The organism is Aeromicrobium sp. Root236 (assembly GCF_001428805.1).
GTDB lineage: Bacteria > Actinomycetota > Actinomycetes > Propionibacteriales > Nocardioidaceae > Aeromicrobium.
In genome coordinates this window covers 164,798-221,521 of record NZ_LMIS01000001.1, presented here as the reverse complement: position 1 = coordinate 221,521, position 56,724 = coordinate 164,798, and the positions used below count along the sequence as shown (strand labels likewise).

The following is a 56,724-nucleotide window of genomic DNA, read 5'->3' as shown; positions in this document are numbered from 1 at the left end:
CGACGCCCGCGGCGGCCGAGCGGCCCTCAGCGATGGCCCACACGATGAGCGACTGACCACGTCCGGCATCACCGGCGACGAACACGCCGTCGATGCTGGACATGTAGCTCTTGTCGCGCTTGATGTTGCCGCGTTCGTCGAGCTCGACGCCTAGCTGGTCGACGAGGCCCTCCTTCTCGGGACCCGTGAAGCCCATCGCGAAGAGCACGAGCTGTGCCGGGACGACCCGCTCGGACCCCTCGACCTCCTCGAACTTCCCGTCGACCATCTCGACCTCGACGAGCCGCAGGCCACTGACGTGACCGTTCTCGCCGAGGAACTCCTTGGTCGAGATCGAGTAGACCCGCTCCCCCGCCTCCTCGTGAGCAGAGGAGACGCGGTAGATCATCGGGTACGTCGGCCATGGCTGCGACTCGGGACGATCCGTGCCCGGGTTGGGCATGATCTCGAGCTGCGTGATCGACCGGGCGCCCTGACGTACGGACGTGCCGAGGCAGTCAGCACCCGTGTCGCCGCCACCGATGATGATGACGTCCTTGTCGGTCGCGACGATCTGGTCGTCGACCTCTTCGCCGAGCGCGACCCGGTTGGCCTGCGGGAGGAACTCCATGGCCTGGTGGATGCCGGCGAGCTCACGCCCGGGCACCGGCAGGTCACGTCGTACGGTCGAGCCCATCGCCAGCACGACGGCGTCGTAGCGGTCACGCAGCTGGTGGCCGGTCAGCGTGTCGCCGACCTGCACGCCCGTACGGAAGACCGTGCCCTCGCGCTGCATCTGGTCGATGCGGCGCTCGACCTGGATCTTCTCCATCTTGAACTCGGGGATGCCGTATCGGAGCAGCCCGCCGGGCTTGTCGTCACGCTCGTAGACGGCGACGGTGTGACCGGCGCGGGTCAGCTGCTGCGCAGCCGCGAGACCAGCCGGACCGGAGCCGACGACGGCGACGGTCTTGCCGGTCAACCACTCCGGCGGCTCGGGCTTGACCCGGCGGTCGTCCCAAGCCTTGTCGATGATCGAGACCTCGACGTTCTTGATCGTCACGGCGTCGCGGTTGATCGCCACGACGCACGCGGTCTCGCACGGGGCCGGGCACAGCCGCCCGGTGAACTCCGGGAAGTTGTTGGTCGCGTGCAGGCGGTCGAGTGCCTCGTCCCAGTCCTCGCGCCAGACCAGGTCGTTCCACTCGGGGATCAGGTTGCCGAGTGGGCAGCCCGAGTGGCAGAACGGGATGCCGCAGTCCATGCAGCGTCCGGCCTGTTCGGTGATGATCGGCAGCAGGGCGCGGCCGGGCCCACCGGGGTAGACCTCGTTCCAGTCGTTGACGCGTTCCTCGACAGGGCGCCGTTCGGCGACCTGTCGGGGAGTCGTGATGAATCCTCTGGGATCAGCCACGTGCGGCCACCTCCATCATGCGTGCGGTCGTGTCTTCCTCGGACAGTCCTTCGGACTCGGCGGCGTCGCGCGCCTCGAGCACCAGCCGGTAGTTGACCGGCATGATCTCGGTGAATCGCGCGAGCGACTGCTCCCAGTCGCCGAGCAGCTGCTCGGCGACGACCGAGCCGGTCTCCTCTTGGTGCTTCTGGATCAGGAGCTTGAGCTCTTCTGCGGCGGTGCCCGCGACAGGGCGCAGCTCTACCATGTCCATGTTGACCTTGGTCTCGTCGAGGTCCAGGACGTACGCCGCACCGCCACTCATGCCGGCGGCGACGTTGCGCCCGGTCTGGCCGAGGATCACGACCCGGCCACCCGTCATGTACTCGCAGGCGTGGTCGCCCACGCCCTCGACCACGGCGCTGACGCCGGAGTTGCGGACACAGAACCGTTCGCCGACCTTGCCGCGCAGGAAGATCTCGCCGCTGGTCGCGCCGAAGCCGATCACGTTGCCGGCGACGATCTGCGCCTCGGCGGTGAACTGCACCTCGCGGGGCGGACGGACGACGATGCGACCGCCCGACAGTCCCTTGCCGACGTAGTCGTTGCCGTCGCCCTCCAGGCGCAGCGTGACGCCCTTGGGCACGAACGCGCCGAACGACTGCCCGGCCGAGCCGAGGAACGTGATGTCGATCGTGTTCTCGGGAAGTCCCTCGCCGCGATAGCGCTTGGTGACCTCGTGGCCGAGCATCGTGCCGACCGTGCGGTTGACGTTGCGGATGTCGACCTGCGCGCGCACCGGCTCGCCGCGCTCGAGCGCGTCGGCGCTGAGCGCGATGAGCTCGTTGTCGAGAGCCTTGTCGAGGCTGTGGTCCTGGCCCGTCGTGTTGTGCCGGGCCGCGCCCTCGGGGAGCTCCGGGACGTACAGGATCGGGGTCAGGTCGAGCCCGTCGGCCTTCCAGTGGTCGACGGCCTTGCGGACGTCGATGACCTCGGCGTGACCGACGGCCTCCTCGATCGAGCGGAAGCCCAGACGCGCCAGGATCTCGCGCACCTCTTCGGCGATGAACTGGAAGAAGTTGACGATGTACTCGGCCTTGCCGGCGTACTTCTCGCGCAGCGCCTTGTTCTGGGTGGCGACGCCGACGGGGCACGTGTCGAGGTGACACACACGCATCATGATGCAGCCGCTCACGACGAGCGGAGCCGTGGCGAAGCCGAACTCCTCGGCCCCGAGCAGCGCGGCGATGACGACGTCACGGCCGGTCTTGAGCTGCCCGTCGGCCTGGACGACGATGCGGTCGCGCAGCCCGTTGAGCAGGAGGGTCTGCTGGGTCTCGGCGAGGCCGAGCTCCCACGGTCCGCCGGCATGCTTGAGCGAGGTCAGCGGAGAGGCACCGGTGCCGCCGTCGTGCCCGGAGATCAGGACGACGTCGGCCTTGGCCTTGGAGACGCCGGCCGCGACCGTGCCCACGCCGATCTCCGACACGAGCTTGACGTGCACGCGTGCCGCAGGGTTGGCGTTCTTGAGGTCGTGGATGAGCTGCTTGAGGTCCTCGATCGAGTAGATGTCGTGGTGCGGCGGCGGCGAGATGAGGCCGACGCCGGGCGTCGAGTGCCGGGTGCGGGCGACCCACGGATAGACCTTGGGGCCGGGCAGCTGGCCACCCTCGCCGGGCTTCGCGCCCTGCGCCATCTTGATCTGGATGTCGTCGGAGTTGGTGAGGTACTCCGACGTGACGCCGAAGCGGCCCGACGCGACCTGCTTGATCGCCGAACGGCGCTCCGGGTCGTACAGGCGCTCGGGGTCCTCGCCACCCTCACCGGTGTTGGACTTGCCGCCGAGACGGTTCATCGCGATCGCGAGGGTCTCGTGCGCCTCCTGGCTGATGGAGCCGTACGACATGGCGCCGGTCGAGAAGCGCTTGACGATCTCGGAGACCGGCTCGACCTCGTCGATCGGCACCGGTGGGCGCTCGCCGTCCTTGAAGCCGAACAGGCCGCGCAGCGTCATGAGTCGCTCCGACTGGTCGTCGACCCGGCTGGTGTACTGCTTGAAGATCTCGTAGCTGCCCGTACGCGTGGAGTGCTGCAGGCGGAACACCGTCTCGGGGTCGAACAGGTGCTCCGGTCCACCGCGACGCCACTGGTACTCGCCCCCGGTCTCGAGGTGACGGCGCGCCGCGGCGATGCCGCTCGTCGGGTACGCCTTGAGGTGCCGCGCCCGGACCTCCTCGGCGAGCACGTCGAGCCCGACGCCGCCGAGCTTGGACGACGTGCCGGTGAAGTAGGCCTCGATGACCTCAGGCGCCAGCCCGACAGCCTCGAAGATCTGGGCACCGGTGTAGGACGCAACGGTCGAGACGCCCATCTTGCTCATGACCTTGAGCACGCCCTTGCCGAGGCCGTAGGCGACGTTGCGCAGCGCCTGGCCGGGCTCGACGCCCTCGACGAAGACCTTCTCGCGCGCCAGGTCCTCGGCGGACTCGAGCACGAGGTAGGGGTTGACCGCGGTCGCGCCGTAGCCGATCAGGAGCGCGACGTGGTGCACCTCGCGGACGTCACCGGCCTCGATGATGAGGCCGGCCTGCGTGCGCAGCTTCTCGCGCACCATGTGGTGGTGCACCGCGCCGGTCAGCAGCAACGACGGGATCGGTGCGAGGTCGGCGTTGGAATGCCGGTCCGACAGCACGATGATCCGTGCGCCGTCGGCGATCGCGCGCGACACCTCGGCGCAGATCTCGTCGAGCTTGGCCTTGAGGGCCGCGCCGCCGCCGTGGACGTCGTAGAGGCCGCGGACGACGTGCACCGAGAAGCCCGGCATGTCGCCGTCCTTGTTCATGTGCCGGATCTTGGCGAGCTCGTCGTTGTCGAGCACGGGGAACGGCAGCTGCAGCATGCGGCACGACGCCGGGCTGGGTGCGAGCAGGTTGCGCTCGGGCCCGATCGTGCCCGCCAGCGAGGTGACGACCTCTTCGCGGATCGCGTCGAGCGGCGGGTTGGTGACCTGCGCGAACAGCTGCGAGAAGTAGTCGAACAGCTGCCGAGGACCGTCCGAGATCGCCGCCAGGGGCGTGTCGGTGCCCATCGACCCGATCGCCTCGGCGCCGGTGCGGGCGATCGGCGCGATGAGCAGCCGCAGCTCCTCCTCGGTGTAGCCGAACACCTGCTGGCGACGGGTCACCGACGCGTGGGTGTGCACGATGTGCTCGAGGTCGGGCAGGTCCTCGAAGCGGACGAGGCCCGAGTAGAGCCACTCGTCGTACGGGTGCTCCGAGGCGAGGGTGTTCTTGATCTCGTGGTCCTCGATGATGCGGTGCTGGTCGAGGTCGAGCAGGAACATCTTGCCGGGCTCGAGCCGGCCCTTGCGGGTGATGGTCTTCTGGTCGATGTCGAGGACACCGGCCTCGGAGGCGAGCACGACGAGGCCGTCCTCGGTCACCCAGTAGCGACCGGGGCGCAGGCCGTTGCGGTCGAGGACCGCGCCGATCTGGTTGCCGTCGGTGAACGCGATCGCGGCAGGTCCGTCCCACGGCTCCATGACGGAGGAGTGGAACTCGTAGAACGCCCGGCGCGCCGGGTCCATGTCGGCGTCGTTCTCCCACGCCTCGGGGATCATCATCATGACGGCGTGCGGCAGGCTGCGGCCACCGAGGTGCAGCAGCTCGAGCACCTCGTCGAACGATGCGGTGTCGCTGCCGAGCGGGTCGCAGACCGGGAAGAGCCGGTTCATGTCGCCGGGGATCAGGTCGCTCTCGAGCAGGGCCTCGCGGGCGCGCATCCAGTTGCGGTTGCCGCGCGCGGTGTTGATCTCACCGTTGTGCGCGATGAAGCGGAACGGGTGGGCCAGCGGCCAGCTGGGGAATGTGTTGGTCGAGAAGCGGCTGTGCACGATCGCCATCGCCGACTCCATGCGCGGGTCGGCGAGGTCGGGGAAGAAGCCCTCGAGCTGCTCGGGTGTGAGCATGCCCTTGTAGACGAGCGTGCGGCTCGACAGCGACGGGAAGTAGACCGCGAGCTCGTGCTCCGCGCGCTTGCGCAGGCAGTACGCCGTGCGGTCGAGCTCGATGCCGCTCTGCGGCTCCCCCGCGGCGGTGACGAACACCTGGACGAACGCCGGCATCGCGGCGCGCGACATGCCGTGGCCCAGGACCTCGGGCTCGACGGGGACCTCGCGCCAGCCGAGGACCGTCAGGCCCTCCTCGGTCGCGATCTCCTCGACGCGAGCGCGCGCCTCGGCGGCCTCAGCCTCGTCGATCGGCAGGAACGCCATGCCTGCGGCGTACGAACCCGCCTCGGGCAGCTCGACGCCGCTGACCCCGCGCAGGAACGCGTCGGGGACCTGGATCATGATGCCCGCACCGTCGCCCGTGTCCGGGTCGCCGCCGACGGCTCCACGGTGGTCGAGGTTGCGCAGGGCGGTGAGTCCCTGGAGGACGATCTCGTGGCTCGGCACGCCGGTCAGCGTCGCGACGAAGGCGACACCACAGGCGTCGTGCTCGTTCTGCGGGTCGTACAGACCTTGGGCAGGCGGCTGAGTCGAATAGAGGGGGGCGCGCATGGAGGGCCTCACTTCACGTCATCAGGATCACGAAAATTCTCGGACCGGGGACGACGTTGGCCTCGGACAGCATCACAAGATTACACGGCTGTCCCGTTCGGTGCCGCATCAGCCGATGGCGCTGCCCACCGCGTCGCCCACGAGATAGGTCAGGCCGGCCGCCGCGCCGCCCAGCACGAGCTGCCTGAAGCCGCCGAACCACCACGAACGAGCGGTGATGCGCGTGACGACGGCGCCGCATGCGAACAGTGCCACAAGCGACAACACGATCGCGAGCCACGGCGACTCGATGCCGACCAGGTAGGGGAACACCGGGATCATCGCGCCGAGGGCGAACGAGAAGAACGACGACACCGCGGCCAGCATCGGCGAGGCCAGGTCGTCGACGTCGACGCCGAACTCCTCGCGTGCGTGCACCTTGACCGCGTTCTCGGGGTTGCGGTGGATCTGCGCCGCCATCTCGCGGGCGACGTCCTCGTCGACCCCCTTCTCGACGAACATCACCGCCAGCTCGGCCTCCTCGGCCGTCTCGTTGTTGAGGATCTCGTCGCGCTCGATGTCGACCTGCGCCAGCGCGAACTCGCTCTGGCTCGCGACCGAGGTGTACTCCCCCGCTGCCATCGAGAACGAGCCTGCGGCAAGCCCCGCGAGACCAGCGAGGACGATCGGCTTGGTGTCGTTGGCGCTGCTGCCGCCGACGACGCCCATGATGAGCGCGAAGTTGGACACCAGCCCGTCCATCGCGCCGAACACGGCAGGCCGCAACCAGCCGCCCGTGACGTCCGGGTGCTCGTGCTCGACGTGCGCGGGGTCAGGCAGGGGCTCGGTGCTCTCGACAGCTTCGGTCATGGTGAAAACGTACGTCCGACCGTGGGCCGCCGTCACCGAAGGTCAGGCTTTCCTGACGCTCAGCGCGCGTCTTCCGTGTCCGTCGGCTCGTCGGCAGACTCCGCGGCGTCCGCCACCGGCTCCTCGGAGCGTGATCGCTTGCGGGTCGCGACGAAGTAGGTCGCGGCGACCGCGAAGACGATGATCGACGTCCACACGTTGAGCCGGAACGGGCCGATGTGGTTGGCCTCGTCGATGCGCAGCGCCTCGATCCACACGCGGCCGGAGGTGTAGAGCATCGCGTAGAGCGCGAACGCCCGCCCGCCGGTCAGCTTGAGCTTGCGATCGATCGCGATGATCAAGGCCGCCGCGGCGAGGTTCCACAGCAGCTCGTACAGGAACGTGGGGTGGAACGTGGCGAACTGCGTGTAGCCGTCGGGGCGCTTGTCGACCGCGATCTCGAGGCCCCAGGGCTTGGTGGTCGGCTTGCCGAACAACTCCTGGTTGAAGTAGTTGCCGATGCGGCCGATCGCCTGGGCGACCAGCAGCCCGGGCGCCAGGGCGTCGGCCACCGAGGAGAACGACACCCCGTAGCGACGGCACCCGATGTAGGCACCGAGCGCGCCGCCGGCGATGGCGCCCCAGATGCCGAGGCCGCCCTCCCAGATCTTGAACGCGTTGAGGGGATGCTTGCCGTCGCTGAAGTAGAGCTCCGGGTCGGTGGCCACGTGGTAGATGCGGGCGCCGACGATGCCGAACGGGATCGCCCAGATCGCCACGTCGCCGATCAGCCCCTGTCGGCCGCCCCTCGCCTGGAACCGGCGCTCGCCGATCATGATCGCCACGATGGCGCCGATGATGATGCCGAAGGCGTACGCCCGCAGCGGGATCGGGCCGATGTCCCAGACGCCGTGCGACGGGCTGGGGATGTATGACGCGACGCTCACGTGATCTAGGTCCTCTCGACGCCGGCGCGCAGGTCCTGGGCCAACCGGCGGATGGCCTCGAGCCCGGCGGACTCGTCCTCGGCATCCAGCAGACAGCGTACGAGGGCGGACCCCACGATCACCGCATCGGCGAACGCGGCGACCTCGCGGGCCTGCTGGCCGTTGCTCACGCCGAGGCCGACGCCGACCGGCTTGTCCGTCACCTTGCGCAGCCGGGCGACGAGCTCGGGGCCGAGCGCGCTGGTCTGCTCGCGGGCACCGGTGACGCCCATGACGGCGGTGGCGTAGACGAATCCGCTGGCCGCGTCAGCCGTCATCGCGAGGCGTTCATCGGTCGACGACGGCGCGACGAGGAAGATCCGGTCGAGGCCGTACTGCTCGGACGCGGCAACCCACTCGGACGCCTCGTCGGGGATCAGGTCCGGCGTGATGAGGCCCGCTCCCCCCGCCTCGGCCAGCGCCTCGGCGAACCGGTTGACGCCGAAGCGCTCGACGGGGTTCCAGTACGTCATGACGACCGTCGGAGCACCCGTCGCAGCGCTCGCGCGCACGACGTCGATCACGTCGGTCGTACGTGTGCCGGCCCGCAGAGCCTGGTCCGCGGCGGCCTGGATCGTCGGACCGTCCATGACCGGGTCGCTGTAGGGCAGCCCCACCTCGACGAGGTCGACCCCGCCCTCGACCATCGCCTCGATCGCCTTGATCGACAGCTCCTTGGACGGGAAACCCGCCGGCAGGTAGCCGACGAGCGCCGCACGGTCAGCCGCGCGCGTACGCACGAACAACTCGTCGATGGAGCTCATTCCTCGACCCCCTGCTCCAGCACCACCGGCTCCTCGATCAGCCCGAAGTACTCCGCAGCCGTGTGCACGTCCTTGTCGCCACGGCCCGAGAGGTTGACCAGGATCGTCGAGTCGGGTCCCAGCTCCTTGGCCAGCTCAAGCGCACCGGCGAGTGCGTGCGCCGACTCGATGGCCGGGATGATGCCCTCGGTCTTGCAGAGCAGGTCGAACGCCGACATCGCGGCAGCATCCGTCGCCGGTACGTACGACGCACGGCCCGTGTCGGCGAGGAACGAGTGCTCAGGGCCCACGCCGGGATAGTCGAGACCCGCCGAGATCGAGTGCGACTCGATCGTCTGGCCGTCCTCGTCCTGCAGCAGGAACGAGCGCGCGCCGTGCAGCACGCCGACGTCACCGCCGGTGATCGTCGCCGCGTGGCGACCGGTCTCGACCCCGTCGCCGCCGGCCTCGATGCCGACGAGCTTGACGTCGGCGTCGTCGATGAAGGCCGTGAACAGCCCGATCGCGTTGGAGCCGCCACCCACGCACGCCACGGCGGCGTCGGGCAGCGTGCCGGTGAGCTCGAGCACCTGGGCGCGTGCTTCGTCGCCGATGCCGCGGGTCAGGTCGCGCACCATGCTGGGGAACGGGTGCGGGCCGGCGGCGGTGCCGAACAGGTAGGACGTCGTGTCGACGCTCGCGACCCAGTCACGCAGGGCCTCGTTGATCGCGTCCTTCAACGTACGACTGCCGGTCGTGACCGGCACGACCTCGGCACCGAGCATCTTCATGCGCGCGACGTTGAGCGCCTGGCGCTGCGTGTCGAGCTCGCCCATGTAGACGACGCACTCGAGGTCGAGGTAGGCGCACGCCGTCGCCGACGCCACGCCGTGCTGTCCCGCTCCGGTCTCGGCGATGGCGCGCGGCTTGCCGATGCGCTTGGCGAGCAACGCCTGGCCGATCACGTTGCGGATCTTGTGCGCGCCGGTGTGGTTGAGGTCCTCGCGCTTGAGCAGAATGCGGGCGCCGGCGGCCTCGGAGAAGCGGTGTGCCTCGTAGAGCGGGCTCGGCACGTTGGCGTACTCCCGCAGCATGCGGTCGAGCTCGGCCATGAACGCCGGATCGGCCTTGGCCTCGGTCCAGGCCCGATCGAGCTCGTCGAGCGGAGCGATGAGTGCCTCGGGCATGAAGCGGCCGCCGAAGCGCCCGAAGTGCCCGGTCGAGTCAGGTTGTGCGTACATGGGTCCTCATGGGTGTGGAAGTGGCAGGGCGAAGGCGCGTCACCGTCGGAACGATGACGCCTCTACCAGCGGTGCTGCAGGGCGGGGTGAGCGCCCGCTGCGACGAGATCCGCCACGCTCGCGCGGGGATCGTCACCGCGTACGAGGGTCTCGCCGACCAGGACCACGTGAGCGCCGCACTTGGCGTACTCGATGACGTCGTGCGGACCACGTACGCCGGACTCGGCGACCTTGACGACGCCGTCAGGGATGCGTGGCGACAGGCGTTCGAACGTGCCACGGTCGATCTCGAGGGTCTTGAGGTTGCGGGCGTTGACGCCGATCAGGTCGGCACCGGCGTCGACTGCGCGGTCGACCTCGTCCTCGTCGTGCACCTCGACGAGTGGCGTGAGGCCGATCGACCGGGCCCGCTCGATGAGGCTCTCGAGGGCGAGCTGCTCCAGGGCGGCGACGATCAGCAGTGCCATGTCGGCGCCGGCGGCGCGCGCCTCCCACAGCTGGTAGGACGTCGTGATGAAGTCCTTGCGGAGCACCGGGACGTCGACGTTGGCGCGTACGGTCCGCAGGTCGTCGAGCGTGCCGCCGAACCGTCGCTGCTCGGTGAGGACGCTGATCGCGGCGGCACCACCGGCCGCATAGTCAGCAGCCAGCGCGGCGGGATCCTTGATCGCGGCGAGCTCACCCTTGCTGGGACTCGCGCGCTTGACCTCGGCAATGACCGAGACGCCGTCGCCCCGGAAGGCCGGCATCGGGTCGAGCGCTTCCTTCTGGCGAGCGGCCTGGGCCTTGAGCTCGTCGAGGGACGTCTTGTCCATGCGCTCGCGGAGGTCGTCGGCGGCGCCGGCCAGAATCTCGTCGAGCACGGACACGGAACCCCTCCTCCTCACTCGCAGTGGACTTCTCAAGAGTATCCCCGGCGCGGCGCGTGTCACGCAGGGGTTCCCCGGAGTCGCCTTGTCACTATGCTCTCGGCATGACGAACGAGCCGCCGTCCTACCCGGGCGACCCCAACCCGTCCGGCAACGACCCCACGAACCCACCGCCACCCGGATACGGGTCGGCGCCCCAGCCTCCCGGTGGCTACCCGCCACCGCCGCCGCCAGCCGGAGGCTACCCACCCGCTGGCGGCTATCCGCCTCCCGGCGGCTATCCCCCGGCACCGGGTGGCTATGGACCGCCGGCGCCCGAGCAGAACAAGAAGGCGCTGTGGTCGATGATCACCGGCATCTTCTCGCTGTTCTGCTGCGGCATCATCTTCGGCATCGTCGCGATCGTGCTGTCCAACCAGGCCAAGGCCGAGATCCAGCACTCCCGCGGCTGGCAGACCGGAGAGGGACAGGCCAAGGCAGGCTTGATCCTCGGCATCATCGGCGTCGTGGGCTGGCTCATCCTGATCGTCGTCCGGATCTCGCTGGCGAGTGCCTGAAGAAACGCCGCCGGACACACCCGACGGCGGACCATCGCTCCCGACCAACCGCAAGGCGGTCTACAGCGTGATCTTCGGGGCGGTGGCGTTCCCGTGCGCGTTCGTCAGCCCGCTCCTCGCGTTCGTGCTGGCGGTGCCGTCGTTGACCTGCGGCCTGCATGCCCGCCTCGAGATCCGCGACCCCAACAACGTCGAGGGTGGTGACATGACGGCGATCGTCGGGCTGACGATCGGGGCCACGACGGTTGCGCTCGTGGTGCTGTCGTGGCTGCTGGCGTCCGTCATGACACGCTGACGCTGTCCGGCTGCGAATCGTCGGCCATCCCTCTATGCTCGCGAGATGACGAACGAGACGCCCCCGAATCCGGGCGAACCCACTCCGTCCACCAGTGGCCTGCCGAGCTACGGCTCGACCCCACCGCCGCCCGAGGGCTCATATCCGCCACCCCCTGGCGGGCAGCCTCCGGCACCCGGGGGGTACGGCGGCTACGGAGGCCCACCGCAGCAGAACAAGAAGGCGATGTGGTCGATGATCCTCGGGATCATCGGGATCGTGTGTTGCGGATTCTTCACCGGCATCCCTGCGCTGATCCTGAGCAGCCAGGCCAAGAGCGAGATCCGCGCCTCTGGCGGTTCGCAGACGGGTCAGGGCATGGCCACGGCCGGATTCGTGCTCGGCATCATCTCGATCGTGTTCGGGGTCATCAACATCATCCTGCTCGCCACCGGCGTGATCGACTACAACTTCTCGACGTCGAGCAACTGACGGGCCGCTCGCGCTCTGACCCGTGAGACTCCGGTCAGGGCGCGAGCCAGGATCCCCATGGCGTGTTGCGGACGATCCCGAAGACGGCCACGACAGCCATCAGGGCGAACCCGGCCGGCAGGCTCAGCGTGATCATGGAGTCGACCCGGCCTCGCAGCCTGCGGGCGACCCAGAGCACCCACGCCACCGCCAGCGCAGCGACCAACGCGACCGCGAGGACGTTGCTGCTGATGGCCCCGACCAGGTCGCCCCGCGTCAGGTCGTTGACAGCCCGGAGGCCACCACAGCCCGGGCAGGGCTTGCCGGTGAGCGTCAGGAACGGGCAGTAGCCGTAGGAGCCCGAGTCGTGCGGGTCGTGGAAGTGCAGCAGCACGGCAGCGCCGAGGCCGGCCGCGCCGACCAGGGCCGGGGCGCGAAGGGCGGACGCCGACACGCGGCGCTCGACCTCGACCCTCGGCATCATGGTCACCAGTCGTTGATGATCGCGAGGACGAGGAGCACGTCGAGGGCGAGCCACAGCACGGTGCCCGCGATGGATGTGATCAAGCCGGCGATCGCCATGCCGTCACCGGTCTCGGCGCCGTTGCTCCGCTTGATGTCCTTGCGACCCATGACCGACAGGATGATCCCCGCGGGTCCGATGAGCACGCCGACGTAGCAGAACACGATCGACACGATGCCGACGATCATCCCCCACATGGCTTTCTGGTTGGTCCGTGGAGGCGGCGCGTAGCCGTAGCCGTAGGGCTGCTGGCCGTACGCGGGCTGGCCGTAGGCCTGCTGGCCGTACGCGGGCTGGCCTGAGGGCTGCTGCCCGTATCCCGGAGGAGGAGGCGGCTGCTGGCCGTACGCGGGCGGCGCCTGGCCGTAACCGGGCGGCGGAGGAGGCTGCTCGCCGGGCTGCTGGGGCTGCGACTCGTCCGGGCCGGGATATCCGGGGTACTGCGGGGGCTCGTTGCTCATGGGCGTACGACTCTCAGTGCTCGGAGTGCTCGGCGCGGTCGACGCCGAGGCCGGCGGCCGCCATGAACTTGCCCACGAGGCCGGAGCCGAGGGTCACGACGCACCCGACGATGAACCACGGCCAGTGCGGATCCGGAATCAGCGCAACGCCACCGATCGTGATGCCGGCGAGGCACAGCAGGACGGCGGTCCAGGCGGCGGGCGATGATCCGTGCATGGGTGAATTCTCCTCGTGGTCGTGAACTGCGCTCAGACTACTGGGTGGGATCGCGACCCTCGTCCAACGCCTTCCACATCTCGGCATCGGACTGCGGGGCGGTGACGGCCGGGCGCGCGGCCGGGGCGTCGTAGCGGCTGCTCATGGTGGGCCACGTCGCTCCGAGCTTCGCCGTGATCGCACCGAAAGCTGCCGCGAGGAGAAGGGCGAGCACCGTCACGTACTTCCATGCCGACGCCGTGAAGTCGTGGTCGCCGGCGCCGGTGAAGGCCGGTGACTCCTTGACGGCATGGTCGACGGCGTTGTCGAGTGCCGAGCCGTCGAGCAGCACGACGGCGGCTGCGGCGAGGGCGACCAGCACCGTGAACGCGCCGACCACCCGGCGTACGCGAGGCGACGACGCCAGGACGGCCAGGGCCGCCGCGATGACGACGAGCGCGAGCGCCGAGACGAGGGGCTGCGCGTCCGCGCCGGTGACGTCGACCGAGTCCGACGGCAGACCGTCGGTCGCGACCTTGACGTGTGCCCAGGTGCGGGAGGCGGCGAAGAACGCCAGGCCGCCGGCGGCAAGCGTGCCGAGCACGACGGGTGCGTAGAGGCGACGGGAGCTCACAACAGCTGGTCCGCGTCGAAGCACGTGCGCGCGCCGGTGTGGCACGCCGGGCCGGTCTGGTCGACCAGCACGAGCAGGGTGTCGCCGTCGCAGTCGAGCCGGACCTCGCGCACCGCCTGGGTGTTGCCCGACGTCTCGCCCTTGACCCAGTAGGTCTGCCGGCTGCGGCTCCAGAACGTCCCGCGCCGGGTCGTCAGGGTGCGGTGGAGCGCCTCGTCGTCCATCCAGCCGACCATGAGCACGTCACGGCTCTCGGCGTCCTGGATCACGGCGGTCACGAGGCCATGGGCGTCGCGCTTGAGGCGCGCCGCGATGGCGGGGTCGAGGGAACTCACGCCCACCAGTGTCTCAGGCGCACTCACACCGGGTCGACGACCGGGTGGTGGCTCGAGAGCGAGGCCTGCGCGACCCAGCTCGCGTGCAGCCGGGCGTAGACCCCGCCGAGGTCGACGAGCTCGGCGTGCGTGCCGTCCTCGACGAGCCGGCCGGCGTCGAAGACGAGGACGCGGTCGGCGTTCTCGGCCGTGGACAGCCGGTGCGCGATCGTCACGCTGGACCTGCCCTCGAGCAGCCGGTCGAGGGCGCGGGTCGCCCGTAGCTCGGTCTGCGGGTCGACTGCGCTGGTCGCCTCGTCGAGCACGATGAACTCCGGATCGGCGAGCGCGGAGCGTACGAGTGCCACGAGCTGCCGCTCCCCCGCCGACAGCGACTCGCCACGCTGACCGACCTGGGAGTCGAGCCCGCGAGGCAGCGCGGCGTACCAGTCGGAGAGGCCGAGCCGGTCGAAGACTTCGAGGAGCTCGGTCTCGGTCGCGTCCTTCTTGCCGTAGAGCAGGTTGTCGCGCAGGGTGGCGTCGAACAGGAAGCCCTCCTGCGGCACCATCAGGACGTGCCGGCGCAGGTCGTCGAAGGACACCTGGCTGATGTCGGTGTCGCCCAGGCGTACGACTCCCGCGGTCGGGTCCATGAGCCGGGTGAGCAGCTTGGCGAACGTGGTCTTGCCCGAGCCGGTCTCGCCCACGATCGCGACGCGTTGGCGCGGCGGGATCTCGACGTCGATGTCCTTGAGGACGTCCGGTCCACCGGGATAGGCGAACGTCACGCCTTCGAACCGTGCACCGAGCGTGCCTCCGGGCAACGTGGTGCCGGCCTCGCCGGGATCGACGACGTCGGCCGGGGTGTCGAGCAGCTCGATGACGCGGCGCCACGAGGCGATCGCGTTCTGGGCGTCGGTGAGCACCTGGGTGGCCATCTGCACGGGGCCGACGAACAGCCCGACGAGGAACGCGAACGCGATCACCGTGCCCATCGACAGCTGGCCGGACAGCCCGATCGCGACGCCGAACGCGATGACGGCGGCGTTGGCGAGACCGCCGGCGACGCCTGCCGACGCGAACGTGACGGCGACGAGCTTCTGGGCCCGGACGTTGGCGTCGAGGTTGCGACCGATGCCCGCGTCGACCCGCTCCTGCGTGCGACGCTCGATCGCGTAGGCCCGGACGACGGAGGCGCCCACGACGGGCTCGGCGATGACCGCGAGCATCTCGCCGACGGTCCCGCGCACGATGTCGTAGGCCCGGCTGAGCCGCTCGGCGAAGTACTTGAGGCTGATGGCCAGCGGCAGGAAGCAGACCCAGACGACGATCGTCAGCTGCCACGAGAACCAGGCCATGATCACCGTCGCCACGACGATCTGCCCGAGGCTGACGACCATCATGATCCCGGTGAACTGCAGGAACTGCGAGACCTGGTCGATGTCGGACGTGACCCGCGAGACCAGGACGCCACGACGTTCGGCGTTCTGGGTCAGCATCGACAGGTCGTGGACGTGCCGGAACGCGTCGACGCGCAGCTGGGCCAGGCCACGCTCGCTCGCCACGAACAGGCGTACGCGCATCCAGTAGGCCAGCAGGCTCGAGGCCACGATGATGCCGAGGGCGGCGAGCAGGTAGCCGGCGACATCGCTCAGCTCGGTGCTGTGGCCCTTGCCGAGACCGGAGTCGACCGTCTGCTTGATGACGATCGGGATGACCGATCCGCCGATCGTGCTGAGGATCGCCAGCAGCAGGGTGAGGCCGAGGCCCTCCTTGATCGCCGGCGAGAGGGCCAGACCGCGCCGCAGGATCGCGATGCCGGTCAGCCGTCCCTCTTCGGAAGCTTCAGTGCTCATGACTCCACCTCCCGGGCGTGGTCGTAGGCGTTGACGAGGTTGCGGTAGTCGGCCGAACGGGCGACCAGCTCGTCGTGGCTGCCACGGTCGGCGATGACGCCGTTGTCGAGGAACACGACCTCGTCGGCGAGCGCGATCGTGGCCTTGCGGTAGGCGACGACGAGCACGGTCGGCCCGTCATCGTCGGCGGTGTGGGCAGCCAGGGCCTTGAGGATGCGCTGCTCGACCTCAGGGTCGACGGCGCTCGTGGCGTCGTCCATCACCAGCAGGCGCGGCCGGCGTACGAGCGCGCGGGCCAGCGACAGTCGCTGGCGCTGCCCGCCGGACAACGTCGTGCCGCGCTCACCGAGCTCCGCGTCGAGCCCCTCGGGGAGCCGGGCGACGAACCCGTCCGCCTGGACCGTGCGCAGAGCGGCCCAGACGTCCTCGTCGGAGAAGTCGCCGCCGAGGGTGACGTTCTCGCGCACACTGTCGTCGAACAGGAACGTGGCCTGCGGAACGACCGCGATCGCCTTGGCGAGCTCGGCGTGGCTCAGCTCGCGGATGTCGTGCCCGTCGACCCGGATCGCACCGTGCTGCGGGTCGACGAGGCGGGTCAGGAGCGACGTCAGGGTGCTCTTGCCGCTGCCCGTCGCACCCACGACCGCCACGACCTTGCCGGGTTCGACCTCGACGTCGATGCCCCGCAGGACGTCCTTCACCGCGGTTCCTGAGCCTGTCGAAGGGTCAGCGAAGCCGAACGTCAGCCCGTCGATGTCGAGCGCCACCGGTCCGCTGCCGGGCAGCGTGCGTGAGCCGTAAGCCATCGAGCCCTCGGCGTCCAGCACCGACGACACCCGCTCCCAGCCGACCACGCTTCGCGGCAGCTCACCGAGGACCCAGCCGATCGCGCGTACGGGGAAGGCCACGACCGTGAAGAGGTAGGCCACCTGGACGACGTCGCCCGGGTCGGCGGCACCGCTGGCGACCCGCCCCACACCGAGCACGATGACCAGCAGGATGCCGAGGTTGGGCAGCGCCTCGAGCAACGGGTCGAACATGCTGCGAATGCGGCCCACGGCGATGTTGGCGTCGCGCAGCTCGTGCGTGACCTTGGTGAACCGCTCCGTCTCGTCGGCCTCGCGACCGAGCGACTTGACCACCAGCGCCCCGTCGAACGACTCGTGGGCGACCGAGCTCACGTCACCACGGAGCGACTGGGCGTACGAGACCTTGGGCGAGAGCCAACGCTGGTAGAACACGTTGATGGCGAACAGCGCCGGGAAGACGATCAGCCCGACGATCGTCAGCACCACGTCGGCCGCCAGCATCGCGACGATCGCGGCGACCAGCATCGCGATGACGCCGACGGCCATCGGCAGCGGCATGAAGACCGACCAGGTCGCCTCGACGTCGGCGTTGGCGTTGGAGAGCAGCTGCCCCGTCGGATGGCGGTGGTGCCACGCCATCGGCAGCGAGAGGTACTTGCGGGTGACCCGGCGGCGGTAGTCGGCGATGAGGCGGTAGAACACGACGCCGCCGATGAGCCGGCGTCCGATGACACCGAGGCCACGCAGGATGGCCACGGCGAGGAACAGCGCGATCGCGCCGGCCAGCGCGCCCTTGGCGATCTCGCCGCGGGCGAACGACGGGCGGATCACGTGGTCGGTGGCCCAGCCGAGCACCCAGGCGTCGGCGACCGTCATGGCGCCGTAGAGGATGCTGCCGATCACCGAGAGGGTGAACAGGAACCGCTGCTCGCGGATGCCCTGGCCGAGCAGCGCGAAACCACGACCGGTCACATGGGTGTGGTCGGTCGTTCCGAGGTCACGCTCGTCCGGCTCGGGCTGGGCCGCCGTCGTGGGGCCGGCCGTCGTCCTATCGGACACAGTGTCCTGCAGCTCGCAACGTCTCTTTCACCTGTCCGATGGTCATGTCGCCGAAGTGGAACACGCTCGCGGCGAGCACTGCGTCGGCGCCGGCATCGACGGCCGCTGGGAAGTGCTCGAGCCGTCCGGCGCCACCACTCGCGATGAGTGGCACTTGTGTAACGCCACGGACCGCCCGAATCATTTCCAGGTCGAAGCCGTCCTTGGTGCCGTCGGCGTCCATCGAGTTGAGCAGGATCTCTCCGGCACCCAGCTCGGTGGCGGTGCGCGCCCACTCGACGGCGTCGAGACCCGCCGACGTACGACCCCCGTGCGTCGTCACCTCGAACCCGCTCGGCTGATCCGGGCTGCGGCGCGCGTCGACGCTCAGGACCAGGACCTGGTTGCCGAACCGGTGGGCGATCTCGGCGATGACCTCGGGCCGCGCGATGGCTGCGGTGTTGATTCCGACCTTGTCCGCTCCCGCCCGCAGGAGCCGGTCGACGTCCTCGGGCGTACGGACTCCGCCGCCGACGGTCAGGGGGATGAACACCTGGTCGGCGGTGCGGCCCACGACGTCGAACGTCGTGTCACGGCTGTCGGACGACGCCGTGATGTCGAGGAACGTGAGCTCGTCGGCGCCCTCGGCGTCATAGACCTTGGCCATCTCGACCGGGTCGCCGGCATCGCGCAGGTTGACGAAGTTGACGCCCTTGACGACCCTGCCGTTGTCGACGTCCAGGCACGGGATGACACGTACGGCGAGGCTCACCGGACGAGCCTATCCCTCGGCACGGACGTCTCATCCCTCGGGGAAATCCCGCCAACCGGCGACCGTACCCACTACGGTCGAGACAACCTGGCCGGTCGGAGGACCTCCATGAAACGCATGCTCGGCACCGTCGCGGTGCTCGTCCTGTTCACGTCTGCCTGCGGCAGCGAACCCCCGAACGGCGACACGGACTTCACCGTCGAGCAGACCACGGCAACCCCGACACCCACACAGGCGACGCCGGAGGCGCCCGGCAGCTCCAGCGACCTGGTCATCAAGCCCGGAGCGATCGGCCCCGTGAATGCCGGCATCACGAAGGACGAGGCCGTCGCCACCGGACTCTTCGACGCGGACGTCAAGGGCGTCGAGGGCTGCACGTTCGAGCTGCAGTGGAAGAAGGAGTTCGCGGGCGTCGACGTGCTGACCCGAGAGGACGGCAGCATCGGGTCGCTCGGCGTCACGGCCGTCGGACCCAAGACCGAGGAAGGCATCGGCGTCGGCAGCACGCTCGCGGACGTCAAGGCGGCATACCCCGAGCTGTCGGCCGTCTCCAAGGCAGGCTTCGACCAGGCCGGCGCGTTCCTGTCGGCGGGCGACGACTACATCGGCTTCCTGTTCGGTGACGCGACACCGTCGACCATCAAGGACTCGTCGAAGGTGTCGTTCATCGAGGTCACGCACGGCAAGCGTCCGGAGCTCATGCGCAGCGGTTGCTGACTCCGCCTCGTGGACCTCAGGCGTGGGCGACCGCGGCGAGCGCCTCGGGCAGGGTGAACGCGCCGGCGTACAGGGCCTTGCCGACGATGGCGCCCTCGACGCCGACACCGGTCAGCGACGCGATCGCGCGGAGGTCGTCGAGGCTCGACACGCCGCCGGAGGCGACCACGGGCTTGTCGGTGATCTCGCACACCTGGCGCAGCAGGTCGAGGTTGGGCCCGGTGAGGGTGCCGTCCTTGGTGACGTCGGTGAGGACGTAGCGGGCGCAGCCGTCGCGCTCGAGCCGTTCCAGCACCTCGAACAGGTCTCCACCCTCCTGCGTCCAGCCACGCGCCGCCAGCGTCGTGCCGCGCACGTCGAGGCCCACCGCGATCTGGTCGCCGTACTGGCCGACGACCTTGCGGCACCACTCCGGGTTCTCGAGCGCGGCCGTGCCGAGGTTGACGCGGGTGCAGCCGGTGGCCAGTGCCGCCTCGAGCGAGGCGTCGTCGCGGATGCCACCCGACAGCTCGACCTTGACGTCGAGCCGGTCGACGACGTCGGCGAGGAGCTCACGGTTGGAACCCTTGCCGAACGCGGCGTCGAGATCGACGAGGTGGATCCACTCCGCACCGTCGGACTGCCACTGCAGGGCTGCGTCGAGCGGGGATCCGTAGGTCGTCTCGCTGCCGAGCTCGCCCTGGACGAGGCGCACGGCCTGTCCATCGGCGACGTCGACGGCGGGGAGGAGTTCGAGGGTCACGCAGGCGATCGTATCTGTCGCCGTCGGCCCCTACGGTGGTCGGTATGAAGCTTCTCCTCGTTCCCGGATTCTGGCTCGGTGCATGGTCGTGGGACCGCATCTCCCCCGCACTCGAAGCCGCCGGCCATGACGTCACCGCGCTCACGCTCCCCGGCCTCGAGTCGGTCGACACCGATCGCGCCGGCATCGGCCTCGCCGAGCACGTCGCGGCGGTCGTCGCCGAGATCGACCGGGCAGACGGGCCTGTCGTGCTCGTCGGGCACAGCGGCGGCGGCACGGTCATCCACGCTGCGGTCGACCAGCGCCCCGATCGGGTCGCACGAGCGGTCTACGTCGACAGTGGGCCGCTCCCCCACGGCACGCCCACCAATCCCCACCTGCCCTCCGACGGTGCGGACCTCCCGCTGCCGGAGTGGGACGTCTTCCGCGCCGACGGATCGCACGACCTCGACGACTTCACCGAGGCGCAGCTCGCCGACTTCCGCGAGCGCGCCGTGCCGCATCCCGCGGCCGCCGCCCAGGATCCCCAGGTGCTGTCCGACGACGCGCGCTACGGCGTGCCGATCACTCTCATCACGACGACGTTCACGCAGGAGCAGATCGACACCTACACCGAGGCGGGCGAGGACTACTTCGCCGAGCTGCCCAAGATGAAGGACGTCACGATCATCGAGCTGCCGACCAGTCACTGGCCGCAGTTCACCAAGCCCGAGCAGCTCGCCGAGGTGCTGCGCGACGCGATCTGAGCGCTGGATGCCGGGGATCGTCCCTTCGGCCACCGGCGCGCTCCGCTTTTGTGACAAACAGTCCCGAAATGGCTGATCGATGGGTTAGAGTCCCCCTACCCATCAACCAGGACAGGATCTCCATGCGCATCATCAGCCAGCTTCTCGGCACCGGCATCGTGGCCACCGCACTCGTATCCGCGGTCGCCACGTCGGCTGTCGCCCAGGAGACCACGGTCAAGGACCTGCGAGCCGATGTCGTCCAGTACAGCGTCGACGACGACCTTGACCCCGGCACGATCCTCGACGGCCCGACCAGCATCGCCACCGGGATCGACGCGACGAGCGCCCGTGTCAAGCACACCAAGAAATCCGTGGCGATCCAGATGCGATTCGCAGACCTCACCACGGACAAGACCTTCACGTATGCGGGCATCCGCGTGCGGGGCGCCAAGACCTGGCCAAGCTACTGGGTCCAGAGCAACGGCTCAAAGACCAAGGGCGCGGTGTACGACCGCAACTTCAAGCGACTCTGCTCCGCAACATTCACCACCAGGTCAGGCGAGAGCGGATGGATCAACGTCGTCGTACCGCGCAGCTGCATCAACAAGCCCAAGGAGATCAAGGTCAAGGTCTGGGTGGTTCGCGAGCCTCAGCAGGACCCCGACGACGTCCAGACGTTTCTCGAAGAGAGCGTCTCGCCGACGACCTACAAGTCAGCGAGCTGGACGACGTGGCTCAAGTCCAGCTGACCTGACCTGGGCTCGCGTCGCTAGAGCGTCGCGAGCCAGTTCTTCAACAGCTGGGACCCGGCGTCACCGGACTTCTCCGGGTGGAACTGCGTCGCCCACAACGGCCCGTGCTCGGCGGCCGCGACGAAGCGGTCCCCCGCGTAGTCGGTCCACGTCACGGCCGGCGCCGGCATCGCCGGTGGCTGGGTGAGCACCCAGTCACGGACGCCGTAGGAGTGCACGAAGTAGAACCGCTCGTCCTCGATGCCGGCGAACATCCGTGAACCCTCACCGGGCTCGACCGTGTTCCAGCCCATGTGCGGCACGATCGGCGCCTGGAGCCGCTCGACGACGCCGGGCAGCTCGCCGCAGCCCTCCGTGCGTACGCCGTGCTCGATGCCCTCGGCGAACAGGATCTGCATGCCGACGCAGATGCCGAGCACCGGTCGGTTGGCGATCAGGCGGCGCTCCACGATGCGTACGCCGTCGACCGCCACGAGCCCACGCATGCAGGCCTCGAAGGCGCCGACGCCGGGCACGAGCAGCCCGTCGGCCTCGATCGCGGTGGCCGCGTCGCTGGTGAGGATGGCCTCGGCCCCGGCGCGCTCGACGGCACGTACTGCCGAGCGGAGGTTCCCAGAGCCGTAGTCCAGCACCGCAACGCGGGGCCGACCCGTCACAGCCGGTGCCCTCCCCCTGCTCGCAGAGCTCGCGGGGGGACCCCCAGCTGGCGCTCGGTCACAGAGCACCCTTCGTGCTCGGGATCCCCGATTCGCGGGGGTCGATCGCGACGGCGTCACGCAGCGCACGCGCGACCGCCTTGAACTGCGCCTCCGCGATGTGGTGCGGATCGCGGCCGTCCAGCAGGCGTACGTGCATCGTGATGCCGGCGTGGTGGGCGATCGACTCGAGGACGTGGGCGGTCAGGGCGCCGGTGTACTGCCCGCCGATGATCGCGGTGATCTGCCGGTCCGGCTCGCCGGAGTGCACGAAGTAGGGCCGGCCCGACACGTCGACGACGGCTTGCGCGATCGACTCGTCGAGCGGCACGAGCGCGTCGCCGTAGCGCCGGATGCCGACCTTGTCGCCGAGCGCCTCGCGGATCGCCTCACCGAGGCAGATCGCGGTGTCCTCGACGGTGTGGTGCGCGTCGATGTGCAGATCGCCTTCGGACTTGACCGTCAGGTCGATCAGCGAGTGGCGCGAGAACGCCGTCAGCATGTGGTCGTAGAAGCCGACACCCGTCGAGATGTCGTTGATGCCTGATCCGTCGAGGTCGATCTCGACCACGACGTGCGACTCCGAGGTCTTTCGCTCGATGCGCGCAGTGCGGGTCATCGGGTCACCTCCAGGAGTGCGTCTCGGAACGCGGTCATCTCGTCCGGCGTGCCGATCGACACGCGCAGCCATTCTAGGGGTCCGACCTCGCGGATCAGGACGCCGTGGTCGAGCAGGCCCTGCCAGACCGCGTGCCGGTCGTCGAACCGCCCGAACAGGATGAAGTTGGCGTCGGACTCCGCGACCTCGAATCCCTGCTCGCGCAACCAGGTCGCAGTCTCGTCGCGGGTGACCCGGAGGGCGTCGACCTGCGCCAGCAGCTCGTCCTCGTGCCGCAGTGCAGCGGTCGCAGCGGCCTGGCTCACCGCTGAGAGGTGATAGGGCAGGCGCACGATGCGCAGCGCGTCGATGATCGCGGCGTCCGCCGCGACGTAGCCGAGCCGGCCACCGGCCAGTGCGAACGCCTTGCTCATCGTGCGGGTCACCAGCAGCCGGGGGAACTCGTCGAGCAGCTCGAGGGCGCTCGGGGTGCCGTCGCGCCGGAACTCCGCGTAGGCCTCGTCCACCACGACGATGCCGGGCGCCGCCTCGACGATCGCGCGCGTGTGTGCCGGGTCCAGCGCGGTGCCGGTCGGGTTGTTGGGCGAGGTGAGGATCACGACGTCGGGACGTTCGGACGCGATGAGCTCGAGCGCCGCGTCCACGTCGAGGCCGAAGTCGTCTCGCCTTCGCCCGGCGACCCAGCGGGTGTGGGTGTTGCGGGCGTACTCCGGATACATCGAGTACGTGGGGGCGAACGACACCGCGGTGCGGCCCGGGCCGCCGAACGCCTGCAGCACCTGCTGCATGATCTCGTTGGAGCCGTTGGCTGCCCACACCCGGTCCGCGGTCAGTCCGTGGCCCAGGTAGGCCGCCAGGGCCGTGCGCAGTGCGGTCGCCTCGCGGTCGGGATAGCGGTTGAGCGACAGGGCGGCATCACGCACCGAGTCACCGATGTCCTTGGCGACGAGCTCGCTGGGACCGTAGGGGTTCTCGTTCGTGTTGAGCTGCACCGGGACGTCGAGCTGAGGTGCGCCGTACGGTTCGTCGTCGCGGAGCTCGTCGCGGATGGGCACCCACGCGGGCAGCGGCATCAGCGGGACATCCGGATCGACACCGCCGCGCCGTGCGACGGCAGGTTCTCCGCCTCGGCGAGCGTCACGACGTGATCGCCGACCTCGCGAAGCGCCGCCTCGTCGTACGTGACGACGTGCATGTTCTTGCAGAACGCCCGCACCGAGAGTCCCGAGGAGTGGCAGGCGCAGCCCGCGGTGGGCAGGACGTGGTTGGAGCCGGCGGCGTAGTCACCCAGTGACACCGGCGTGTGCGAGCCGACGAACACCGCACCGGCGTTGACGATCCGGGTGGCGACGTCCGCGGCGGCGACGGTCTGGATCTCGAGGTGCTCGGCCGCGTAGCCGTTGGCAACCTGGACGGCCTGGTCGACGTCGCGCACGAGCACGGTGGCCGACTGCTGGCCCTCGAGCGCCGTGCGGATGCGGTCGGCGTGCTTTGCCGAGCCGATCTGGTCGAGCAACGCCGAGTCGACGGCGTCGGCGAGCCGCTCGCTGTCGGTGATCAGCACGCTCGCCGCCATGGGATCGTGCTCGGCCTGGCTGATCAGGTCGGCCGCGACGAACGCCGCGTCGGCCGTGTCATCGGCGATGATCGCGATCTCGGTGGGGCCGGCCTCGGCGTCGATGCTGACCGTGCCCTGCAGGTAGCGCTTGGCGGCGGCGACGTAGATGTTGCCCGGCCCTGTGATGAGGTTGACCGGACGGCACTCCCCTGCACCGTAGGCGAACATGGCCAGTGCCTGGGCTCCTCCGGCGGAGTAGACCTCGTCGATCCCCAGCAGGCCGCACGCCGCCAGGATCGTCGGGTGGGGCAAACCGCCGAACTCGGCGTTGGGCGGGCTCGCGAGTGCGATGCCGGGCACTCCGGCGACCTGGGCGGGAACGGCGTTCATGATCACGGTGCTGACCAGCGGCGCCAGGCCCCCGGGGACGTAGAGGCCGACGCGCTGCATCGGGACGATCCGGCGCTCGACCGTCGCGCCCGGTGCGACATCGGTGACGAGCGTGCGCTCGAGCTCTGCCTGGCAGGTCTGTCGCAGCCGGCGGATCGACTCCTCGAGGCCCGCCCGGATGTCGGGGGCGAGCGACTCGAGGGCTTGGCTGATCGCGGCGGCCGGGACCCGGAGCTGCGCAGGGCGTACGCCATCGAAGCGCTCCCCCGCGTCGAGCACCGCATCGGCACCGCGCGACTTCACGTCCTCACAGATCGGCCGCACCGCGGCCATCGCGTGCTCGACGTCCATCTCGGCGCGCGGCACAGCAGCGCTGTAGACCCATTGCCACTCGTCGGCATCGGGCTCCAGATTTCGCAGGTCGAGACGTCGCATCACGACGCCAAGTCTACGGACGGGCTACCGTGGGTTGGTGGCCGCCAACAAGAAGCCCACCGACGCAACGCCTGCGTTCGTCGCGCTCCATCGCGCCAACATCCCGTTCACTCCCCACACGTACGTCCACGATCCACGTGCCGACTCGTTCGGCATGGAAGCCGCAGCAGCACTCGGGGTCGAGCCGGGACGGGTGTTCAAGACGTTGATGGCCGAGATCGACGGCGAGCTGTGCGTCGGCATCGTGCCCGTCATGGGTTCGCTCGACCTCAAGGCGCTCGCCGATGCCCTGGGAGGCAAGCGCGCCCAGATGGCTGATGCGGCACAGGCGCAGCGGGCGACGGGCTACGTCATCGGCGGGATCTCACCGCTGGGCCAGAAGCGCAAGCACCGGACCGTGATCGACAAGACCGCAGCGCAGTGGCCGACGATCTTCGTGTCGGGCGGCCGCCGGGGCCTCGAGGCCGAGCTGCAGCCGAGCGACCTGATCCTGCTGACCGAGGCTGTCGTCGCCCGCATCGCCCGCTGAGGCAGCGCGGTCAGTAGGTCCGGGCGAGCTCGTCGCGCGTCGTGACGATCAGTGTCGTGCCGATCAGACCGACCAGACCGAAGACCGGCCACGCCAGGAACGGGGCGAGACCGTCGATCGCCAGCCGCGCCGGGACGTGGTCACCGACCGCGACGTCCTTGACCGACGAGGGGTCCGGCGGACCGAGGTGGACGCCGACGCGCCAGGCGATCACCGAGGCGCCGGCCGTGGCCAGGACCACGAGCGGTGTGGTCACCCAGCCCATGTCGCGCAGCGACCAAGCCAGGACACCGCCGAGCAGCAGTGACGCCACGATCCCGACCACGACGAACACGACGATGACCGCGAACTGGCCCTCGGACGCGGCCTCGCCCATCGACAGGGACGTCCGAGTGACCTCCCACTCGGCCGGGCTGGCCAACCGCTCCCACACGCAACCTGCCGCGACACCCACAAGGAGCATCGCGGCGGCAGAGAGCAGAAGTCTTCTCAGGAGAGGCAATGGGGGCCCAGCAGCTCTTTCAGGTCGGCGATCAACGAGGACGACTGTGCCACACGCAGGCTGTCGTCGAGTCGCATGACCTTGGTCGAGCCGTTGCCGATCAGGCGCAGGTGCACCTCGGAGACGCCCGGGTGTGCCGCCAGCACCTGCTTGAAGGTGCTGATCGTGTCGGTCGTGCAGCGGGCCACGGGCAGGCTGACGACCAGCGGACGGTCGGGCCCGCCGGTGTTCATCGCCGGGAGGGTGACCTCGAGCGCGTTGAGCTCGACCCCCTCGTCCTTGCGGCGGACCCGGCCCTTGACGACGACGATCGTGTCGGGGATCAGCACCGGCATGGCGAGCTGGTAGGCGCCCGGGAACACCATGACCTCGATCCCACCCTCGAGGTCCTCGATCGTGACCGAGGCCCACGAGTCGCCCTTCTTGCTCATGCGTCGTTGGACCCCGGTGATGAGGCCGCAGATGCGCACGGTGCTGCCGTCGGGCCGATCGAGGTCGGTGAGCAGCTCGCCGACCGTGCAGTCGCTGCTGGCGCGGAGCACGTGCTCGAGCCCTTGCAGCGGGTGGTCGGAGACGTAGAGGCCGAGCATGTCGCGCTCGAACGCCAGGAGCTGGGTCTTCTCCCACTCCGGCATCGTGTCGGGCACGTCGACGGTGCCACCGGCGAAGGCGTCGTCCTCGCCGCCGAACAGCGAGTCCTGGCCGATCGCCGCCTGGCGCTTGAGGTCGATGTAGAGATCGACGCCTTCCTCGGCGACCGTCGTCAGGGCGCGGCGACGGTGACCGAGCGAGTCGAACGCCCCGGCCTTGATCAGGGAGTCGAGCACGCGCTTGTTGCAGACGAGCGTCGGCACCTTGCTGAGGAAGTCGTTGAAGTCGGTGTAGGGACCGCTCTCGGTGCGTCCTTCGACGATGCCGGCGACGACGTTCTCGCCGATGTTGCGGATCGCCCCGAGGCCGAAGCGGATGTCGGCGCCGACCGACGCGAAGTTGGAGACCGACTCGTTGACGTCCGGCGGCAGCACCTTGATGCCCATGCGGCGGCACTCGTTGAGGTAGATCGCCGACTTGTCCTTGTCGCCGCGCGTGCTGGTGAGCAGCGCGGCCATGTACTCGGCCGGGTAGTTGGCCTTGAGGTAGGCGGTCCAGTAGGAGATGACGCCGTAGGCCGCGGAGTGCGCCTTGTTGAACGCGTAGTCCGAGAACGGCAGCAGGATGTCCCACAGCGTCGTGATCGCCTTCTGGGAATAGCCGCGCTCGAGCATGCCGGCCTGGAAGCCGGCGTACTGCTTGTCGAGCTCGGACTTCTTCTTCTTGCCCATCGCGCGGCGCAGGTTGTCGGCTTGTCCGAGCGAGAACCCCGCCAGGACCTGCGCGATCTCCATGACCTGCTCTTGGTAGACGATCAGGCCGTAGGTCTCGCCGAGCACCTTGGCGAGCGGTTCCTCGAGCTCGGGGTGGATCGGGTCGATCGGCTCGCGCCCGTTCTTGCGGCGGGCGTACTTGTTGTGCGAGTCCGCGCCCATGGGCCCGGGCCGGTAGAGCGCACCGACGGCCGAGATGTCCTCGAACTTGTCGGGCTTCATGCTGCGTAGGAGCGCTCGCATGGGACCGCCGTCGAGCTGGAACACGCCCAGCGTGTCGCCCCGGGCCAGCAGGTCGTACGTCGCCGGGTCGTCGAACGTCAGGTCCTCGAGGACCAGGTCGATGTCGCGGTTGCGTTTGATGTTCTCCAGGGCGTCGTCGAGCACCGTGAGGTTGCGCAGGCCCAGGAAGTCCATCTTGACCAGCCCGAGCGCCTCGCACATCGGGTAGTCGAACTGGGTGATGATCGCGCCATCCTGCTCGCGCTTCATGATCGGGACGATGTCGATCAGCGGGTCGCTGGACATGATGACGCCCGCGGCGTGGACGCCCCACTGGCGGACCTGGCCCTCGAGCCCCAGCGCCGTGTCGTAGATCTTGCGGACGTCGGCGTCGTCCTCGTACATGCGGCGGAAGTCGGCACCGTCGCCGTAGCGCTTGTGGTCCTTGTCGAAGATGTCCCGCAGGGCGACGCCCTTGCCCATGACGTCGGGCGGCAACGCCTTGGTGATGCGCTCGCCGTGGCCGAACGGGTAGTCCATGACGCGGGCGGCGTCCTTGATGGCGGCCTTGGACTTGAGCCGGCCGAACGTCGCGATCATCGCGACGCGCTCCTCGCCGTACTTGTTGCTGACGTAGCGGATGACCTCGCCCCGCCGGCGCTCGTCGAAGTCGATGTCGAAGTCGGGCATCGAGGGACGCTCGGGGTTGAGGAAGCGCTCGAAGATCAGGCCGTGGGTCAGCGGGCAGAGGTCGGTGATCCGCAAGGCGTAGGCGGCGATCGAGCCGGCACCCGAGCCGCGACCAGGACCGACGCGGATGTTGTTGTCCTTGGCCCAGTTGATGAAGTCGGCGACCACGAGGTAGTAGCCGCAGTAGCCCTTCTCGCGGACGACGTCGAGCTCCATCTCGGTGCGCGCGCGGACCTCGTCGGTCAGCTTGTCGCCGGGATAGCGCGACTCGATGCCCCGCCACACCTCCTTGACGAACCAGCTCTCCTCGGTCTCGCCGGCGGGGATGTCGGCCCGCGCCATGTAGCCGCCGTTGGACTCGGTGAACTCGACCTCGCACCGCTCGGCGATCAGCAGCGTGTTGTCGCACGCCTCCTTGAGGTCGAACCGGTCCTCCCAGAGGTCGCGCATCTCCTTGGCCGACTTGATGTAGTAGCCGCCGCCGTCGAGCCGGAAGCGCTTGGGGTCGGCCAGCGTCGTGCCGGTGCCGATGCACAGCAACGCGTCGTGCGCCTCGGCGTCCTCGGGCGCGACGTAGTGGGAGTCGTTGGTGGCGATGACCGGCAGGCCGAGGTCGGCCTTGAGCCGCAGGAGCCCCTCACGTACGCGGGCCTCGATCTCGAGCCCGTGCTCCATCAGCTCGAGGAAGAAGTTCTCCTTGCCGAAGATGTCCTGGAACTCCGCGGCCGATGCACGCGCCTTCTCGTAGTTGCCGATGCGCAGCCACGTCTGGATCTCGCCCGACGGGCAGCCCGTGGTCGCGATGAGGCCCTTGCCGTAGCGCTGCAGCAGGTCGCGGTCGGCGCGCGGCTTGCGGTACTGCCCCTCGAGGCTCGCGTAGGACCCGATGCGGAACAGGTTGTGCATGCCCTCTGTCGTCTCGGAGAGCAGCGTCATGTGCGTGTAGGCGCCGCGTCCGGAGACGTCGTCGTCGCCGCCCTTGTTCCACTGCACGGCCTTCTTCTCGGTGCGCGGGATGTTGGGCGTGAGGTAGGCCTCCATGCCGATGATCGGCTTGATCCCGTGCGCCTTCGCCTTGCTGTAGAAGTCGTAGGCGCCGTGCAGGTTGCCGTGATCGGTCATCGCGATCGCCGGCATCTCGAGCTCGGCGGTGCGTTCGAACAACGGGTCGAGCAGGGCGTGGCCATCGAGCATCGAGTACTCCGTGTGCACGTGCAGGTGCACGAATGGCGAGTCGCTCGACATCGAAAAATGGCCTCCTCGGCGCGATCGTGGGGGAAGGGCTCCAGCCTAGTCGAGGGGCCTGACGCTCCGGACCAACACGGACCGTGTCGTCCCGCCACCACGCTCAAATTGTCCTTCCGGGCGCATGTCGACTACACCTGAGTGGTGACCGACGACAAGCAGAAGTTCACGACCGTCGACGAGTACGTCGAGGCAGCGACGTACGACGTCGAGCCGCGGCTCGCCGAGACCCGGCGCATCATCCGCGCCGCGCTGCCCGACGCCGAGGAGACGATCAGCTACAACATCCCGGCCTACAAGCAGGACGGCGTCGTCGTGATCCAGTTCGCGGGCCACACCGAGCACACGTCGCTCAACCTGTTCCCCACCGCGGCGACGTACGCCCGGTTCGCCGACGAGCTGGCGCCCTACCGGACCAGCAAGTCCGCGATCCAGCTGCCGCTCGACCAGCCGCTGCCGGTCGACCTCATCGACGCCATCGCACGGTTCCGTGGCGAGGAGGTCGCAGCGTTCGTGTCCCGCAAGCAGGCCGGGCGGTGATCGGCGTGTAGGTGGCGGAACGGCGTACCTGTCGGCCATAATCAGGCAGCACTCGTCGGACTTCAGGGGGAATCATGACGCTGCACGCCGAGCTCGTGGCCGGGCCGATCGGACCCGACACGATCCGCATCCCGGGCCAGCCCGCACAGCTTCGCAGCGCCGTGCAGGGGCTTCGCGGCCTCTGCCGACAGGTCGACCAGGCGAGTGACCAGCTCAAGCAGGCCAACCCGCCGGACGGTGAGCGCGGCAGGATCGTCCTTGCGCTCTCCCACGCGGCGCAGCGCACCGGTCGTACGCTCGACGCCGACTCGCAGCAGCTCGAGACGCTGGCCGATGCGATCGATCACGCCGCCGACGTGCTCACGCACTCGCAGGACGGTGTCGGCGACCTCAGCCGGCGGTGGCGCCAGGCCCGGGACGCGTTCCGCGACGCCCTGCACGGCCACAAGAACGCGCCGGCCAACGTGGAGGCGCTCATCCATCACATCGACTCCGACGCCGCGGGCGCCCACCTGACGCAGCTGAAGCGACAGGCCGGCGTCACGTTCGCCGACGGCTCCGGTGGTGCGCACGCCCAGGCGATGCTGCTCGAGGACGGCAGCGCGGTCGAGCAGGCCATCACGGCCTACCGCCACACGGTCCGGGGGCTCGTCGACGAGTACGCCGACCTGGTCCAGAAGGCCAAGACCGCTGACAACCAGGTCGACGAGAAGCTCCCGCGCCACCAGAACGTGGCGTTCGAGGAGTCCGGCGACCACGACGACGGTGGGGCCCACCACACCATCTCGGGCCCGGCGGCCGTACGCGCTGTCGGCGACGTGATCCACGAGGCCGCCCGCGCGCTCGACCAGGCCGAGCACCGGCTCGAGGACATCCGGCTCGCGATCCGGGCCGGTCGGATGCTGCCGGACGACGAACGGGTCGGCAGCAACGACGGCTTCAAGCGTGACTGGACGAACCACTTCGACCAGGTGCGGCACATGCTCAACGCGGCACGCCGGGCCGGTGACCTCGCGGCCGATCGGCTCAGGGACGCCGACGACCACGGAGCTGCCGACGTACACCAGGCCCTCCGCGCCGCCGACTGACTCCGCGCCTTCGGGTCAGACCTGCCGGTAGGTGCTCAGGAAGTTGCCGAGCCGCTGGATGGCCTCGGCGAGGTCGCGAGCCCACGGCAGCGTGACGATGCGCAGGTGGTCGGTGTCCGGCCAGTTGAAGCCGGTGCCCTGGGTCAGCAGGATCTTCTCCTGCAGCAACAGATCGAGCACGAGCTGCTGGTCGTCCTTGATCGGGTAGACGTCAGGATCCAGGCGCGGGAAGGTGTACAGGGCACCCTTGGGGGTGACGACGCTGACGCCGGGGATCTTGCGCAGCTCGTTGACGGCGGTGTCGCGCTGCTCCAGCAACCGCCCGCCGGGCAGGATGAGCTCCTTGATCGACTGGTAGCCGCCGAGCGCGACCTGGATCGCGTTCTGGGCCGGGACGTTGGGGCACAACCGCATCGAGGCGAGCAGCGTGATGCCCTCGAGGTAGTCACCGGCCCGCTCCAGGGGCCCGGTCACGACGAGCCAGCCGGCGCGGTAGCCGCACACCCGGTACGCCTTGGACAGGCCGTTGAACGTCAGCGTCAGCACGTCGGGCGCGACGCTCGCCAGCGGGATGTGGACCGCGTCGTCGTAGAGGATCTTGTCGTAGATCTCGTCGGCCATCAGGACCAGGTCGTGCTTGCGGGCCAGGTCGGCGATCGCGTCGAGCGTCTCGCGGGAGTAGACCGCGCCGGTCGGGTTGTTGGGGTTGATCACGACGATGACGCGGGTGCGGTCGGTGATCTTGGACTCGAGGTCCTCGAGGTCGGGGTTCCAGTCGTTGTCCTCGTCGCACCGGTAGTGCACCGGCACCCCGCCGGCGAGGTTGGTGACGGCGGTCCACAGCGGATAGTCCGGCACCGGCACGAGGACCTCGTCGCCGTTGTCGAGCAACGCCTGCAGCGCCATCTGGATCAGCTCGGAGACGCCGTTGCCGATCCAGACGTCGTCGATGTCGATCGTCGGGAAGCCCTCTTGCAGCTGGTAGTGGTGCACCACGGCGCGCCTGGCCGACTGGATGCCACGCGAGTCGGAGTAGCCGGCTGAGCTGGGCAGCGCCGCGATGACGTCCTGCAGGATCTCCGCCGGCGCGTCGAACCCGAACGGCTGGGGGTTGCCGATGTTGAGCTTCATGATCCGGTGGCCCTCGGCCTCCAGGGCGGCGGCTCGTGACGCGACGGGTCCACGGATGTCGTAGAGGACATCCCTCAGCTTCTCGGACTGGCGCACGATGCTCATGGACTCATTGTCCACGACCGCGGCAGCTGCCCGAGCAGGTGTCGTCCTCATGACACCCGCCCCGACGGCCGGACTTGTGCCGGAGGCGGACCGTGCCGTACGTTCTTGAAACGAAACCGTACCGTTTCATCCGTACAGGAGAGTCCCCATGTCCCCCGCAGCCCAGCAGGCATCTGCCGGCACCTCGACGCGCCCACGTGTCGAAGGCGGGCGCGAGCAGGAGATCTTCGACGCCACGCTCCAGGTGCTGGCCGAGGTGGGTTACGACCGCCTGACGCTGGACGCAGTCGCCGCCGAGGCCAAGGCATCCAAGGCGACGCTCTACCGTCGTTGGAACGGCAAGGCCCAGCTCGTCATCGACGCCCTGATCGCCCACATGGGCGAGCCGGTCGTCACCGACACGGGCACCCTGCGCGGGGACCTCATCGCGACCTACTGCGGGATGGGCGGCGTCACCGACCGTCAGCAGATGGCGCTCGTCGGAAGTCTGATCACCGCGGTCAGCCGGGACCCGGAGTTCGCGGAGGTCTACCGCCGCGACGTCGTCGCCCCCAAGATCGCGGTGAACGACGCGATCTTCGAGCGCGCGAAGGCACGCGGCGAGATCGCCGCCGACGTCGACCTCGCGCTGGTCAGCCCGTGCCTGCCGGGCATCGTCCTGCACCGCCTGTTCTTCCTCGGCGAGACACCCACCGAGGACCTGATCACCCGGGTCATCGACCAGGTCATCATGCCGGCCGTCACTCGCGGCTGAGCGCACTGCCACCACCACACAGAAGGAATCCCATGACCGACGTCGAATCACTCGATCCTGCGGAGTCGAGCGCTCCCGAGACCGCCCCTGCCCCGCACGCGGGGCTCGCCCTGGTGCTGATCCTCATGGCGCAGCTGATGGTGGTGCTCGACGGCACCATCGCCAACATCGCCCTGCCCTACATCGGGACCGACCTGGACATCTCGCAGGCCAACCTGACGTGGATCGTCACCGGGTACGCCTTGGCATTCGGCGGCCTGCTCCTCCTGGGCGGCCGTCTCGGTGACCTCTACGGGCGCCGCCTGCTCTTCATGAGCGGCCTGACCCTCTTCGCGGTCGCCTCGCTGCTGGGCGGCCTCGCCCAGAACGAGGGCCTGCTGCTCGGCTCGCGGGCACTGCAGGGCGTGGGTGCGGCCATGGCTGCCCCCGCCGCTCTCGCACTGATCACCACGACGTTCCCGGCGGGCCCGCAGCGCAACCGTGCCATGGCGGCGTACGCCACGATGTCCGGCATCGGTGCGGCGATCGGGCTGATCCTCGGCGGCTGGCTCACCGGCCTCGACCAGCCCCTGGGCGTCGACGGCTGGCGCCTCACGTTCCTCATCAACGTCCCGATCGGCCTGCTGGCCGCCCTCGCCGCCCCGCGCGTCCTGCGGGAGTCGGAGAAGCACACCGGCTGGCTCGACATCCCGGGTGCCGTCACCGGAACCCTGGGCCTGCTCGGGATCGTCTTCGGGCTGTCCCGCGCCGGTCAGCAGGCGTACGGCTGGGACCACGTCCAGACCATCGCCTCCCTGGCGGCCGGCATCATCCTGCTGGTCAGCTTCGTGGTCATCGAGTCGCGCGTCGAGCACCCGCTGCTGCCGACCCGCATCTTCGCCAACCGCACGCGGGCGACCAGCTTCGTCGCGATGATGATCGCGCCCGCGGCGATGTTCGCCATGTTCTTCTACCTGAGCCTGTTCATCCAGCAGGTCATGGGCTACTCGTCGCTCAAGGCGGGCTTCGCCTTCCTGCCGTTCTCGTTCGGCATCGTGATCGGCGCCGGCGTCGTCTCCAACCTGGTCAGCAAGGTGGCTCCGCGGTTCCTCGCCGGCATCGGCACGCTGCTGGCCGCGGTCAGCCTGTTCATGTTCTCGCGCATCCCGATCGACGACTCCCCTGCTGGCGCGCTGGCATCCGCTGCCCGCGGGTCGGCCGACGTCTCCTACTGGGGCCACGTCTTCCCGTACGTGCTCGTGATGGCGATCGGCATGGGCATGGTGTTCGTGCCGCTCACGCTGACCGCGGTGCACCACGTGCAGGCCGAGGACTCGGGCATCGGGTCCGGAGTGCTCAACACGATGCAGCAGGTCGGCGGCGCGCTCGGGCTCGCCGTGCTCAGCACCGTCGCGTTGCACTTCTCCGGCAACTCGCTGGACCAGGCCACCGGACCCGTGTCGAAGGCCGCGAGCGATCCCGGCCTGGCCGAGCGGGCCCTGTTCTTCATCTCCTTCCACGACGGCGCGACCCATGCCTTCCTGGTCGCGGCGGGGCTGATGCTCGCCGCCTCGGCGATCATCTGGGTGTTCCTCGACGTCAAGCACACGGAGCTGGCCACCGATGGTCCCGAGGCCATCCACGTCGGCTGACTTCGCCTCACATGACGACGGCCCGGCTCGTGGATCGAGCCGGGCCGTCGTGCGTGCGGTTCAGTCGAGGTCGCGCACGACCGCGAGTGCCGCGTTGAGGTCGTCGGGGTAGTCCGAGTCGAACTCGACGTAGTCCCCCGTGCGCGGGTGCAGGAAGCCGAGCTTCTTGGCGTGCAGCCACTGGCGGTCGAGCCCGACCTTCTTGGCCAGCGTCGGATCGGCGCCGTACATCAGGTCGCCGACGCAGGGATGGTGCAGCGCGCTCATGTGGACGCGGATCTGGTGCGTGCGGCCGGTCTCGAGCTTGATCGTCAGCAGGCTGGCGTAGCGGTGCGCCTCGAGCGTGTCGTAGTGCGTGACGCTCTCGCGTCCGCCGTCCTTGACCGTGAACTTGAAGTCGTGCTTGGGGTGCCGGGCGATCGGCGCGTCGATCGTGCCCATGTGCGGGTCGGGGTGGCCCTGCACGAGCGCGTGATAGGTCTTGTCGACCGTACGATCGCGGAACGCCTGCTTGAGCACGGTGTAGGCGTGCTCGGACTTCGCGACGGCCATCAGGCCGCTCGTGCCGACGTCGAGACGATGCACGATGCCCTGGCGCTCCGGCGCTCCGGACGTCGAGATCCGGATGCCCGCTCCGGCGAGGTGGTCGAGGACCGTGGGGCCGTACCAGCCGACGCTGGGGTGCGCGGCGACGCCGACGGGCTTGTCGACGACCACGAAGTCGTCGTCCTGGAACACCAGTCGCATGCCCTCGACCTCGGCGGCCACCACGGCGATGCGGCGCGGCGCCGGGATCGATGCCTCGAGGATCGAGCCGGGGGTGACCCGGTCGGACTTGGCCGGCGCGAAGCCGTCGAGGGTCACGTGACCGTCGGCGACGAGCTCGCTGGCGCGCGTACGGGACAGGCCGAGCAGGCGGGCGAGGGCGCTGTCGACGCGTTCGCCGGCGAGCCCTTCGGGCACCTGGATGACCTTGTGCTCGAGGTCCTCGGACGTCATGCCTTCACCTGACGGCTGCCGTCGAGGCCGATGCCGCGCCACGTGCGCCAGACGATGATGACTGCGGCAAGCGTCAGCGCGATGTCCGCGACGTTGCCGACGAAGACCCCGTAGTCGATGAAGTCGACGACGTGGCCCTTGAGCGGCGCGGGCTCACGGAAGATCCGGTCGCAGAGGTTGCCGACAGCGCCGGCGAACAGCAGGCCGAGCCCGACGGCCCACCAGCGATCGCGCAGGCGGGTGGCCATGCGAGCGACGGCGATCGACACCGCGACCGCGACGACGCTGAGCACGAGCGTGAAACCGGCACCGGTGCCGAGTGCGGCTCCACCGTTGCGGAGGAAAGACAACGACAGGACGTGCGGGATGAGCTCGATCGACTCACGGCCCTGCAGCTTCTCGACCGCGAGCACCTTGGTCACCTGGTCCACGACGAGCGTCAGGGCAGCAACCACCACGAAAAGGCGTACGTACGTGTGTGTGGCGGTCGGGCCGTGGTCGTCGCCAGGGCTCAGCGACGCTCCTCGCGCTGCTTGCATGTCATGCACAGTGTCGCACGCGGGAACGCCATCAAACGATTCTTGCCGATCGGCTCCCCGCACATCTCGCACTGGCCGTAGGTGCCCTTCTCGAGCCGGTCGAGCGCCTTCTCGGTCTGCAGCAAGAGCTCGCGCTGGTTGGCGGCAAGGGACATCTCGGCGTCTCGCTCGAGTCCCTTGGAGCCGACATCGGCCTGGTCGTTGCCGGCACCGTCGACGCCGTCACGCAGCAGGTCCTGCAGCTCGCGAGCCGACTGGTCGAGCTCACCGCGCAACCTCACGAGGTCGGCCTCGAGCTCGGCACGGACGGCCTTGGTCTCGGCGGCGGTCCAGGGCTTCTCGTCGGCTCGAACGGCGAGCTTGGTGTTTGGCATGCACGAAGATTAGACCCCCGCTGGGGCAAAGCCAACTCGCACCGCCGCCGTGTCGCCGCTGGTCACCCGTAGAATTGAAGGTGTGACCCAGCACGCGTCCTATCGCCCCGTCCCCGCCCACGTCGATCTGCCGGCGCTGGAGCGCGACATCCTCCAGCTGTGGGCCGACCAGGGCACGTTCGCAGCGAGCCTCGACACCCCTGACGACGCCCCTCGCTGGACGTTCTACGAGGGTCCCCCGACCGCCAACGGCACGCCCGGCACGCACCATGTCGAGGCCCGCGTCTTCAAGGACGTCTTCCCACGGTTCAAGACCATGCAGGGCTATCACGTCGATCGCAAGGCCGGCTGGGACTGCCACGGCCTGCCCGTCGAGATCGCGGTCGAGAAGGAGCTGGGCTTCAACGGCAAGCCCGACATCGAGGCCTACGGCATCGCCGAGTTCAACGCCAAGTGCCGTGAGGCCGTGGTGCGCAACGTCGATCTCTTCGAGGAGATGACGGACCGCATGGGCTACTGGGTCGACATGGCCAACCCCTATCGCACGATGGAGTCGTCGTACGTGGAGAGCGTCTGGTGGGCGCTGTCGACGATCTTCGACAAGGGCCTGCTGACCGAGGACTTCCGGGTCGCGCCCTACTGCCCCCGCTGCGGCACGACACTGTCCGACCACGAGCTCGCGCAGGGCTACGAGACCATCACGGACCCGTCGGTCTACGTACGGTTCCCGCTGACCTCAGGTCCGTTGGCCGGCAAGGCCTCGATGCTCGTCTGGACCACGACCCCCTGGACACTGGTGTCCAACACGGCCGTCGCGGTCAACCCCGACGTCACCTACGTCACGGCGACCGACGGCAAGGAGACACTCGTCGTCGCCGAGCCGCTGCTGGCCAAGGCACTCGGCGAAGGCTGGGAAGCCACCGGCGAGTCGTTCAACGGCAAGGACATGGAGCGCTGGACGTACCAGCGGCCCTTCGAGCTCGTCGAGTTCCCCTCGCCGGCGCACTTCGTCGTGCTGGGTGACTACGTCACGACCGAGGACGGCACCGGCCTGGTGCACCAGTCCCCCGCGTTCGGCGCCGACGACATGGCGGTCTGCAAGGCGTACGACCTGCCGGTCGTCAACCCGATCACGCCCGACGGCCACTTCGAGGCCGACGTGCCGCTGGTCGGCGGACAGTTCTTCAAGACCGCCGACCGCGTGCTGGCCGACGACCTCGCCTCGCGCGGCCTGATGTTCAACGAGCTGGCCTACGAGCACTCCTACCCGCACTGCTGGCGGTGCCACACGCCGCTGATGTACTACGCGCTCCCCGCCTGGTACATCCGCACCACGACGATCAAGGACAAGCTCCTCGCAGAGAACGCCGGCACCAACTGGTTCCCCGAGACGATCAAGAACGGCCGCTACGGCGACTGGCTCACCAACAACATCGACTGGTCGCTGTCACGCAGCCGCTTCTGGGGAACTCCCCTGCCGATCTGGCGCAACGACGAGTACCCCAGCAAGCTGGTCTGCGTCGACTCGTTGCGGGAGCTGTCGGAGCTGACCGGGCGCGACCTGACCGACCTCGACCCGCACCGCCCGTTCATCGACGAGGTGACGTTCGAGATCGAGGGCCAGTCCGGCACCTATCGCCGCGTCCCCGACGTCATCGACGCGTGGTTCGACTCCGGGTCGATGCCGTTCGCCCAGTGGGGCTACCCGCACGTCGAGGGCTCCAAGGAGAAGTTCGAGCAGGCCTACCCGGCGCAATACATCTGCGAGGCGATCGACCAGACCCGCGGCTGGTTCTACTCCCTCATGGCGGTCGGCACGCTCGTGTTCGACCAGAGCTCGTACGAGAACGTCGTGTGCCTCGGCCACATCCTTGCCGAGGACGGCAAGAAGATGAGCAAGCACCTCGGCAACATCCTGCTGCCGATGCCCCTCATGGACGAGCACGGCGCCGACGCGCTGCGCTGGTTCATGGCGTGCTCGGGCTCGCCGTGGTCGCCGCGCCGCATCGGCCACACCGCGCTGTCGGAGATCGTCCGCAAGGTTCTCCTGACCTACTGGAACACCGCCGCGTTCCACGTGCTCTACGCCCGCACCGAGGGCTGGACGCCGGCCGACGGTGAGGTGCCGCCCGTCGCCGAGCGCGAGGTGCTCGACCAGTGGCTGCTGTCCGAGCTGCACACCCTCACCCGCGACGTCACGGCGTCGCTCGAGACATTCGACACGCAGGCCGCCGGCGCACGCATCGCGACGTTCGTGGACGACATGTCCAACTGGTACGTCCGCCGGTCGCGCCGCCGGTTCTGGCGCGGCGACGCCGCCGCGTTCGCCACGCTGCACGAGACGCTCGACGTGCTGACCCGCCTCATGGCACCGCTGACCCCGTTCATCGCCGAGCGGGTCTGGCAGGACGTCATCCTGCCGGTCACGCCGGACGCCCCGCCGTCGGTGCACCTGGCCACCTGGCCGGTCGCCGACGAGTCGCTGATCGTCGAGGGCCTCGGTGCCCGCGTCGACCTCGCCCGGCGAGTCACCGAGCTCGGCCGCGCCGCACGTGCGGAGGCGAAGGTTCGTACGCGCCAGCCGCTGCGCCGCGCCCTCGTCGCGTCAGGCGCCTGGCAGCAGCTCGGCGAAGACCTGCGCGGCCAGGTCTGCGAGGAGCTCAACGTCGGCTCGCTGGAGTCGCTGGCGGATGCCGGCGGCGACCTCGTCGACCACTCGGCCAAGGGCAACTTCCGCAACCTCGGCAAGCGGTTCGGCAAGCAGACGCCGCAGGTCGCGGCTGCGATCGCCGACGCCGACGCGGCCGGGCTCGCCGCGTCGCTGAGCGCCACCGGCACCGCGACGATCGACCTCGACGGATCGCCGGTCGAGGTCGGGCCCGACGACGTGATCATCTCCGAGCGGCCCCGCGAGGGCTGGTCGGTCGTCAACGACCAGGGCGAGACCGTCGCGCTCGACCTCGAGCTCGACGACCAGCTGCGGCTCGCCGGCTTCGCCCGCGAGGCGATCCGGGTCATCCAGGAGGCACGCAAGACGTCGGGCCTCGACATCAGCGACCGCATCACGCTGTCCTGGACGGCGTCGGGGCAGATGGCTGACGCGCTACGGGCCCACGACGCACTGATCGCCGACGAGGTGCTGGCCACCTCGATCACCGAGGCCGCCGGTGCCTCGGACTTCACCGACGAGGAGCTCGGCTTCGGCTTCACCCTCGCCAAGGCCTGACGCGCGCACAACCGTCCAGCCATGACGAAGGGCCCGTCACCTCGCGGTGACGGGCCCTTCGTGGGATCAGGTGCTGCTCAGAAGCTCTCGTCGTCGCCCAGCAGGGACCGGAGCCGGCGGGGACCCGCCTCTGCCGGAGCCTGGACGGGCTGCGAGCTGTTGGAGCTCTCGTTGGCCGCAAGCTGGTCGAGCTGGCTCTGGAAGTAGTTCTTGAGCCGGGCCCGGTACTCACGCTCGTAGGCCCGCAGGTGCTCGACCTCTCGCTGGATCTCGTAGCGATCCCGCTCGATCGTCGCGACGGCCTGCTGGCGGCGCTCGTTGGTCTCGTCGTCGAGTTTCTGCGCGCGGATGCGGGCATCGGTCTCGAGTCGGTCAGCCTTGCCACGTGCCTCGTTGACCAGACGCTCAGCCTTGGCGCGAGCCTCACCGACGATGCGGTCAGCCTCTTCCTTGGCAGCCTCCATGAGCTGGTCGGCGTTGGACGACGCGATCTCCAGCAGACGGGCGGCAGCGGACGACGCGTCACCCATCGACGGGGCGCTGCGAGTCGGCTCCGGCGTCGGCGCGGGCGCCTGCTGGACCGGCTCGGGCGGCGGCGGCGGCGCGTACTGCTGGACGGGCTCTTGGACGGCCGGTGTCGGCGCAGGCTGCGGAGCCGGGGTCGCCGGCTGCACTGCGGGGATGAGACCGGTCGGTTCGCCGGTTGATGCGGCGGCTACCTTGGCGCGAAGTTCTTCGTTCTCGACCGTGAGTCGCTCGAGCTCGGCCTCGACCTCGTCGAGAAACTGATCCACTTCGCCCATGTCATAGCCCTCGCGAAGACGGACAGGCGTAAAACGCTTGTTACGCACGTCCTCTGGCGTCAATGGCATGAGTACACCTCGGGGTTGGGGTTAGTCCTGGGGACTCTGAGCCTCCACCGTACTCTGCCGACGTTCACTTCCTCCACAGGAGTCCCAAACTCAGCGGGTCGCGAACGGGACTCTTGGGAACCTCTCAGCGAGTCAGCCGAGGAAGACCGCTGCGACGATCTTCTGAAGGATGTAGATGCCGACGATCAGCACCATCGGCGACAGGTCGAGCATCACGGCACCGAGCCGCAACGGCGGGATCAGGCGTCGCACAGCGCGCAGCGGGGGGTCCGTGATCGAGTAGAGACCCTCGCAGAAGACCAGCACCAGGCCCCGCGGCCGCCAGTGCCGAGCCAGCATCTGCACCCAGTCCAGGACGAAACGCGCGATCAGCACGATGAAGGCGATCCACAGGAGAAGACTGAGGATCTCGCCAACAGGTCTCATACGTCAGCTCTGGTTGTAGAAGCCGCCGGCAGCGATGCGCTGCTTGTCCTCGTCCGTCACCGTGATGTTCTCGGGCGACAGGAGGAAGACCTTGGCGGTGACACGGTTGATCGAGCCGTGCACGGCGAACACCAGGCCGGCGGCGAAGTCGACGAGGCGCTTGGCATCGTCGTCGTCGATCTCGGAGAGGTTCATGATGACCGGCACGCCAGAGCGGTAGTGCTCGCCGACCGTGCGGGCGTCGTTGTACGTCCGCGGGGTCACGGTCTCGATGCGTGCGAGATCGGAGGCCTGCGACGCGCGGCGCTCCGGGCGACGCTCGGGACGGCGGTGGTCGTCGATGCTCGAGACCGGCGCCGGGCGCACGACAGCAGGCTGCCGGCTCACGGGTGCGGGGTCGTCGATGTCATCCTCGAACTCGTCGTCGAAGTCAGCTTGTTCCACGAGGCCGAGATACTCGCCGACCTTCCGCATTGCGCCAGCCATGAGAACTCCGTGTGTGCGATCGGAAATGACATCACTGAGATTACCCCGCAGGTGGACGCTCACCGAGCACCGAACGCCCGATGCGCAGGTGTGTCGCGCCGGCGGCGATCGCCGCCTCGAAGTCACCACTCATCCCCGCGGACACGATGGCGGCGTCCGGGTGGTCGTTGCGGAGCTCCTGCGACAGGCGCTGGAGGTGGTCGAAGTGGGGTGCCGGGTCCTCGCCGAGGGGCGCGACCGTCATGAGTCCCCCGAGGGTCAGGTGGTCGGAGGCGGCGATCGCGTCGGCCAGCTCAGGTATGCCCGACGGCACGACTCCCGACCGCCCCGGGTTGGTCGCGTCGAAGTCGACCTGCACGAGACACGGGAGCGTACGCCCGGCAGCCTCCGCGCCACGCGACAGCGCGTTGACGAGCTTGACCCGGTCGACGCTGTGCACCATGGCGGCGTAGCGCGCGACGGCTCCCGCCTTGTTGGTCTGCAACCCGCCGAGAAAGTGCCAACGCACGGCGGCCTCGACCTCGGCTGCCTTGTCGCCGGCCTCGGGGTGACGGTTCTCCCCCACGTCCTGCACGCCGAGCTCGGCCAGCAGCTCGACGTCGGAGGCCGGATAGGTCTTGGTGACGACGATCAGTGTGATCTCGTCACGGTCACGGCCGGCTGTTGCGCAGGCATCGACGATGCGCTGCTCGGTGCCGGCAAGACCGTCGCGCAGCTCATCGAATCTGCTCATGCCTTGATCATTGCAACCGCTCCGAACCGGCCGGAGTCCTGCCCCTGCCGACGGTAGGAGTACCACCGCTCGTCCTCGATCGTGCACTCCTGTGCTCCGAGGTCGGTGACCGCGACGTCGAGCGCCTCCAGCTGTGCGACGACGCCGGCGCCGACATCCACTGCCGGGGTGCCCCAGGAGGTCGTCGAACGCGCCTCGGGCACGACGGCGGCGACCGCGTCGGCCATCTCCTCCGGGAGCTCGTAGCAGCGCCCACACGCCCGGGGCCCGACCCACGCCTCGATCGCCGTGGCGCCCCGGGCTCGCAGCGCCCCGACCGCCGCCTCGACGACACCCTTGACGAGCCCCTCGCGCCCGCTGTGCACGACACCGGCCAGCGACTCGTGAGGAGCGGCCAGGACGATCGGTGTGCAGTCGGCGACCCGGACGAGCACACCCACGCCCGGGGCACCGGTCAGCAGGGCGTCGGCGACAGGCACCTCGCTGTCGCCGACGTCATCGACCCACACCGCGTCGGCACCGTGGACCTGGGTCATCCGGGCGAGCCGGTCGACGCCGAGCTCGACCCTCAGCCGTTCGAGGTTGTCGGCCACCCGCTCGGGATCATCGCCGTTGGACGTCCCGAGGTTGAGCGCGGCCCACGGGCCGTCACTCGAACCGCCGAGGCGGTCGGTGAAGGCGAACGCGACCGGCCCGAGCTCTCCGGCGTACCAGAGCAACTCAGCGGAGGAAGTCGGGCACGTCGAGGTCGTCGCCGTAGTCGGTGGGTACGGGGTCCGGCGGGACCGTGACATTGCCGGCACCGTCCTCGGGAGCCTTGGGCCCGTCGAGGTAGGGGTCGGGGTCGAGGAAGCTCTGCGCGGTCGGCGGCGTCGCGACGGTGCTGGCCGGCTCAGGCTTGGTCTCCTTGAGCAGCGCCGGCTTGGTGGCGTCGCGCAGCATCGGCTCGCCACCGTCGAAGCCTGCAGCGATGACCGTCACGCGTACCTCGTCACCGAGGGCGTCGTCGATCACGGCGCCGAAGATGATGTTGGCATCGGGGTGCACCGCGTCGGCGACGAGACCGGCAGCCTCGTTGATCTCGAACAGACCGAGGTCGGAGCCGCCGGCGATCGACAGCAGCACGCCGCGAGCGCCCTCGATCGACGCCTCGAGCAACGGGCTCGAGACGGCGCTCTCGGCGGCGACCGCTGCACGGTGCTCGCCACGGGCCGACCCGATGCCCATGAGCGCCGAGCCGGCATCTGACATGACCGACTTGACGTCGGCGAAGTCGAGGTTGATCAGGCCGGGCGTCGTGATGAGGTCGGTGATGCCGGAGACGCCCTGGTGCAGGACCTGGTCGGCCTGGCGGAACGAGTCGAGCAGGCTGACGTTGGGGTCGCTGATCGACAGCAGGCGGTCGTTGGGGATCACGATGAGGGTGTCGACCTCGTCGCGCAGCGCCTGGATGCCGGCATCGGCCTGGCCCGAACGGTTGCGGCCCTCGAACTTGAACGGCCGCGTCACGACGCCGATCGTGAGTGCGCCGAGCGATCGGGCGATGCGTGCCACGACCGGGGCGCCGCCCGTGCCGGTGCCGCCACCCTCGCCGGCGGTCACGAAGACCATGTCGGCGCCCTTGATGGCCGCCTCGATCTCCTCGGCGTGGTCCTCGGCTGCGCGCTTGCCGATCTCGGGGTTGGCGCCAGCGCCGAGCCCGCGGGTCGAGTCGCGTCCGACGTCGAGCTTGACGTCCGCGTCGCTCATCAGCAGCGCCTGGGCGTCGGTGTTGATCGCGATGAACTCGACTCCCTTGAGTCCCACCTCGATCATGCGGTTGACGGCGTTGACGCCGCCTCCGCCGATGCCGACGACCTTGATCACGGCGAGATAGTTCTGTACCGCCATCGTGTGTCCTTCCGGAATGTGTGGAACTCTAACCCTGAGGTGGAGGTTTATAGTTATGTCAACCTCTGACTCATGTGAAACGGTACGCGCGCGCACCCGACATGCCGGGCCGACACGCCGGGCCTACTGGCGCGTCGTCGGTTGATCCGGCGCGCTGACGTCGTAGCGCTTCGCGTCGATGCGCAGCAGTGCCCGCAGGACGGTCAGCTTGTGGGTCGAGTCGGCCTTGCTCCCCCACAGCACCGTGCGCCCGTGCGTGAGGTTGAGCTCGATCGAGTCCTTGGTCGCGGCGCTGATCGCCTGCACCTGCTTGCGCAGCCCAGGGTCCTCGTCCTCGATGAGCTGCACCACGAACGCGACGGCCGCGAGGGTCTGCTGGCGGCGCCGCGGGTCGGTCTCGCTCACGTCCGCCTCGAGCAGCTTCTTCGGCGGCTTGTCGTACGAGCGGAAGTCGATCCCGTAGCGGTCGAGGCCGCGGATCGCCCCGCCCACCGTCAACCACGCCACGGGGGTCCGCTCGACCACCTCGATGCGAATCGTGTGGAGCCAGGAACGTGACACCGTCACGCTCTGGATGCGGTCCATCCGGGCGACGCGAGCCTCGATCGCCGACGTGTCGACGCGAGCGAGCGGCTGTCCGATGCGAACGTCGGCGACGCGGCGGATCTGCGCCTCGCTCAGGGTCGTCTCGCCGTCCACCGCAACCCGCCGCACCGCCACGACGCTCGAGAACATCACGAGCCACACGAGAGTCGCCGCGACGACGACCACCAGAACACCGACCGCGACCCGCCTGAGCCGACGACGGCGCTCGTACGCCGCCCGGGCCTCGAACCGCTCGTCCGTCGTGAGGGTCATCGGCCGAGTGCCGCCAGGACGGCCGGACCCACTGTCGTGATGTCACCCGCCCCCAGGGTCAGGAGCAAGTCACCGGGGCGCAGCTCGGGCAGCACGACCTCGGCGAGCCCGGCGACGGGTCCGCCGAGGGACGCCTCGGTGCCTCGGACCGCGTCGACGATGACTGCCGAGGTGACGGCCGGATCAGGGTCCTCGCGGGCGAGATAGATGTCGGCGACGAACACCCGGTCGGCAGCCGACAGCGCCTCGCCCATCTCGGCACCATAGAGCCGGGTACGGCTCACGAGGTGCGGTTGGTAGGCGACGACGAGCCGGTCGCCACCAGCGATCGATCGAGCCGCCGCAAGGTCGGCGCGGATCTCGGTCGGGTGGTGCGCGTACGAGTCGTAGACCCGGACGCCGCCTGCGGTGCCGAGGAGCTGCATGCGGCGGTTGGCTCCGGTGTAGGCCGTCAGCCCCGCCGCGAGCAGGTCGACGTGCTCGCCGAGCAGCAGCCCTGCACCGAGCGCGAGCAGGGCGTCCTGGGCGTAGTGCGCACCCGGCACCGATAGGCGCACGGGCCCGAGGTCGACGCCGTGGAGCGAGGCCGCGAACGTCGAGGACGCGCCTTCGACGACGAGGTCGCGGCCGCGCAGGTCGGCGTCTTCGGCGAACCCGGCGAGCAGCACCTCGAGCCCACGGCCCCGCGCCGGCTCGACCAGCGCCCGCGCGCCCGGGTCGTCGGCATTGAGCACGACGAACCCGCCCACGGAGTCGATGAACTCGCCGAACGCCGCGGCGTAGGCCTCGACGGTGCCGTAGTTGTCGAGGTGGTCGGCGTCGACGTTGGTGACGATGGCACCCTCGGGCGCGTAGTGCAGGAAGGCGCCGTCGCTCTCGTCGGCCTCCGCCACGAACAGGTCACTGCGGCCGAGCCGGGCGTTGGCGCCGAGACTCGCGACCTCGGCACCGATCGCGAACGACGGCTCGGCGCCGGCGGCGATCAGGGCGCACGTCAGCATGCCGGTCGTGGTCGTCTTGCCGTGCGTGCCGGCGACCGCCACCGTACGACGGCCCTCCATGAGCGAACGCATGCCGGCCGACCTCGGCCACAGCCGGAGTCCGCGACGCTGCGCCTCGACGATCTCCGGGTTGTCCTCACGTACGGCGGTCGACGCGATGACCGTGTCGACCCCTTCGAGGTGTGCTGCGTCGTGACCGACGAAGCACGTGATGCCCTCCTCACGCAGGGCGGAGACGATCGCCGAGTCGTTGGCGTCGCTGCCGCTGACCCGGATGCCCTGCTGCACCATGAGGCGCGCGATGGCGGACAGGCCCGCTCCGCCGATCCCGACGAAGTGGACCGCGCCAAGGTCCCGCGCTCCGGGGATGGTCTCGGGTACGGGGATCTTCACTGTCCCGCTACTTCCTGCACGAGGGCGGCGAGCTTCTGGTCGGCGTCGCGCGGCACGATGCCCGAAGCAGCGGCCGACATCGCCGCGAGCCGGCCGGGGTGCGAGACCAGCGGGATGACGACGTTGTCGATCCAGGCCGCGGTCAGTGCCCCGTCGTCGATGAGCAGGGCTCCCCCGGCCTGGACGACCGGATGCGCGTTGTGCGCCTGCTCGCCGTTGCCGATCGGCAACGGCACGAAGGCAGCGGGCAGCCCCACGGCGGCGACCTCGGTCACGGTGTTGGCCCCGGCGCGGCAGACGATGAGGTCCGCCGCGGCGTAGGCGAGGTCGATGCGGTCGATGTAGGGCAGCACGACGTACGGCGGGTCGTCTGGGCGCCTGTCTATGCGAACTTCATCTGGACGGCCAGCGCTGTGGAGCACCTGGACTCCGGCATCGGCCAGGTCGCGCGCGGCGGCGGCGATCGTCTGGTTGATGCGCCGGGCACCCTGCGAACCTCCGGTGACCAGGAGCGTCGGCCGATCCGGGTCGAGGCCGAAGTGGGCCCGCGCCTCAGCACGTACGGCCGCGCGGTCGAGACGCGAGATCTCGCGCCGGATCGGCAGGCCGATGTAGTGCGCGTGGGGCAGGTCGGTGTCGGGGAAGCTCGTGGCGACGTGCTCGGTGAACCGTGCGCCCAGCTTGTTGGCGATGCCGGGGATCGCGTTGCCCTCGTGCACGACCAGAGGGATGTGCCGCCGGCGGGCGATGAGGTAGGCCGGGACCGACACATAGCCGCCGAACCCGACGATGACGTCGGGGCGTACGCGGTCGATGACCTCTCCGGTCGCCTTGACGGCGGCGCGCAGCTTGCCCGGCACCTGGACCATCGCCTTGCCGGGCCTGCGCGGCAACGGCACCGGCGGGACGAGCTCCAACGGATAGCCGGCCTCAGGGATCAAGGTGACCTCGAGGCCTCGCGGCGTGCCGAGGCAGGTGATGTCGACGCCGGCCTCGCTCAGGACCGCAGCGGTGGCCAGGAGCGGCGACGTGTGACCGGCGGTCCCTCCGCCGGCGAGCAACGCACGCACTGGTTCAGCTCCTCCGTGAGACGCGGCCCCGTGCACGATTGGCACGGCCTGCGGCGAGGGCTCGCCGGGCTCCGGGTTCGGTCTTGGCACAGTTAAGCAGAACGCCCATGGCGACCAACGTCACCAGGAGGCTCGAGCCACCGTAGGAGATCAACGGCAGCGGGATCCCGATCACCGGGAGCAGGCCCAGCACCATGCCGATGTTGATGACGGCCTGGGCCATGATCCAGATCGTGATGCCCGCGGCGGTGTAGCGGACGAACGGGTCGGGCGTACGGCTGGCGATGCGGATGCCGGCGAAGGCCAGGACGATCAGCAGGATCAGGACGACGAACGTGCCGAGCAGCCCGAGCTCCTCGCCGATGACCGCGAGGATGAAGTCGGTGTGCGCCTCAGGCAGCGAGCCCCACTTCTGCCGGCTGCCGCCGAGCCCGACGCCCCAGAACCCGCCTCGGGCCAGCGCCATCATGCCGTGGATGGCCTGGAACCCGGCGCTGTCGGGGTCGGACTGGGGATCGGTGAAGTTGAAGAGTCGAGCCACGCGGTGCGGCGCCGTGGCCACGAAGAACACGAGGATCACGACGATGCCCGCGATGACGGCGCTCATCTGCTTGGCCGGCAGCCCGGCGACCCACAGCATGCCGCCGATCAGCGCGAACAGCACCAGCGCGGTGCCGAGGTCGTGCTGCCCGACCACGAGGGCGGCGACGGCGCCGGCGATCGGCACCATGGGGGTCAGGACGTAGCGCGGTGTGGCGAGGTACTTCTGCCGGCGCGCGTAGAGGTCGGCGATCCACAGGACGAGCGCCAGCTTGGCGAACTCCGACGGCTGGAGCTGGAACCCGCCCGGGAGCGCGAGCCAGTTGCGGTTGCCGTTGACGTCGACGCCGATGACGAACGTGGCCGCGATGAGCGCGACCGTGGCGAGCAGGAACGGCAGGACCAGCTTGCGCAGGAACGTGAGCGGGACCCGGGCCGCGATGACGGCGCCGACCACTCCGAGCACCGCGAAGATCAGCTGGCGCTCGACGATCGCGAACGAGTTGCCGTAGTTGCGCAGCGCGTAGACCGAGCTCGCGCTCAGCACCATGATCAGGCCGAGCCCGAGCAGCAGCGCGGTCGAGCCGAGGACGAGCTGGTAGGACGCGAGCGGGCGCTCGAGCGTACGACGGGCGGCCTCGACGATCGCCGGCGAACGGCGCTCAGCGGTCGCGGTCATCGGCCACAGCTCCGCGTCATGTCGCTCGTCCTCTGCCTCGGGGAAGGAAGGTCAGGGCCTGTCACGCAACCGGTGCACCGCCGCGGCGAAGCTGTCGCCTCGTGCGGAGTAGTTGCGGAACTGGTCCATGGAGGCGGCGCCAGGGGCCAGCAGCACGGTGTCGCCCTCTCGGGCGAGCGATGCCGCGACCTCGACGACGCGATCCATGGGATCAGTCTCCCCGGTGTCGACCTCGACGACGGGCACATCAGGCGCGTGTCGCGCGAGCGCCTCGGCGACCAGTGCACGGTCGCGACCGACCAGGATCGCCGCTCGGAGCCGGTCACGGGTCGCGATGACGAGCTCGTCGAAGCTCGCCCCCTTGGCCAGTCCCCCGGCCACCCAGACCACGTGCTCGAAGCTCTGCAACGAGGCCTGGGCCGCGTGCGTGTTGGTGGCCTTGGAGTCGTCGACCCAGCGGACCCCGTCGATGCGGGCGACCTCGGCGATGCGGTGGGCGTCGGGCTTGAACGAGCGGAGACCGTCGCGTACGGCACGGGGGGCCACACCGTGAGCCCTCGCGAGCGCTGCCGCAGCCAGCGCGTTCGCCACGTTGTGGGGTGCCGGCACCTCGCCGTCGGCCGGCGCCAGGTCGTGGATGCTGCCGAGCTCGGCGGCGCTCGAGAGCCGACCGGCGAAGAAGGCGCGGTCGGCGATGGCGTCGTCGACGAGCCCGATCATGCCCGGCGCGGGGATGCCGAGGGTGAAGCCGATCGCCCGGCACCCCTCGACGACGTCGGCCTCCTCGACCAGCCTCTCGGTCTCCGCGTCCTGCACGTTGTAGACGCAGGCGAGCTGCGTACGGTCGTAGATGCGCCCCTTGTCGGCGGCGTACGCGTCGAGGCCGCCGTGCCAGTCGAGGTGGTCGGGCGCGAGGTTGAGCACGACGCTGGCCTCGGCGGAGAGTGACGAGCTCCAGTGGAGCTGATAGCTGGACAGCTCGACGGCGAGCACGTCGAACGGCTCGGGGTTCATGACGGCCTCGAGGACAGGGGTGCCGACGTTGCCGACCGCGAGCGCGTTGAGCCCTTCGGCCCGCAGGATCGACTCGAGCATCTGGACCGTAGTGGTCTTGCCGTTGGTGCCGGTCACCGCCAGCCATGGCGCCGCGCCCTCGCCGCGCAGGCGCCACGCGAGCTCGACCTCACCCCATACGGGGATGCCGCGTCGCGCCGCCTCGACCAGGATCGCGGTCGTCGGGTTCCAGCCCGGCGAGGTGACGACCAGGTCGATATCACCCTCGGGGAGGCTCGATGTGGATCCGGGCCCGAGGCGTACGTCGACGCCCAGGATCTCCAGCAGCGTCGCCTTCTCGCGCAGCGCGTCGTCGTCGCCGTCATCGAGGGCCACGACACTCGCGCCGAGGTGCTGGAGCGTGTCGGCCGCGGCGAACCCGCTCACGCCGAGACCACCGACTACCGCTCGTACGCCCTCCCACGACGACTCCCGGCCCAGGGTGTCGACGGTCGTCATGCTCCGGTGACCCACTCGGCGTAGAAGATGCCCAGCCCAGCCGCGACGCACAGGCCGCTGATGATCCAGAAGCGGACCACGATCGTGATCTCGGCCCACCCCAGCAGCTCGAAGTGGTGCTGCAGGGGCGCCATGCGGAAGATGCGTCTGCCACCGCTGAGCTTGAAGAACCCGACCTGCAGGATCACCGAGGCCGTGATGGCGACGAACAGGCCGCCGATGACGACCAGCAGGAGCTCCGTGCGGGTCATGAGGGCGAAGCCGGCCATCGCGCCACCGAGGGACAGCGAACCGGTGTCGCCCATGAAGATCTTGGCCGGCGACGCGTTCCACCACAGGAAGCCGAAACACGCACCGGTGAGGGCCGAGGCGACGACGGCCAGGTCGAGCGGGTCGCGCACCTCGTAGCACTTCGGACCGGCGTTGAGGGCCGAGCAGCTCTGGTTGAACTGCCAGATGTTGATGATGACGAAGGCGCCGAACACCATGACCGACGCGCCCGTGGCCAGGCCGTCGAGGCCGTCGGTGAGGTTCACGCCGTTGCTCGTGCCGGCGATCATCAACAGGACCCAGATCACCAGCAGGATCGTGGGGAGCTCGGGGCCGTTGAAGTCACGGGTGAACGAGATCGCGTGGGTGATCGGCGTCTCGCCGGTGTCGTCCTCCCAGCCGATCGCAGCCCAGGCGAAGACCAGGCCGATGACGACCTGGCCGATGAACTTGGCCTTGCTGCGGAGCCCGAGGTTGCGTTGCTTGAAGACCTTGATGAAGTCGTCGAGGAAGCCGATCGCGCCGAGGCCCGTGAACAGGAACAGCAGCAGCAGTGCGGAGGCGCTGGGCTCGGTCTGTGTCGCAAGCTTGGCGACGAAGTAGGCGATCAGCACCGAGGCGATGATGACGAGTCCGCCCATGGTCGGCGTGCCGCGCTTGGTGTGGTGCGACGTGGGACCGTCGTCGCGGATCAGCTGGCCGTAACCCTTCTTGACCAGGACCGAGATCGCGAAGCGGGTGCCGATGAGGGTCCCGAGGAGGGACAGTGCTCCTGCGATCAGGATGGCCTTCATCGGGTGGCTGGTCCTTTCCCCGGGCGGTTGGGCATGCTCGGTCGAGTATGCCGTCAGCCCTGCAGCAGGGCGTCCGCGACCCGCTCGAGCCGGCCGCCCCTCGATGCTTTCACAAGAACCACCTCGTGCCCTGACAGGCTCGCGGACAGTGTGCGAACGGCCACATCGACGTCGTCCACGGCGACGGCGATGTCACCGGCACCTTCGGCGATCCCGCGGGCACCCTCGCCCACGACGACCACGCGCGAATAGCCGAGCTCGGCGGCGAGCCGGCCGACCTCGACGTGCGCCTCGTGACTCCCGTCGCCGAGCTCGAGCATCTCGCCGAGCACGGCGACAGCCCGGTCCCCGCCGACTGCGGCGATGGCCCGCAGCGCGGCGGCCATCGACTCCGGGTTGGCGTTGTAGGCGTCGTTGACCACGACGACGCCGTCGGCGCGTACGTGGCGCTCCATCCGCATCGCCGACCGCGGGCTGACCCGCGCGAGTCGGTCGACGGCGGTCGCGAGGTCGACACCGAGCACGAGCGCCGTCGCCACGGCGGCCGCGGCGTTCCACGCGTGGTACTCGCCGATCAGCGGGACGTACGCCTGCGCGCTCCGGCCGTCGTTGGTCAGAGTGAAGCGAGGGCTGCCCTGCTCGTCGGTCACGAGGTCGCTGACGCGTACGTCACCGGTCTGCCCGAACGTCACGACGGCTGCCTCGGTGCGTGCCGCCATGGCCGACACGAGCGCGTCGTCGGCGTTGAGCACGACGACGCCGTCGGGCTGCACCGCTTCGGCGAGCTCCCCCTTGGTCTGCGCGATCACCTCGGCGGAGCCGAACTCGCCGATGTGCGCGTGCCCGACGTTGAGCACGACGCCCACGTCCGGCGGGGCGATCTGGCACAGGTCGGCGATGTTGCCGAGTGCCCGGGCACCCATCTCGACGACCAGGAAACGGGTCAGCTCGTCGGCACGGAGCACCGTCAGCGGAACGCCGAGCTCGTTGTTGAAGTTGCCGGCCGTCGCGACGGTCGACCCGTCGGGCTCGAGCAGCTGGGCGATGAGGTCCTTGGCGCTGGTCTTGCCGCTCGACCCGGTGATCGCCACCACGGTGACGTCCTCGAGCTCGTCGAGCACGTGGCGGGCGAGCCTGGCGAGTGCCGCGACGACGTCGTCGACGATCACGGCTGGGGCGTCGACCTCGCGCGAGGCCAGCACCGCTGCTGCGCCGGCGCCGACGGCCTGCGCCGCGAACTCGTGGCCGTCGGTGTGCTCGCCGGCGATCGCGACGAAGAGTCCGCCGGCCTCAGCGGCTCTGGAGTCGAGGGTGGCCGGCGCGTCGACGACGACGTCGGGGTTGCCGTGCACCCGTCCCCCGGCGATCTCGGCGATCTGGCGCAGGGTCAGCGGGATCACGTCTGCTCCCCGATCAGCTCCAGCAGGACCTCGCGGTCGTCGAACGGGTGGACGACGCCCTTGATCTCCTGGCCGCGCTCGTGGCCCTTGCCAGCCACGACGACGGTGTCGCCGAGGTGCGCCATCTGGACCGCGTGCGCGATGGCCTCACGGCGGCCGGCGACCTCGACAGCGAGCCCCGGCCCGGCAGCGGCGCCCTCCATGACCGCAGCCCGGATGGATGCGGCGCTCTCCGTGCGCGGGTTGTCATCGGTGACGACGACCACGTCGGCGTAGCGTGCCGCGGCCTCCCCCATCAGCGGGCGCTTGCCGTGGTCGCGGTCGCCGCCGGCGCCGAGCACCATGATCAGCCGGCCCGCCGTGACCGGCCGAAGGGCGGTCAGGACGGCGGTGACCGCATCGGGCTTGTGGGCGTAGTCGACGATCGCGGTGAACGGCTGCCCGGCGTCGACGCGCTCCATGCGGCCGGGGACTCCGGTGCTCGCGGCGATGCCCTCGGCGAGCTCCTTGGGGTCGTAACCCGCCTGCGCGAGTGCGGCGATGACGGACAGGGCGTTGGAGACGTTGAAGACGCCCGGCAGTGGCACCGTCAGGTCGATCGCCAGCTCGTCGGGCCCCAGCACCTCCAGGTCGGTGCCGAGGCGGTGGGGCCGGATGTTGACCGCTCGCCAGTCGGCCGGGTTGCCGTCGGTCGAGAACGTCGTCACGGGCAGCGGCGTCAGCTCACGCAGCCTGCGGCCGTGGGGGTCGTCGATGTTGATGACCGCGTGGCGGGCGTGGTCCGGGGTGAACAGGGCGGCCTTGGCGAGGAAGTAGTCCTCGAGGTCCTTGTGGAAGTCGAGGTGGTCACGACCGAGGTTGAGGAACACCCCGACGTCGAACGTGAAGCCGTCGACCCGGCCCTGCACCAGGGCATGGCTCGAGACCTCCATGGCGCACAGCTCGACGGCCTCCTCGCGCATCACGGCGAAGAGTGCCTGCAGCTGAGGCGCCTCCGGAGTCGTCAGCGTCGACGCCGCCGGGACCCGGCCGATCCGGGTGCCGATCGTGCCGACGACGGCAGAGACGCGGTCGCCCAGCGCCGCCTCGGCGAGGTAGGTCGTCGTGGTCTTGCCCTGCGTGCCGGTGATGCCGACCGTCGTGAAGGCAGCGCTCGGGTTCTCGTAGAAGGTGCTGCTGAGCCTGGCCAGGACCTTGCGTGGATCGTCGACGACGATCATCGGCAGGTCCGTCACGATGGCAGCGCCCTCGGGATCGGTGAGCACGGCGGTGGCGCCACGGTCGCGGGCGATGCCGGCGTACGCCGCACCGTGGGAGTTGGCTCCCTGCAGCGCCGCGTAGAGGTCGCCGGGTTCGAGGTGCTTGGTGTTGAGCGAGATGCCGCTGACGATCGCCTCCGCGGTGGCCACGGCGTCGAGCTCGGCCGCCAGCTCGGTGAGTGTCCATCGCGGCGTCTCCCGCGGCCGTACGCGCATCTCCTCAGTCACCATCCCAACCTATCTACTGGCGATCTCAGACCTACGCTGGCCACGTCCCGACCGCGAGTCCAGGCCAACCCAGCGATCACGTGAGATGAAGGTCGGGCGAAGCCCGACAAGGCGGCAGCGGCGAAGCCGCTCAGAAGGGCGACGAAGGAGCCCTCCGACTTACCAGGTCTGCGCCACCTTCGGGCTCTTCGAGCCGGTCGGTGCGACGCCGAAGCGCTCCAGGGCCATCGACATGATGTCGTGGAACACCGGTCCGGCGGTCGAGCCGCCACCGGCGTTGCTGTACGGCTTGTCGAGCACGATGTAGGTCAGGAAGCGCGGGTTGTCGGCCGGGGCGAAGCCCATGAACGACACCGTGTTCTGCCCGCGGATGTAGCGGCCGGTCGCGGGGTCGACCCGCCAGGCCGTACCCGTCTTGCCGGCGACGCGGTAGCCCTTGATCGCGGCGGCCGGCGCCGTCCCGTCGGGAGCCGTGACGGCCTCCATCATCCGGGTGACCGTAGCTGCGGCGTCCTTCGAGACGATCCGCTTGCTGGGCTGGGCCGGCACCTTGACCTGCTTGCCGTCGGGGCCAGTCGTGGAGCTGACGACGGACGGCTCGCACATCTTGCCCGCGTTGGCGATCGCGCCGACCGCGCGCACCATCTGCAGCGCGGTGACCGAGACGCCCTGACCGAACGCGATCGTCGCGTGGTTGGCCTTGGTCCACTTCTTGCCGTTCGTCAGGAGTCCCTCGGACTCGCCCGGCAGGTTGACGCCGGTCTTCTGCCCGAAGCCGAACTTGCGGAAGTAGTTGTACATCGTCGTGTTGTTCATCTGCTGCGACGCGACGATCGTGCCGAGGTTGGACGACTTCGCGATGACGCCGGCGGCGGTGAGGTGCAGCGTGCCGTGCTCCCAGTAGTCGCCGATGTGGAAGTTGTCGACGTTCATGCCCGACGGGACGACGATCGGCGTGTCAGCCGCGATCTTGCCCTGGTCGGCGAGCGCCGCCATCGTGACGGTCTTCATGACGCTGCCGGGCTCGTAGACGTTCTGCACGGCCCGCGACACCGTGTTGGAGTCGACCATGCCCTTGCCGTCGTCGGCGTTGAAGGTCGGCGCCTGCGACATCTGCACGATCTGGCACGTCTTGGTGTCCATCGTGATCGCGAGGCCCCAGTCCGAGCTGGACTCGCGCACGGCGTCGGCGAGACGCTGGTCGGCGTACCACTGCAGGTCGCGGTCGATCGTCGTCGTGACGTCGCGGCCGGGCACCATCTTGGTCACGGTGCTGTCGGCCATCGGGATGCGGACGCCGGTGTTGGGGTCGACCTCGTACGTGCTGGCGCCGTCGGTGCCGGTCAGGGTCTTGTCGTACTCCTGCTCGAGGCCCGCGACGCCCTTGCCGGTGCCGTTCGTGTAGCCGAGGAGGTTCGCCGCCAGCTTGCCGCCGGGGTACGTCCGCAGGGTCTCCTTCTCGCTGAAGACGCCCGTCAGGTTGGCCTTCGCGATGGCTGTGAGGGCCTTCTTGGCGGTCCAGGCCGGCACGTCGCGGACCAGGTACACGAACTTGGAGTCCGGCGTGCGCAGCTTGTCGATCGTGTCGAAGTAGTCGATGCGGTCACCGAGCTTCTCGCGCAGGATCCGTGCGATCTGCGGAGCGTTCGCCTTCGTCATCGACGGGTCCGCGGTCAGCGTCAGGCCGTCGACGCTGGTGGCCAGCTGTGCGCCGTTGCGGTCGAGGATCGCGCCGCGGGGTGCCGGGACGGTGCTCTTGGCGGTGCCGTCCTCGATGGCCTTGGAGGCGTACGCGCTGGCGTCGAGGCCCTGGATCTGGAACAGCCGCACGCCGAAGACGCTGAAGACCCCGACGACCGCCGCGAGGCAGACACGCAGGCGACGACGGGACACGGTCTTGCTGGCGCTCATGGCGTCACGCTCCGGATGTTGGTGTTGCCGGGCTTGGCCGCCTCCGGCTTGCCCAGGACCTTGCCGTCCGACAGCCGCAGGAACGCCGGGTTGGTGTTCGGCACCATGCCGTACGCGATGGCGCGGCGTGCGACGTTGGCCGGGCTCTGCAGCTTGTCGACCTCACGGGAGAGCAGCTGCTGCTGGGTCTCGAGCTCCGCCGCCTGACGGTTGAGCCGTTGCGCCTCGAACGACTGCGCCTGCAGGACCGTGCTCATGACGATCAGGCCGACCAGGCCGACGGACAGCACCGTCAGCACCACGACGACGAACGGGGCCTTGC

At 69.4% G+C, this 56,724-nt stretch carries 54 protein-coding genes (2 of these 54 only partly in view); 12 read left to right on the top strand and 42 right to left on the bottom strand.

Annotated features, from left to right (window positions below; translation table 11 throughout):
* From ASE12_RS01170 to trpC, 7 genes are all read right to left on the bottom strand, one after another.
* Positions 1-1,393 carry the 5' portion of a glutamate synthase subunit beta gene (locus ASE12_RS01170; RefSeq protein WP_056395858.1) on the bottom strand. Its footprint begins 71 nt before the window's first position, so 1,393 of the gene's 1,464 nt are visible here — the first part of the coding sequence; its start codon is at positions 1,391-1,393; the stop codon falls past the left edge of the window.
* The gene (gltB, locus tag ASE12_RS01165; protein WP_056395855.1) at positions 1,386-5,933 is read right to left on the bottom strand and encodes a glutamate synthase large subunit; all 4,548 of its coding nucleotides are present in this window, start codon (positions 5,931-5,933) and stop codon (positions 1,386-1,388) included. Before gltB ends, ASE12_RS01170 begins: the two co-directional genes overlap by 8 nt.
* A gap of 108 nt (positions 5,934-6,041) precedes the next feature.
* Positions 6,042-6,782 carry a VIT1/CCC1 transporter family protein gene (locus ASE12_RS01160; RefSeq protein ID WP_056395851.1) on the bottom strand — a complete coding sequence of 247 codons (741 nt, stop codon included), beginning with the start codon at positions 6,780-6,782 and terminating at the stop codon, positions 6,042-6,044.
* 59 nt (positions 6,783-6,841) lie between these two features.
* Positions 6,842-7,708, bottom strand: coding sequence for a prolipoprotein diacylglyceryl transferase (gene lgt / locus ASE12_RS01155; RefSeq protein WP_056395848.1), 867 nt, complete (start codon positions 7,706-7,708; stop codon positions 6,842-6,844).
* A 5-nt stretch (positions 7,709-7,713) separates the two neighbouring features.
* Positions 7,714-8,511 carry a tryptophan synthase subunit alpha gene (trpA, locus tag ASE12_RS01150; RefSeq protein ID WP_056395845.1) on the bottom strand — a complete coding sequence of 266 codons (798 nt, stop codon included), beginning with the start codon at positions 8,509-8,511 and terminating at the stop codon, positions 7,714-7,716.
* On the bottom strand, positions 8,508-9,731 hold the full coding sequence (trpB, locus tag ASE12_RS01145) for a tryptophan synthase subunit beta (RefSeq protein ID WP_056395841.1): 1,224 nt from the start codon (positions 9,729-9,731) through the stop codon (positions 8,508-8,510). The genes trpA and trpB overlap by 4 nt, the downstream gene beginning before the upstream one ends.
* 62 nt (positions 9,732-9,793) lie before the next feature.
* Positions 9,794-10,600, bottom strand: a complete 807-nt coding sequence (gene trpC / locus ASE12_RS01140; RefSeq protein WP_056395838.1) for an indole-3-glycerol phosphate synthase TrpC — start codon at positions 10,598-10,600, stop codon at positions 9,794-9,796.
* Positions 10,601-10,704: 104 nt separating this feature from the next.
* On the opposite strand from trpC, the gene ASE12_RS20470 reads away from it, so the two are divergent.
* Genes ASE12_RS20470 through ASE12_RS20465 form a run of 3 tightly spaced genes read left to right on the top strand, consistent with a single transcriptional unit; the run spans position 10,705 to position 11,923 of the window.
* On the top strand, positions 10,705-11,157 hold the full coding sequence (locus tag ASE12_RS20470; protein WP_082582010.1) for a DUF4190 domain-containing protein: 453 nt from the start codon (positions 10,705-10,707) through the stop codon (positions 11,155-11,157).
* Positions 11,150-11,452: a DUF4190 domain-containing protein gene (locus ASE12_RS01130; protein WP_056395832.1), complete on the top strand. Its 303-nt coding sequence runs from the start codon at positions 11,150-11,152 to the stop codon at positions 11,450-11,452. The genes ASE12_RS20470 and ASE12_RS01130 overlap by 8 nt, the downstream gene beginning before the upstream one ends.
* A gap of 45 nt (positions 11,453-11,497) precedes the next feature.
* Entirely contained in the window at positions 11,498-11,923 is a 426-nt protein-coding gene (locus ASE12_RS20465; RefSeq protein ID WP_082582009.1) for a DUF4190 domain-containing protein, read from the top strand.
* A 34-nt stretch (positions 11,924-11,957) separates the two neighbouring features.
* Here ASE12_RS20465 and ASE12_RS01120 read toward each other — a convergent pair whose 3' ends face one another.
* From ASE12_RS01120 to hisF, 8 genes are read right to left on the bottom strand one after another with little or no spacing between them, the layout of a single operon-like run.
* Positions 11,958-12,386 (bottom strand): DUF2752 domain-containing protein, encoded by a 429-nt coding sequence (locus ASE12_RS01120; RefSeq protein WP_235508954.1) that lies wholly within the window; start codon positions 12,384-12,386, stop codon positions 11,958-11,960.
* 2 nt (positions 12,387-12,388) lie between these two features.
* Positions 12,389-12,886, bottom strand: a complete 498-nt coding sequence (locus tag ASE12_RS20695) for a DUF4190 domain-containing protein (protein WP_056395826.1) — start codon at positions 12,884-12,886, stop codon at positions 12,389-12,391.
* A gap of 13 nt (positions 12,887-12,899) precedes the next feature.
* On the bottom strand, positions 12,900-13,103 hold the full coding sequence (locus ASE12_RS01110; RefSeq protein ID WP_056395824.1) for an HGxxPAAW family protein: 204 nt from the start codon (positions 13,101-13,103) through the stop codon (positions 12,900-12,902).
* Positions 13,104-13,140: 37 nt separating this feature from the next.
* On the bottom strand, positions 13,141-13,716 hold the full coding sequence (locus ASE12_RS01105) for a Trp biosynthesis-associated membrane protein (protein ID WP_056395822.1): 576 nt from the start codon (positions 13,714-13,716) through the stop codon (positions 13,141-13,143).
* Entirely contained in the window at positions 13,713-14,051 is a 339-nt protein-coding gene (gene hisI / locus ASE12_RS01100) for a phosphoribosyl-AMP cyclohydrolase (protein ID WP_200954941.1), read from the bottom strand. The genes ASE12_RS01105 and hisI overlap by 4 nt, the downstream gene beginning before the upstream one ends.
* A gap of 23 nt (positions 14,052-14,074) precedes the next feature.
* Positions 14,075-15,886 carry an ABC transporter ATP-binding protein gene (locus ASE12_RS01095; protein ID WP_056395814.1) on the bottom strand — a complete coding sequence of 604 codons (1,812 nt, stop codon included), beginning with the start codon at positions 15,884-15,886 and terminating at the stop codon, positions 14,075-14,077.
* Positions 15,883-17,754 (bottom strand): ABC transporter ATP-binding protein, encoded by a 1,872-nt coding sequence (locus ASE12_RS01090; RefSeq protein WP_082582007.1) that lies wholly within the window; start codon positions 17,752-17,754, stop codon positions 15,883-15,885. Before ASE12_RS01090 ends, ASE12_RS01095 begins: the two co-directional genes overlap by 4 nt.
* Positions 17,744-18,505, bottom strand: a complete 762-nt coding sequence (gene hisF, locus ASE12_RS01085; RefSeq protein ID WP_056395812.1) for an imidazole glycerol phosphate synthase subunit HisF — start codon at positions 18,503-18,505, stop codon at positions 17,744-17,746. Before hisF ends, ASE12_RS01090 begins: the two co-directional genes overlap by 11 nt.
* Before the next feature lie 108 nt (positions 18,506-18,613).
* On the opposite strand from hisF, the gene ASE12_RS01080 reads away from it, so the two are divergent.
* Entirely contained in the window at positions 18,614-19,222 is a 609-nt protein-coding gene (locus tag ASE12_RS01080; protein ID WP_157412767.1) for a hypothetical protein, read from the top strand.
* Positions 19,223-19,238: 16 nt separating this feature from the next.
* On the opposite strand, the gene priA is transcribed toward ASE12_RS01080, so the two are convergent.
* Positions 19,239-19,964 carry a bifunctional 1-(5-phosphoribosyl)-5-((5-phosphoribosylamino)methylideneamino)imidazole-4-carboxamide isomerase/phosphoribosylanthranilate isomerase PriA gene (gene priA / locus ASE12_RS01075; protein ID WP_056395805.1) on the bottom strand — a complete coding sequence of 242 codons (726 nt, stop codon included), beginning with the start codon at positions 19,962-19,964 and terminating at the stop codon, positions 19,239-19,241.
* Between the two features lie 44 nt (positions 19,965-20,008).
* On the opposite strand from priA, the gene ASE12_RS01070 reads away from it, so the two are divergent.
* Both ASE12_RS01070 and ASE12_RS01065 read left to right on the top strand, forming a co-directional pair.
* Positions 20,009-20,710, top strand: coding sequence for an alpha/beta fold hydrolase (locus tag ASE12_RS01070; RefSeq protein WP_056395801.1), 702 nt, complete (start codon positions 20,009-20,011; stop codon positions 20,708-20,710).
* 122 nt (positions 20,711-20,832) lie between these two features.
* Positions 20,833-21,441, top strand: coding sequence for a hypothetical protein (locus tag ASE12_RS01065; protein WP_056395797.1), 609 nt, complete (start codon positions 20,833-20,835; stop codon positions 21,439-21,441).
* A gap of 20 nt (positions 21,442-21,461) precedes the next feature.
* Here the strand turns inward: ASE12_RS01065 and hisH are convergent, their stop codons facing one another.
* The 4 genes from hisH to hisD are packed head-to-tail and all read right to left on the bottom strand — an operon-like array spanning position 21,462 to position 25,144.
* Positions 21,462-22,100 (bottom strand): imidazole glycerol phosphate synthase subunit HisH, encoded by a 639-nt coding sequence (hisH, locus tag ASE12_RS01060; protein ID WP_056395794.1) that lies wholly within the window; start codon positions 22,098-22,100, stop codon positions 21,462-21,464.
* A gap of 58 nt (positions 22,101-22,158) precedes the next feature.
* Complete coding sequence (gene hisB / locus ASE12_RS01055; protein ID WP_056213368.1) at positions 22,159-22,758, bottom strand: imidazoleglycerol-phosphate dehydratase HisB; 600 nt, start codon at positions 22,756-22,758, stop codon at positions 22,159-22,161.
* Positions 22,755-23,831 carry a histidinol-phosphate transaminase gene (locus tag ASE12_RS01050; RefSeq protein WP_056395792.1) on the bottom strand — a complete coding sequence of 359 codons (1,077 nt, stop codon included), beginning with the start codon at positions 23,829-23,831 and terminating at the stop codon, positions 22,755-22,757. The genes hisB and ASE12_RS01050 overlap by 4 nt, the downstream gene beginning before the upstream one ends.
* Positions 23,831-25,144 carry a histidinol dehydrogenase gene (hisD, locus tag ASE12_RS01045; protein ID WP_056395790.1) on the bottom strand — a complete coding sequence of 438 codons (1,314 nt, stop codon included), beginning with the start codon at positions 25,142-25,144 and terminating at the stop codon, positions 23,831-23,833. Before hisD ends, ASE12_RS01050 begins: the two co-directional genes overlap by 1 nt.
* A gap of 34 nt (positions 25,145-25,178) precedes the next feature.
* Between hisD and ybaK the strand changes: the two genes are divergently transcribed.
* Complete coding sequence (gene ybaK, locus ASE12_RS01040; protein ID WP_056395786.1) at positions 25,179-25,670, top strand: Cys-tRNA(Pro) deacylase; 492 nt, start codon at positions 25,179-25,181, stop codon at positions 25,668-25,670.
* Positions 25,671-25,680: 10 nt separating this feature from the next.
* On the opposite strand, the gene ASE12_RS01035 is transcribed toward ybaK, so the two are convergent.
* Together ASE12_RS01035 and dnaE are read right to left on the bottom strand one after the other, a co-directional pair.
* Complete coding sequence (locus tag ASE12_RS01035; RefSeq protein ID WP_157412766.1) at positions 25,681-26,103, bottom strand: hypothetical protein; 423 nt, start codon at positions 26,101-26,103, stop codon at positions 25,681-25,683.
* 56 nt (positions 26,104-26,159) lie between these two features.
* Positions 26,160-29,693 carry a DNA polymerase III subunit alpha gene (dnaE, locus tag ASE12_RS01030; RefSeq protein WP_056395781.1) on the bottom strand — a complete coding sequence of 1,178 codons (3,534 nt, stop codon included), beginning with the start codon at positions 29,691-29,693 and terminating at the stop codon, positions 26,160-26,162.
* Between the two features lie 144 nt (positions 29,694-29,837).
* Here dnaE and ASE12_RS01025 point away from each other — a divergent pair, with 144 nt between their 5' ends.
* Positions 29,838-30,233, top strand: coding sequence for an iron chaperone (locus ASE12_RS01025; protein ID WP_162255456.1), 396 nt, complete (start codon positions 29,838-29,840; stop codon positions 30,231-30,233).
* Positions 30,234-30,307: 74 nt separating this feature from the next.
* A complete protein-coding gene (locus ASE12_RS01020) occupies positions 30,308-31,321 on the top strand; it encodes a hypothetical protein (protein ID WP_056395773.1) in 1,014 nt (337 codons plus the stop codon).
* Between the two features lie 15 nt (positions 31,322-31,336).
* Here ASE12_RS01020 and ASE12_RS01015 read toward each other — a convergent pair whose 3' ends face one another.
* Positions 31,337-32,557: a pyridoxal phosphate-dependent aminotransferase gene (locus ASE12_RS01015; protein WP_157412765.1), complete on the bottom strand. Its 1,221-nt coding sequence runs from the start codon at positions 32,555-32,557 to the stop codon at positions 31,337-31,339.
* 148 nt (positions 32,558-32,705) lie between these two features.
* Here ASE12_RS01015 and ASE12_RS01010 point away from each other — a divergent pair, with 148 nt between their 5' ends.
* Together ASE12_RS01010 and ASE12_RS01005 are read left to right on the top strand one after the other, a co-directional pair.
* The gene (locus ASE12_RS01010) at positions 32,706-33,311 is read left to right on the top strand and encodes a TetR/AcrR family transcriptional regulator (protein ID WP_056395766.1); all 606 of its coding nucleotides are present in this window, start codon (positions 32,706-32,708) and stop codon (positions 33,309-33,311) included.
* Between the two features lie 32 nt (positions 33,312-33,343).
* The gene (locus ASE12_RS01005) at positions 33,344-34,942 is read left to right on the top strand and encodes an MFS transporter (protein WP_056395763.1); all 1,599 of its coding nucleotides are present in this window, start codon (positions 33,344-33,346) and stop codon (positions 34,940-34,942) included.
* Positions 34,943-35,002: 60 nt separating this feature from the next.
* On the opposite strand, the gene ASE12_RS01000 is transcribed toward ASE12_RS01005, so the two are convergent.
* From ASE12_RS01000 to ASE12_RS00990, 3 genes are read right to left on the bottom strand one after another with little or no spacing between them, the layout of a single operon-like run.
* Positions 35,003-35,941: an RluA family pseudouridine synthase gene (locus ASE12_RS01000; RefSeq protein WP_056395760.1), complete on the bottom strand. Its 939-nt coding sequence runs from the start codon at positions 35,939-35,941 to the stop codon at positions 35,003-35,005.
* Positions 35,938-36,480: a signal peptidase II gene (locus ASE12_RS00995; protein WP_082582004.1), complete on the bottom strand. Its 543-nt coding sequence runs from the start codon at positions 36,478-36,480 to the stop codon at positions 35,938-35,940. The genes ASE12_RS01000 and ASE12_RS00995 overlap by 4 nt, the downstream gene beginning before the upstream one ends.
* Complete coding sequence (locus ASE12_RS00990; RefSeq protein ID WP_056395757.1) at positions 36,453-36,854, bottom strand: TraR/DksA C4-type zinc finger protein; 402 nt, start codon at positions 36,852-36,854, stop codon at positions 36,453-36,455. Before ASE12_RS00990 ends, ASE12_RS00995 begins: the two co-directional genes overlap by 28 nt.
* An 82-nt stretch (positions 36,855-36,936) precedes the next feature.
* Between ASE12_RS00990 and ileS the strand changes: the two genes are divergently transcribed.
* On the top strand, positions 36,937-40,080 hold the full coding sequence (gene ileS / locus ASE12_RS00985; protein WP_056395756.1) for an isoleucine--tRNA ligase: 3,144 nt from the start codon (positions 36,937-36,939) through the stop codon (positions 40,078-40,080).
* A gap of 77 nt (positions 40,081-40,157) precedes the next feature.
* On the opposite strand, the gene ASE12_RS00980 is transcribed toward ileS, so the two are convergent.
* The 16 genes from ASE12_RS00980 to ASE12_RS00905 form a co-directional block, all read right to left on the bottom strand.
* Positions 40,158-40,952: a DivIVA domain-containing protein gene (locus ASE12_RS00980; protein ID WP_056395754.1), complete on the bottom strand. Its 795-nt coding sequence runs from the start codon at positions 40,950-40,952 to the stop codon at positions 40,158-40,160.
* 132 nt (positions 40,953-41,084) lie between these two features.
* Positions 41,085-41,378, bottom strand: coding sequence for a YggT family protein (locus ASE12_RS00975; RefSeq protein ID WP_056395752.1), 294 nt, complete (start codon positions 41,376-41,378; stop codon positions 41,085-41,087).
* Between the two features lie 3 nt (positions 41,379-41,381).
* Positions 41,382-41,864, bottom strand: coding sequence for a cell division protein SepF (locus ASE12_RS00970; RefSeq protein ID WP_056213340.1), 483 nt, complete (start codon positions 41,862-41,864; stop codon positions 41,382-41,384).
* A 40-nt stretch (positions 41,865-41,904) separates the two neighbouring features.
* A complete protein-coding gene (locus ASE12_RS00965) occupies positions 41,905-42,597 on the bottom strand; it encodes a YggS family pyridoxal phosphate-dependent enzyme (RefSeq protein ID WP_056395750.1) in 693 nt (230 codons plus the stop codon).
* Entirely contained in the window at positions 42,594-43,316 is a 723-nt protein-coding gene (locus ASE12_RS00960; protein WP_056395748.1) for a polyphenol oxidase family protein, read from the bottom strand. Before ASE12_RS00960 ends, ASE12_RS00965 begins: the two co-directional genes overlap by 4 nt.
* 1 nt (position 43,317) lies before the next feature.
* Complete coding sequence (ftsZ, locus tag ASE12_RS00955) at positions 43,318-44,487, bottom strand: cell division protein FtsZ (protein ID WP_056395746.1); 1,170 nt, start codon at positions 44,485-44,487, stop codon at positions 43,318-43,320.
* 123 nt (positions 44,488-44,610) lie between these two features.
* Positions 44,611-45,345, bottom strand: a complete 735-nt coding sequence (locus tag ASE12_RS00950) for a cell division protein FtsQ/DivIB (RefSeq protein WP_056395743.1) — start codon at positions 45,343-45,345, stop codon at positions 44,611-44,613.
* Entirely contained in the window at positions 45,342-46,739 is a 1,398-nt protein-coding gene (murC, locus tag ASE12_RS00945) for a UDP-N-acetylmuramate--L-alanine ligase (protein ID WP_056395739.1), read from the bottom strand. The genes ASE12_RS00950 and murC overlap by 4 nt, the downstream gene beginning before the upstream one ends.
* Positions 46,736-47,809 (bottom strand): undecaprenyldiphospho-muramoylpentapeptide beta-N-acetylglucosaminyltransferase, encoded by a 1,074-nt coding sequence (murG, locus tag ASE12_RS00940; protein WP_056395736.1) that lies wholly within the window; start codon positions 47,807-47,809, stop codon positions 46,736-46,738. The genes murC and murG overlap by 4 nt, the downstream gene beginning before the upstream one ends.
* A 4-nt stretch (positions 47,810-47,813) precedes the next feature.
* Positions 47,814-49,028 carry a putative lipid II flippase FtsW gene (ftsW, locus tag ASE12_RS00935; protein WP_056395734.1) on the bottom strand — a complete coding sequence of 405 codons (1,215 nt, stop codon included), beginning with the start codon at positions 49,026-49,028 and terminating at the stop codon, positions 47,814-47,816.
* Positions 49,029-49,079: 51 nt separating this feature from the next.
* Complete coding sequence (gene murD, locus ASE12_RS00930) at positions 49,080-50,540, bottom strand: UDP-N-acetylmuramoyl-L-alanine--D-glutamate ligase (protein WP_056395731.1); 1,461 nt, start codon at positions 50,538-50,540, stop codon at positions 49,080-49,082.
* Complete coding sequence (mraY, locus tag ASE12_RS00925; RefSeq protein ID WP_056395728.1) at positions 50,537-51,604, bottom strand: phospho-N-acetylmuramoyl-pentapeptide-transferase; 1,068 nt, start codon at positions 51,602-51,604, stop codon at positions 50,537-50,539. The genes murD and mraY overlap by 4 nt, the downstream gene beginning before the upstream one ends.
* Positions 51,605-51,657: 53 nt before the next feature.
* Positions 51,658-53,004, bottom strand: a complete 1,347-nt coding sequence (gene murF, locus ASE12_RS00920; protein WP_056395725.1) for a UDP-N-acetylmuramoyl-tripeptide--D-alanyl-D-alanine ligase — start codon at positions 53,002-53,004, stop codon at positions 51,658-51,660.
* Complete coding sequence (locus ASE12_RS00915) at positions 53,001-54,479, bottom strand: UDP-N-acetylmuramoyl-L-alanyl-D-glutamate--2,6-diaminopimelate ligase (RefSeq protein ID WP_369797238.1); 1,479 nt, start codon at positions 54,477-54,479, stop codon at positions 53,001-53,003. Before ASE12_RS00915 ends, murF begins: the two co-directional genes overlap by 4 nt.
* A 171-nt stretch (positions 54,480-54,650) precedes the next feature.
* Complete coding sequence (locus ASE12_RS00910) at positions 54,651-56,402, bottom strand: penicillin-binding protein 2 (protein WP_056395719.1); 1,752 nt, start codon at positions 56,400-56,402, stop codon at positions 54,651-54,653.
* Positions 56,399-56,724 carry the 3' portion of a hypothetical protein gene (locus ASE12_RS00905; RefSeq protein ID WP_056395716.1) on the bottom strand. The gene runs 118 nt beyond the window's last position, so the window shows 326 of its 444 coding nt (coding positions 119-444); its start codon lies beyond the right edge, outside the window; its stop codon occupies positions 56,399-56,401. Before ASE12_RS00905 ends, ASE12_RS00910 begins: the two co-directional genes overlap by 4 nt.

Excerpts from the sequence above, each read along its gene's own strand:
- ASE12_RS20695 (WP_056395826.1), bottom strand. The coding sequence starts at position 12,886 with ATGAGCAACGAGCCCCCGCAGTACCCCGGATATCCCGGCCCGGACGAG.
- hisB (WP_056213368.1), bottom strand. The coding sequence starts at position 22,758 with ATGACCCGCACTGCGCGCATCGAGCGAAAGACCTCGGAGTCGCACGTC.
- ASE12_RS01110 (WP_056395824.1), bottom strand. The coding sequence starts at position 13,103 with ATGCACGGATCATCGCCCGCCGCCTGGACCGCCGTCCTGCTGTGCCTC.
- ASE12_RS01010 (WP_056395766.1), top strand. The coding sequence starts at position 32,706 with ATGTCCCCCGCAGCCCAGCAGGCATCTGCCGGCACCTCGACGCGCCCA.
- trpA (WP_056395845.1), bottom strand. The coding sequence starts at position 8,511 with ATGAGCTCCATCGACGAGTTGTTCGTGCGTACGCGCGCGGCTGACCGT.
- dnaE (WP_056395781.1), bottom strand. The coding sequence starts at position 29,693 with ATGTCGAGCGACTCGCCATTCGTGCACCTGCACGTGCACACGGAGTAC.
- gltB (WP_056395855.1), bottom strand. The coding sequence starts at position 5,933 with ATGCGCGCCCCCCTCTATTCGACTCAGCCGCCTGCCCAAGGTCTGTAC.
- ASE12_RS20470 (WP_082582010.1), top strand. The coding sequence starts at position 10,705 with ATGACGAACGAGCCGCCGTCCTACCCGGGCGACCCCAACCCGTCCGGC.
- ASE12_RS01050 (WP_056395792.1), bottom strand. The coding sequence starts at position 23,831 with ATGCCGCTGCCCGCGTGGGTGCCCATCCGCGACGAGCTCCGCGACGAC.
- ASE12_RS00910 (WP_056395719.1), bottom strand. The coding sequence starts at position 56,402 with ATGAGCGCCAGCAAGACCGTGTCCCGTCGTCGCCTGCGTGTCTGCCTC.
- ASE12_RS01120 (WP_235508954.1), bottom strand. The coding sequence starts at position 12,386 with ATGATGCCGAGGGTCGAGGTCGAGCGCCGCGTGTCGGCGTCCGCCCTT.
- ASE12_RS01005 (WP_056395763.1), top strand. The coding sequence starts at position 33,344 with ATGACCGACGTCGAATCACTCGATCCTGCGGAGTCGAGCGCTCCCGAG.
- ASE12_RS01080 (WP_157412767.1), top strand. The coding sequence starts at position 18,614 with ATGAAACGCATGCTCGGCACCGTCGCGGTGCTCGTCCTGTTCACGTCT.
- ASE12_RS01000 (WP_056395760.1), bottom strand. The coding sequence starts at position 35,941 with ATGACGTCCGAGGACCTCGAGCACAAGGTCATCCAGGTGCCCGAAGGG.
- ASE12_RS01095 (WP_056395814.1), bottom strand. The coding sequence starts at position 15,886 with ATGAGCACTGAAGCTTCCGAAGAGGGACGGCTGACCGGCATCGCGATC.
- ASE12_RS00965 (WP_056395750.1), bottom strand. The coding sequence starts at position 42,597 with ATGAGCAGATTCGATGAGCTGCGCGACGGTCTTGCCGGCACCGAGCAG.
- ASE12_RS00995 (WP_082582004.1), bottom strand. The coding sequence starts at position 36,480 with ATGCAAGCAGCGCGAGGAGCGTCGCTGAGCCCTGGCGACGACCACGGC.
- mraY (WP_056395728.1), bottom strand. The coding sequence starts at position 51,604 with ATGAAGGCCATCCTGATCGCAGGAGCACTGTCCCTCCTCGGGACCCTC.
- ASE12_RS00975 (WP_056395752.1), bottom strand. The coding sequence starts at position 41,378 with ATGAGACCTGTTGGCGAGATCCTCAGTCTTCTCCTGTGGATCGCCTTC.
- ASE12_RS00970 (WP_056213340.1), bottom strand. The coding sequence starts at position 41,864 with ATGGCTGGCGCAATGCGGAAGGTCGGCGAGTATCTCGGCCTCGTGGAA.
- ASE12_RS00980 (WP_056395754.1), bottom strand. The coding sequence starts at position 40,952 with ATGCCATTGACGCCAGAGGACGTGCGTAACAAGCGTTTTACGCCTGTC.
- ASE12_RS00950 (WP_056395743.1), bottom strand. The coding sequence starts at position 45,345 with ATGACCCTCACGACGGACGAGCGGTTCGAGGCCCGGGCGGCGTACGAG.
- ASE12_RS01015 (WP_157412765.1), bottom strand. The coding sequence starts at position 32,557 with ATGAGCATCGTGCGCCAGTCCGAGAAGCTGAGGGATGTCCTCTACGAC.
- ASE12_RS00990 (WP_056395757.1), bottom strand. The coding sequence starts at position 36,854 with ATGCCAAACACCAAGCTCGCCGTTCGAGCCGACGAGAAGCCCTGGACC.
- ASE12_RS01065 (WP_056395797.1), top strand. The coding sequence starts at position 20,833 with ATGCGCATCATCAGCCAGCTTCTCGGCACCGGCATCGTGGCCACCGCA.
- ASE12_RS01160 (WP_056395851.1), bottom strand. The coding sequence starts at position 6,782 with ATGACCGAAGCTGTCGAGAGCACCGAGCCCCTGCCTGACCCCGCGCAC.
- ASE12_RS01070 (WP_056395801.1), top strand. The coding sequence starts at position 20,009 with ATGAAGCTTCTCCTCGTTCCCGGATTCTGGCTCGGTGCATGGTCGTGG.
- ftsW (WP_056395734.1), bottom strand. The coding sequence starts at position 49,028 with ATGACCGCGACCGCTGAGCGCCGTTCGCCGGCGATCGTCGAGGCCGCC.
- ASE12_RS20465 (WP_082582009.1), top strand. The coding sequence starts at position 11,498 with ATGACGAACGAGACGCCCCCGAATCCGGGCGAACCCACTCCGTCCACC.
- ftsZ (WP_056395746.1), bottom strand. The coding sequence starts at position 44,487 with ATGGCGGTACAGAACTATCTCGCCGTGATCAAGGTCGTCGGCATCGGC.
- ASE12_RS01020 (WP_056395773.1), top strand. The coding sequence starts at position 30,308 with ATGACGCTGCACGCCGAGCTCGTGGCCGGGCCGATCGGACCCGACACG.
- murD (WP_056395731.1), bottom strand. The coding sequence starts at position 50,540 with ATGACGACCGTCGACACCCTGGGCCGGGAGTCGTCGTGGGAGGGCGTA.
- ASE12_RS00915 (WP_369797238.1), bottom strand. The coding sequence starts at position 54,479 with ATGCGCGTACGGCCGCGGGAGACGCCGCGATGGACACTCACCGAGCTG.
- trpB (WP_056395841.1), bottom strand. The coding sequence starts at position 9,731 with ATGTACGCACAACCTGACTCGACCGGGCACTTCGGGCGCTTCGGCGGC.